This is a genomic window from Streptomyces sp. IMTB 2501 (genome assembly GCF_001953885.1).
Classification (GTDB): Bacteria; Actinomycetota; Actinomycetes; order Streptomycetales; family Streptomycetaceae; genus Streptomyces.
The window spans coordinates 284,749-327,002 of sequence record NZ_MQUS01000009.1; the positions used below are offsets into that span (position 1 = coordinate 284,749).

General features: G+C 70.4%; 44 protein-coding genes and 1 pseudogene (1 of these 45 running past the window's edge). 17 read left to right on the forward strand and 28 right to left on the reverse strand.

Features of this window, described 5'->3' with window-relative positions; translation table 11 throughout:
* The 3 genes from AV521_RS18380 to AV521_RS18390 all read right to left on the reverse strand — a co-directional run.
* Positions 1-397: the beginning of a family 2B encapsulin nanocompartment shell protein gene (locus AV521_RS18380; RefSeq protein WP_076089538.1), read on the reverse strand. Its footprint begins 1,037 nt before the window's first position; only the first 397 of its 1,434 coding nucleotides appear in the window; its start codon is at positions 395-397; the stop codon falls past the left edge of the window.
* A gap of 279 nt (positions 398-676) precedes the next feature.
* Positions 677-1,330 (reverse strand): DUF4360 domain-containing protein, encoded by a 654-nt coding sequence (locus tag AV521_RS18385; protein WP_076089539.1) that lies wholly within the window; start codon positions 1,328-1,330, stop codon positions 677-679.
* Between the two features lie 129 nt (positions 1,331-1,459).
* Positions 1,460-1,918, reverse strand: a complete 459-nt coding sequence (locus tag AV521_RS18390) for an Rrf2 family transcriptional regulator (protein WP_076089540.1) — start codon at positions 1,916-1,918, stop codon at positions 1,460-1,462.
* A 78-nt stretch (positions 1,919-1,996) separates the two neighbouring features.
* Between AV521_RS18390 and AV521_RS18395 the strand changes: the two genes are divergently transcribed.
* Positions 1,997-4,951: a beta-galactosidase gene (locus tag AV521_RS18395; protein WP_076089541.1), complete on the forward strand. Its 2,955-nt coding sequence runs from the start codon at positions 1,997-1,999 to the stop codon at positions 4,949-4,951.
* Here the strand turns inward: AV521_RS18395 and AV521_RS18400 are convergent.
* Positions 4,938-6,458, reverse strand: a complete 1,521-nt coding sequence (locus AV521_RS18400; RefSeq protein ID WP_076089598.1) for an alpha-N-arabinofuranosidase — start codon at positions 6,456-6,458, stop codon at positions 4,938-4,940. The genes AV521_RS18395 and AV521_RS18400 overlap by 14 nt on opposite strands.
* A 225-nt stretch (positions 6,459-6,683) precedes the next feature.
* Positions 6,684-7,175, reverse strand: a pseudogene (locus AV521_RS50100) (sugar transporter); the annotation flags it as partial.
* Between the two features lie 201 nt (positions 7,176-7,376).
* On the opposite strand from AV521_RS50100, the gene AV521_RS18405 reads away from it, so the two are divergent.
* Genes AV521_RS18405 through AV521_RS18415 form a run of 3 tightly spaced genes read left to right on the forward strand, consistent with a single transcriptional unit; the run spans position 7,377 to position 10,652 of the window.
* A complete protein-coding gene (locus AV521_RS18405) occupies positions 7,377-8,030 on the forward strand; it encodes a toxin-antitoxin system, toxin component family protein (RefSeq protein WP_179023195.1) in 654 nt (217 codons plus the stop codon).
* 2 nt (positions 8,031-8,032) lie between these two features.
* Positions 8,033-9,256 (forward strand): MAB_1171c family putative transporter, encoded by a 1,224-nt coding sequence (locus AV521_RS18410; protein WP_371917047.1) that lies wholly within the window; start codon positions 8,033-8,035, stop codon positions 9,254-9,256.
* Positions 9,249-10,652, forward strand: coding sequence for an FAD-dependent monooxygenase (locus AV521_RS18415; RefSeq protein WP_076089543.1), 1,404 nt, complete (start codon positions 9,249-9,251; stop codon positions 10,650-10,652). Before AV521_RS18410 ends, AV521_RS18415 begins: the two co-directional genes overlap by 8 nt.
* 48 nt (positions 10,653-10,700) lie before the next feature.
* Here the strand turns inward: AV521_RS18415 and AV521_RS18420 are convergent, their stop codons facing one another.
* Complete coding sequence (locus AV521_RS18420) at positions 10,701-11,549, reverse strand: SMP-30/gluconolactonase/LRE family protein (RefSeq protein WP_076089544.1); 849 nt, start codon at positions 11,547-11,549, stop codon at positions 10,701-10,703.
* The gene (locus AV521_RS18425; protein ID WP_076089545.1) at positions 11,546-12,319 is read right to left on the reverse strand and encodes an IclR family transcriptional regulator; all 774 of its coding nucleotides are present in this window, start codon (positions 12,317-12,319) and stop codon (positions 11,546-11,548) included. The genes AV521_RS18420 and AV521_RS18425 overlap by 4 nt, the downstream gene beginning before the upstream one ends.
* A 152-nt stretch (positions 12,320-12,471) precedes the next feature.
* Between AV521_RS18425 and AV521_RS18430 the strand changes: the two genes are divergently transcribed.
* The gene (locus AV521_RS18430; protein WP_256725593.1) at positions 12,472-13,029 is read left to right on the forward strand and encodes a hypothetical protein; all 558 of its coding nucleotides are present in this window, start codon (positions 12,472-12,474) and stop codon (positions 13,027-13,029) included.
* Between the two features lie 102 nt (positions 13,030-13,131).
* On the opposite strand, the gene AV521_RS18435 is transcribed toward AV521_RS18430, so the two are convergent.
* Positions 13,132-13,962 carry an oxidoreductase gene (locus AV521_RS18435; RefSeq protein ID WP_076089547.1) on the reverse strand — a complete coding sequence of 277 codons (831 nt, stop codon included), beginning with the start codon at positions 13,960-13,962 and terminating at the stop codon, positions 13,132-13,134.
* A 114-nt stretch (positions 13,963-14,076) separates the two neighbouring features.
* Between AV521_RS18435 and AV521_RS18440 the strand changes: the two genes are divergently transcribed.
* The gene (locus AV521_RS18440) at positions 14,077-14,979 is read left to right on the forward strand and encodes a LysR family transcriptional regulator (protein WP_076089548.1); all 903 of its coding nucleotides are present in this window, start codon (positions 14,077-14,079) and stop codon (positions 14,977-14,979) included.
* Here AV521_RS18440 and AV521_RS18445 read toward each other — a convergent pair.
* The gene (locus AV521_RS18445; RefSeq protein ID WP_076089549.1) at positions 14,969-15,850 is read right to left on the reverse strand and encodes a RimK family alpha-L-glutamate ligase; all 882 of its coding nucleotides are present in this window, start codon (positions 15,848-15,850) and stop codon (positions 14,969-14,971) included. The two genes, AV521_RS18440 and AV521_RS18445, sit on opposite strands and share 11 nt — an antisense overlap.
* A gap of 73 nt (positions 15,851-15,923) precedes the next feature.
* On the opposite strand from AV521_RS18445, the gene AV521_RS18450 reads away from it, so the two are divergent.
* The 5 genes from AV521_RS18450 to AV521_RS18470 all read left to right on the forward strand — a co-directional run bounded on the left by AV521_RS18450 (position 15,924) and on the right by AV521_RS18470 (position 22,241).
* A complete protein-coding gene (locus tag AV521_RS18450) occupies positions 15,924-16,529 on the forward strand; it encodes an O-methyltransferase (protein WP_076089550.1) in 606 nt (201 codons plus the stop codon).
* Positions 16,530-16,578: 49 nt separating this feature from the next.
* Positions 16,579-18,069, forward strand: coding sequence for an acyl-CoA synthetase (locus tag AV521_RS18455; protein WP_076089551.1), 1,491 nt, complete (start codon positions 16,579-16,581; stop codon positions 18,067-18,069).
* Positions 18,062-19,405, forward strand: coding sequence for a carboxyl transferase domain-containing protein (locus tag AV521_RS18460; RefSeq protein WP_179023197.1), 1,344 nt, complete (start codon positions 18,062-18,064; stop codon positions 19,403-19,405). The genes AV521_RS18455 and AV521_RS18460 overlap by 8 nt, the downstream gene beginning before the upstream one ends.
* Positions 19,406-19,765: 360 nt before the next feature.
* Positions 19,766-20,803, forward strand: a complete 1,038-nt coding sequence (locus AV521_RS18465) for a rod shape-determining protein (protein WP_076089552.1) — start codon at positions 19,766-19,768, stop codon at positions 20,801-20,803.
* A gap of 19 nt (positions 20,804-20,822) precedes the next feature.
* Positions 20,823-22,241, forward strand: a complete 1,419-nt coding sequence (locus AV521_RS18470; protein WP_076089553.1) for a GAF domain-containing sensor histidine kinase — start codon at positions 20,823-20,825, stop codon at positions 22,239-22,241.
* A 263-nt stretch (positions 22,242-22,504) separates the two neighbouring features.
* Here AV521_RS18470 and AV521_RS18475 read toward each other — a convergent pair whose 3' ends face one another.
* Entirely contained in the window at positions 22,505-23,713 is a 1,209-nt protein-coding gene (locus tag AV521_RS18475; RefSeq protein WP_076089554.1) for a serine/threonine-protein kinase, read from the reverse strand.
* A 108-nt stretch (positions 23,714-23,821) separates the two neighbouring features.
* On the opposite strand from AV521_RS18475, the gene AV521_RS18480 reads away from it, so the two are divergent.
* Positions 23,822-24,331, forward strand: a complete 510-nt coding sequence (locus AV521_RS18480; RefSeq protein ID WP_076089601.1) for a tetratricopeptide repeat protein — start codon at positions 23,822-23,824, stop codon at positions 24,329-24,331.
* Between the two features lie 218 nt (positions 24,332-24,549).
* Here the strand turns inward: AV521_RS18480 and AV521_RS18485 are convergent, their stop codons facing one another.
* The gene (locus tag AV521_RS18485; RefSeq protein ID WP_076089555.1) at positions 24,550-24,825 is read right to left on the reverse strand and encodes a ribosomal protein L7/L12; all 276 of its coding nucleotides are present in this window, start codon (positions 24,823-24,825) and stop codon (positions 24,550-24,552) included.
* A 316-nt stretch (positions 24,826-25,141) separates the two neighbouring features.
* Between AV521_RS18485 and AV521_RS18490 the strand changes: the two genes are divergently transcribed.
* Positions 25,142-25,906, forward strand: coding sequence for a polysaccharide deacetylase family protein (locus AV521_RS18490; RefSeq protein WP_076089556.1), 765 nt, complete (start codon positions 25,142-25,144; stop codon positions 25,904-25,906).
* A gap of 1,684 nt (positions 25,907-27,590) precedes the next feature.
* Here AV521_RS18490 and AV521_RS18495 read toward each other — a convergent pair.
* The 7 genes from AV521_RS18495 to AV521_RS18525 form a co-directional block, all read right to left on the reverse strand.
* The gene (locus tag AV521_RS18495) at positions 27,591-28,190 is read right to left on the reverse strand and encodes a thioredoxin domain-containing protein (protein WP_305965172.1); all 600 of its coding nucleotides are present in this window, start codon (positions 28,188-28,190) and stop codon (positions 27,591-27,593) included.
* Between the two features lie 465 nt (positions 28,191-28,655).
* A complete protein-coding gene (locus tag AV521_RS49310) occupies positions 28,656-28,871 on the reverse strand; it encodes a hypothetical protein (protein ID WP_076089557.1) in 216 nt (71 codons plus the stop codon).
* Between the two features lie 29 nt (positions 28,872-28,900).
* Complete coding sequence (locus AV521_RS49315) at positions 28,901-29,176, reverse strand: hypothetical protein (protein ID WP_076089558.1); 276 nt, start codon at positions 29,174-29,176, stop codon at positions 28,901-28,903.
* Positions 29,173-29,532, reverse strand: a complete 360-nt coding sequence (locus AV521_RS18510; RefSeq protein ID WP_143658620.1) for a hypothetical protein — start codon at positions 29,530-29,532, stop codon at positions 29,173-29,175. The genes AV521_RS49315 and AV521_RS18510 overlap by 4 nt, the downstream gene beginning before the upstream one ends.
* 138 nt (positions 29,533-29,670) lie before the next feature.
* Positions 29,671-29,865 carry a hypothetical protein gene (locus tag AV521_RS18515; RefSeq protein WP_076089560.1) on the reverse strand — a complete coding sequence of 65 codons (195 nt, stop codon included), beginning with the start codon at positions 29,863-29,865 and terminating at the stop codon, positions 29,671-29,673.
* Between the two features lie 97 nt (positions 29,866-29,962).
* Positions 29,963-30,133: a hypothetical protein gene (locus AV521_RS18520; protein ID WP_179023199.1), complete on the reverse strand. Its 171-nt coding sequence runs from the start codon at positions 30,131-30,133 to the stop codon at positions 29,963-29,965.
* A 112-nt stretch (positions 30,134-30,245) separates the two neighbouring features.
* Positions 30,246-30,932 carry a hypothetical protein gene (locus AV521_RS18525; RefSeq protein WP_076089561.1) on the reverse strand — a complete coding sequence of 229 codons (687 nt, stop codon included), beginning with the start codon at positions 30,930-30,932 and terminating at the stop codon, positions 30,246-30,248.
* A gap of 410 nt (positions 30,933-31,342) precedes the next feature.
* Here AV521_RS18525 and AV521_RS18530 point away from each other — a divergent pair, with 410 nt between their 5' ends.
* Entirely contained in the window at positions 31,343-31,879 is a 537-nt protein-coding gene (locus AV521_RS18530) for a hypothetical protein (protein WP_076089562.1), read from the forward strand.
* A gap of 212 nt (positions 31,880-32,091) precedes the next feature.
* Here the strand turns inward: AV521_RS18530 and AV521_RS18535 are convergent, their stop codons facing one another.
* The 8 genes from AV521_RS18535 to AV521_RS18570 form a co-directional block, all read right to left on the reverse strand.
* On the reverse strand, positions 32,092-32,331 hold the full coding sequence (locus AV521_RS18535; protein WP_076089563.1) for a hypothetical protein: 240 nt from the start codon (positions 32,329-32,331) through the stop codon (positions 32,092-32,094).
* A gap of 99 nt (positions 32,332-32,430) precedes the next feature.
* Entirely contained in the window at positions 32,431-32,628 is a 198-nt protein-coding gene (locus AV521_RS18540; protein WP_076089564.1) for a hypothetical protein, read from the reverse strand.
* Positions 32,628-34,124, reverse strand: a complete 1,497-nt coding sequence (locus AV521_RS18545) for a hypothetical protein (RefSeq protein WP_076089565.1) — start codon at positions 34,122-34,124, stop codon at positions 32,628-32,630. Before AV521_RS18545 ends, AV521_RS18540 begins: the two co-directional genes overlap by 1 nt.
* 55 nt (positions 34,125-34,179) lie before the next feature.
* Positions 34,180-34,599 carry a hypothetical protein gene (locus AV521_RS18550; RefSeq protein WP_143658621.1) on the reverse strand — a complete coding sequence of 140 codons (420 nt, stop codon included), beginning with the start codon at positions 34,597-34,599 and terminating at the stop codon, positions 34,180-34,182.
* Between the two features lie 256 nt (positions 34,600-34,855).
* On the reverse strand, positions 34,856-36,118 hold the full coding sequence (locus tag AV521_RS18555; protein WP_076089567.1) for a terminase large subunit domain-containing protein: 1,263 nt from the start codon (positions 36,116-36,118) through the stop codon (positions 34,856-34,858).
* A 226-nt stretch (positions 36,119-36,344) separates the two neighbouring features.
* Positions 36,345-36,881 carry a hypothetical protein gene (locus AV521_RS49320; protein WP_076089568.1) on the reverse strand — a complete coding sequence of 179 codons (537 nt, stop codon included), beginning with the start codon at positions 36,879-36,881 and terminating at the stop codon, positions 36,345-36,347.
* Positions 36,882-37,120: 239 nt separating this feature from the next.
* Positions 37,121-38,476, reverse strand: coding sequence for a serine hydrolase (locus tag AV521_RS18565; RefSeq protein WP_079249287.1), 1,356 nt, complete (start codon positions 38,474-38,476; stop codon positions 37,121-37,123).
* A complete protein-coding gene (locus AV521_RS18570; RefSeq protein WP_076089569.1) occupies positions 38,469-39,155 on the reverse strand; it encodes a TetR/AcrR family transcriptional regulator in 687 nt (228 codons plus the stop codon). The genes AV521_RS18565 and AV521_RS18570 overlap by 8 nt, the downstream gene beginning before the upstream one ends.
* Positions 39,156-39,342: 187 nt before the next feature.
* On the opposite strand from AV521_RS18570, the gene AV521_RS18575 reads away from it, so the two are divergent.
* Positions 39,343-40,185, forward strand: coding sequence for an IS5 family transposase (locus AV521_RS18575; RefSeq protein WP_079249288.1), 843 nt, complete (start codon positions 39,343-39,345; stop codon positions 40,183-40,185).
* A 37-nt stretch (positions 40,186-40,222) separates the two neighbouring features.
* A complete protein-coding gene (locus tag AV521_RS18580) occupies positions 40,223-40,645 on the forward strand; it encodes a hypothetical protein (RefSeq protein ID WP_076089570.1) in 423 nt (140 codons plus the stop codon).
* A gap of 37 nt (positions 40,646-40,682) precedes the next feature.
* Here the strand turns inward: AV521_RS18580 and AV521_RS18585 are convergent, their stop codons facing one another.
* Positions 40,683-41,192: a hypothetical protein gene (locus AV521_RS18585; protein WP_256725594.1), complete on the reverse strand. Its 510-nt coding sequence runs from the start codon at positions 41,190-41,192 to the stop codon at positions 40,683-40,685.
* 33 nt (positions 41,193-41,225) lie between these two features.
* The gene (locus tag AV521_RS49325) at positions 41,226-41,699 is read right to left on the reverse strand and encodes a hypothetical protein (protein ID WP_179023201.1); all 474 of its coding nucleotides are present in this window, start codon (positions 41,697-41,699) and stop codon (positions 41,226-41,228) included.
* A 141-nt stretch (positions 41,700-41,840) separates the two neighbouring features.
* Here AV521_RS49325 and AV521_RS49330 point away from each other — a divergent pair.
* Positions 41,841-42,254: hypothetical protein (locus AV521_RS49330; protein ID WP_179023203.1), on the forward strand; the 414-nt coding region annotated here is incomplete at its 3' end.

The following is a 42,254-nucleotide window of genomic DNA, read 5'->3' on the forward strand; positions in this document are numbered from 1 at the left end:
CCTCCTGCACGATGACCTGGCCCTGCGCGAACTCCTTCTGCACGAACTTGTCGGCCAGCGCGCCGAGCACGTCGGTGTCCGTGAAGCCGCGCAGCAGCGGCAGCTCGCCCAGCTCCGCGGGGATCACCTCGACCTTGGGGCCGGTCTTCACGAAGGTCACCCGGCCGTCGCCCACGGTGAACGACAGGCGGCGGTTGACCCGGTAGGTCGCGCCGGGCACGTTCACCCAGGGGAGCATGCGGCTCGCCCAGCGGGAGGTGATGCCCTGCATCTGGGGTTCGGACTTGGTGGTGGTGGCAAGATTGCGCGCCGCCGCGGTACTGAGGCTCTGCTGCTCGCGCTGCCGCTGCTCCGACTCCGCGTCCGCAGCCGCTGTCGTCGCTGTGTCGAGTGGCATGGCTCTCCCTCGTCTTCCCTGGGCACGTAAGGACGCGCGACGACCCGTTGTCGTCACGCTGCGTACACAGGGGTATCAGAGCCGCGCTTACGTTGAGTGACCGATACAGAGGGCGCGCGAGGGCAGTCAGCGCACTCTTCGTGCGCCCCTCGCGCGCCCCTTATGGACATCACGCCTGGTCCGAACGATTCCGCAGGTCAACCGAGGGATGACTGCTCACCGGCGAAAACCATGAAGCGCCATCGAATACTCAGCGTGACCGGCGTGGCGGGCGTCGCTCTACGTGCTCGGGCACTCCTTCCACGCCAGGTGGTACACCGTGCTGATGTTGCCGTCCGTCGAGTCCATGGTCATGAAGCTGACCTTGTCGGGGTTGGCGGTGCCCGCGTTCACCCGCAGCTCGGTGTTGATGTTGAAGTTGCGCAGGACCCCGCAGGGCGCCCAGACCAGTTGAGCCCAGTCCGTGCTGTCGGTGGCCTCCCAGTTGTCATTGAAGGGGGCGTTGAAGGGGTGGCTCCTGGGCACGGTGTTCGGGGAGCCCTGGAAGTAGTACGAGGCCTTCTGGGTCGCGCTCGCGCCGGGCTGCAGGGCCAGGAAGCCGCGGTAGTCGGCGCTGGCGATGGCATAGGTGAAGCCCTGGGGGACGTGGACCACCAGGTTCAGCTGGCAGTTCTTGCGGAAGGCCGTGGGGTCGGAGTTGCCGCCGGCCTGGGCCAGGTAGCTGCTGTAGGTCACCGTGAAGGCGGTGTTGTCCGGTGAGACGGCGACCGCGGCGGTGCCCTCGGGGCAGCCGGAGCCGTTCACCGTGGCCACATCGATGACGATCTTGTCCGGGGGCGGGTTGTCGATCGGGCCGCCGGCGGGTCTGTGGGCGGGTATCGCGGTGGAGAGCAGTGCCGCCACGGCACCGCTCAGGAGGAGTCCACCAGCCATGATTTCTCCCATGGTCGGGTGTGGGGGGTCTGTGTGGAGCCTGTGAAGCGTTCCGCATCGTAGGAAGCCCCGCTCACTCCCGGGAGGTTCAACTCCGGCCATTCACAACCGGCCGTTCACACCGATCCCCTACGGGTTCTCCCAGGCCTCCGGTTCCGCCGCCAGCGCGCGGACGGGCTCCGGCAGGGCGTCCGCCGCGAGGTCGGCGAGGGTGACGCCCTCCAGGATCCTGCGGACGTTCGCGCGCAGCGCGATCCACAGGGGCAGCAGGGGCTGTGCGGTGCCGGTGTAGGCGAGGCCCGTCGGGCGTTCACCGCGGACCGACACGATCGGGCCGTCCACGGCCCGGATCACATCCGCGACCGTGACGTCGGACGCGTTCCGCGCCAGCCGGTAGCCGCCGCCTCCCCCGCGCCGGCTGTCGACGATCCCGGCCCGCCTCAGATCGCCCAGGATCCCTTCCAGGAACTTGTGCGGGATGCCCTGCACGGCGGCGATTTCCTCCGCCTTCACGGGGCCGTTAGTCTGCCGTACGGCCAACTCCAGTACCGCCCGTACCGCGTAGTCCGCCCGTGCCGAGATCCTCATGAATCCATTGTGGGGCGTCGCCGCGGGGGGAGTGGCCCTCGCCCGCGCCCCCGTAAGATCGCCCGGGAGGATCCAACCTTGGCGCTCAGCAGACGAAATTTCAGTGCCCTGGCCGGCTCGGCCGCGCTCGGGCTCGCCCTGGGCGGCAGCGACGGCACGGGGGCACCCTCGGCATACGCGGCGCGCAGTGTGCCGACCGGCCCGGCGCCCGCCCCGCCGAGCGCCGACGGCGAGCGGCACACGATCGGCTATGACCGGTACTCGCTGCTCGTGGACGGCAGACGGCTGGTCGTGTGGTCAGGCGAGATGCATCCCTTCCGGCTGCCGAGCCCCTCCCTGTGGCGGGACGTCCTGCAGAAGATGCGCGCCCACGGCTACAACGCCGTGAGCATCTACGTGGCCTGGAACTACCACTCCCCCACACCCGGCAGGTACGACTTCACCGGCGTCCGGGACCTGGACCTGTTCCTGCGCATGGCCGCCGAGACCGGCCTGTACGTCATCCTGCGGCCCGGCCCGTACATCAACGCCGAGGTGGACGGCGGCGGCTTCCCCGGCTGGCTGACCGCGACCGAGGGCACGGCCCGGACCGACGACCCGACGTATCTCGGGCACGTCGACTCGTGGCTGACCCAGGTGAACCGGATCGCCCGCAAGCACCTGTTCACACAGGGCACCGGCACGATCCTGCTGTACCAGATCGAGAACGAGTACGACGCCCACACCGACGGGATGGGCCGGGCGTACATGTCCCACCTGTACAAGAAGGTGCGGGCCGACGGCATCGACGTGCCGCTGTTCCACAACGACAAGGGGCGCAACGGCTACTGGGTGCCCGGTTCGTTCGGCACCGGCGGCGAGAAGGGCGGCTGGCTGTACGGCTTCGACGGATATCCGTCGCCGTCCCAGACCCCGCCGGACTGGGGGACGTTCGGGCCCGGCGGGGCGAAGGGCGGGGCCGGCGCCTCGCCGTCCACACCCGGCTTCGTGCCGGAGTTCGGCGGCGGCTGGTTCGACCCGTGGGGCGGCGCCTGGTTCGACGGCAAGGGGTACGCCGAGTCACGGCGCACCCGGGACGCCGCCTACGAGCGCCGCTTCTATCTCACCAACCTCGCCAACGGGCTCACCCTGCACAACGTGTACATGACCTTCGGCGGGACCTCCTGGGGCTGGCTGCCCGCGCCGGTCGTCTACACGTCGTACGACTACGGCGCCGCCATCGACGAGGCCCGGAACGTCACCGACAAGATCGCGCCGATGCACCAGCTCGGCCATCTGCTCCAACGCGTCCCCGACTTCGCCAAGCTGGACCGGGCGGCGGAGGTGAAGGCCGAGGGCCTGAAGGTCTACCACCTGACCAACCCGGACACCGGCGCCCATGTCTACGTCGCCCGCAACGACGGCGCGGACGCGGTCACCACCGATCTGCCGACCGACGCCGGCCGGGTGCGGATCACCGTGCCCGGCAAGGACGCCAGGCTGCTGACGACCGGGCTGAAGCTGGGCCGGCGCACGCTCAAGTACTCCACCGCCGAGCCCGTGCTGTGTGTGACGGCGGGGCGGCAGGACATCGCGCTGTTCTCGGGCCGCCACGGCGAGATGACCGAGCTGGTCCTGAAGTGCGAGGCCGAGCCGGACGTCATGCGGCTCGACCCGGAGGCCGCCTGGGCCTTCGACGGCGACGACGCGCTGCATGTGAACACGCCGCTCGGCGAGGGCGGACTGACCCGGGTGCTGGTGCAGAAGGGCGAGACCGAGACCCCGCTGCTGCTGCTCTTCGCCGACGACGACACCGCCGTACGCGTGTTTCCGTACGACACCCCGTCCGGGACCCTGCTGGTGTACGGCCCTGCGCTGCTGCGCCATGTCGAACTGCGTGGCTCCGAGGTCCACTTGACGGGTGACGTCACGGACACGACGGGCGTGGAGGTGTGGGGGCCGCGCGGCATCGACACCCTGGTGTGGAACGGGCGCAGGCTGCCCACCCGGGTGACGCTGTCCGGCAGCCTGATGACCACCGGCCTGCTGCCGTCCGTCCCCGAGGTGAGGCTGCCCGAGCTGGGCGGCTGGCGGATGCGTACGGAGAACCCGGAGGTCGGGCCGAGTTTCGACGACTCGGGCTGGCAGGCGGCGGACAAGAAGACGTCGTTCAGCACCACGCCCGTCCCCGACGGCGGGCCGGTCCTCTTCGCCGACGACTACGGGTTCCACTACGGAGACGTCTGGTACCGGGGCTCCTTCACCGACTCCACCGGCCTGGAGGAGGTCTCGCTCGCCTACAGCACCGGCACCCAGGGCCTGTTGATGGCCTGGCTCGACGGCGAGCCGCTGGGCACCCACCGGATGCCGGTACCGGACAAGAACACGACGACCAGGCAGGGGACTTGGACGGCGACCGCCGCCTTCCCCATCCGGGAGGCGCTGCGCTCCCCCGGCCGGCATGTGCTGTCCGTGCTCGTACGGCGCATGCAGCACGACCAGGACGGCAGGGGCCTGGACACCCACAAGGCGGCCCGGGGCCTGACGGCGGCGTCCTTCAAGGGGGCTTCTCCGACGGTGAGCTGGCGGATCCAGGGCGAGAAGGCCCCCGACCCCGTGCGCGGCCCGATGAACAACGGCGGTCTGTACGGCGAGCGGGAGGGCTGGCATCTGCCCGGCTTCCGGGACCACGACTGGGAGCGGACGGCCTTCCCGCGCGCAGCCCGGTACCAGGGCGTGACCTGGTACCGGACCACCTTCCGGCTCTCGGTCCCGGCGGACATCGACGCCTCGGTCGGCCTGACCCTGGAGGACGACCCGTACCGGGCCTACCGGGCGCAGATCTTCCTGAACGGCTGGAACATGGGCCAGTACATCAACAACGTGGGGCCGCAGCACACCTTCGTCCTGCCGAACGGCGTCCTGCGCACCCGGGGCACCAACACCCTCGCGCTGGCGGTCCTCTCGGAGTTCACCACGCTGTCGGGGCCGGGGAAGGTGGGCCTGACGCTGCTCGGCAGAGCGACGGGAGGACTGCCGGTCACGCCAGTCTGATCACGTTCCAGGACAGTGGCTCCAGTACGGCGGTGAGGGCGCCGTGCGACAGGGCGGTGCCCTCGACCGGGTGCGGGGTGACCCGCCCGGGGTCGTCGAGGGTGTTACGGGCGTCGGGGTCGGCGTCGGCGAGCGCGCTGTGCTCGGTGACGGTCGTCAACTCCAGTCTGCTGAGGATGACTTCGAGCGGCAGGGCGTCCGTACGGCTGCGGTTGACGGCGAACACCGTGACCGTGCCGTCGGCCGCGCGGACGGCCGTCGCGTGCAGCAGATCCGTCTCGCCGTACTTCTTCGTCTCGTACGTCGGCGAGTCCACCCGCACGTCGAGAACCTCGCCCCGGCCGTACCTCGACGCCTGCGCGAACGGGAAGAACGTCGTCTGCCGCCAGGCCGGGCCGCCCGGCTCGGTCATGATCGGGGCGATCACGTTGACCAGCTGGGCGAGGCAGGCGACGGTGACGCGGTCGGCGTGCCGGAGCAGGGCGATGAGGAGCGAGCCGAGGACGACGGCGTCCGTGACGCTGTAGTTGTCCTCCAGCAGCCGGGGTGCCTCGGGCCAGTCGGACTGGTCGAGGCTCTTGGCGTACTCCTCCCAGCGGGAGAGGTACCAGACGTTCCACTCGTCGAAGGAGAGGTTGATCTTCTTCTTGGACTTGAGCCGGGCGCCCACGTGGTCGGCCGTGGCCACCACGTTCTCGATGAAGGACTCCATGTCGACCGCCGAGGCGAGGAAGGAGTCCAGGTCGCCGTCGACGGGTTCGTAGTAGGCGTGCAGCGAGATGTGGTCGACCAGGTCGTACGCCTCCTCCAGGACGGTCGCCTCCCATGCGGCGAAGGTCGGCATGGCCTGGCTGGAGGAACCGCAGGCGACGAGTTCGACGGCCGGGTCCGCCTGACGCATGGCGCGGGCCGTCTCGGCGGCGACACGCCCGTATTCCCGTGCCGTCTTGTGCCCGGTCTGCCAGGGCCCGTCCATCTCGTTGCCGAGGCACCACAGCTTGATCCCGAAGGGTTCCTTGTCGCCGTGGGTGGCGCGGAGGTCGGAGAGCGCTGTGCCGGAGGGGTGGTTGGCGTACTCCTGCAGTTCGAGTGCTTCGGCGACGCCTCGCGTGCCGAGGTTCACGGCCATCATGGGTTCGGCCTGGGAGCCGACCTTCTTGAGGAAGGCGATGTACTCGGAGAGGCCGAACCGGTTCGTCTCGGTGGAGTGCCAGGCGAGGTCGAGTCGGCGGGGGCGGTCTTCGACGGGGCCGACCGAGTCCTCCCACTTGTAGCCGGAGACGAAGTTGCCGCCCGGATAGCGGATGGCGGTGACACCGAGTTCGCGGACGAGGCCGAGGACGTCGGTCCGCAGGCCCTCGGCATCGGCCGCGGGGTGCTCCGGCTCGTAGATGCCGGTGTAGACGCAGCGGCCGAGGTGTTCGACGAAGGATCCGAAGAGCCGGGGACTGACCTCCCCGACGGTGAAGGCGGGGTCCAGGGTGAAACGGGCGGTGCTCTTGCTCATGAGGTCCTTTCGAGTCACTTCACAACAGGCCATCCGGCGCGCCGGCCCAGCTGGTTCAAACCCAGCTCGGGCGTGCCGTTGTCGTCCGCGTCGTAGTAGTGGTACGCCAGCCACGTCTTGCCGTGGGTGCGGAACGTCGCCCCTGCGCCGGGGCCGATACAGCGGCCGTGGGAGGCCAGGACGAGGTCGCCGCCGCCGTCGAGCGGCCCACTCGGATCTTGTAGGTGCGTAGAGCTTGCCGTCGATGACGCCGCGCTGCCACAGCCTGGGGTGGTAGTCCTGTTCGCGCAGGCCGTACTTGGCGAGCAGGCCGATGTCCCAGGCGTCCAGGAGGCGGCCCGGCGCGAAGCCGGCGACCCGGCCGATGTGCATCACGCCGAGGTCGGGTGCGCGGTTGCCGGCGGCCGCCATGGCGAGCTCGGTGGAGAAGGGGTTGCCCCACTGGAGGGTCGAGTCCTTCACGGCGATGTCCGGACACGTCTTCCGGAAGGCGTTCAGCATCGCGATCATGTTGGCGCCGTCGCCGCCGCTGAAGAGGTTCCAGTAGCGCACGCGGGTGCGCGCGGTGGAGGCGAACGCGTCGGCTCCGGTGCCGAGTGCGGCGAAGCCGAAGCTGCCGGCCACCGCCAAGCCGCCCGCCGCCGTGAGGAGTTGCCTGCGATTCAGGCCAGGTTGCCCCCATACCTCGCCCCCACCGTCCTCAGATGTTCGCGATATCGAATGACGCCCGCAACTTCGAACGGGACCGTAGATTCGAAGCGCTTCCGCGTCAATGGGCCGGACACAAGCTCATGGGGGTCGAACGCGAGCTCATGAGGTCGTTCCCGGTTGAACGACGCTCGCCGGATCGCATGACGCGCACACACCCGGGCGCGTACCCTCGGACGGTCTCCACAGCGGCGGCCAGAAGGGGGAGGCATGGGCATCGCGGGCGCGCGTGCGCGGGCGGCACGCCTGACCGCACGGCTGCGGCGCTCCCGTCCGGGCTCGGCGATGCGCGCGCTGGCCGGCGACCTCGCCGCCGCCGTCCGCGCCCGCCCCGCGGCACCCGACGGGGTACGGGAGGTGTGCCGGGCCCTGTGCGAGGAGATGAGCGCACGGCGCGGCGGGCGGCCGGTCGAGCTGCGCTTCGAGCGCTTCCCGGACGAGATCGAAGTCACCGGGCTGTGGGTGGAGTTCGCCGACTTCGACCTGGTGATCGTGGAGGAGCGGGCCGAGGCCGTGCAGCAACTGGTCATCCTGGGCCATGAGTTGTGGCATCTGCACGCCGGGCACCGGCACCACCACCTGGCCGGCGACGCGGCGGCCCGCGCGCTCGCCGACGCGCCCGGCTGGCGGGACATGCCTCTCACGGTGGCCGCCCGCAACGGCTCCCGGGAGGCCGACGAGGCCGAGGCCGACGACTTCGGGCACCGCCTGGCCGCCCTGTTCCGGCCCCACCTCTCCGGCTCCGCCACCGGCACCCCCCAAGGCCAGGCGCAACGTTCCCTCAGCCCGGTGCAACGGACCCTCGGCTATCGCGGACGCGACGAAGCGAACGGAGCGCCCAGAGAAAGAGAGGCCGACCGGTGAACCTGGCACTCCATTCCCCGGGATCCCTCAGCGACGTCTCCGTCTCCTTCTGGATCCCCACGGCCGTCCTGACCGCCGCCCTCGCGATCAAGCTGCCCAGCATCATCAAGATGTGGCGGGACCCGATGCTGCGCGCCGTCGGCGGTCTGCTGCTGTTCGCCTGCGCGGTGTTCGTCTTCGCGTCCCCACGGACCATCGCCTGGACCAACCGGGTCACCGGGGTGCCGAACATCTCGGCGCCCTGGGTGTACTCCCTGCTCACCGCGCTCTGCGCGTCCTGGCTGCTGCTGATCATCGCCTGGCGCAACGGCCGTTCCGACCGCTCGGCCCAGACCCGCCGGGTAACCCGCTGGGTGGTGTCCGTCTACGCGGGCGTGGTCGTCGCCCTGTGGGCGCTGTTCGCGCTCGCCGACGTGCCCGTGGAGCGGCTGCGCGACCTCGACACGTACTACGCCACCACCCCCTTCATGCGCGAGGAGATCCTCCTCTACCTCGTCGCGCACACCGTGGCCTGCTCGATCACGGCCCGGCTGATCTGGAACTGGATCCGCACCGACGGCCTCGACGCCTGGCTGCGCTGGGGACTCGGTCTGCTGGGCGTCGGCTACGCCACGAACCTGTTCTTCGACGCGGCCAAACTCACCGCCGTCGTGGCCCGCTGGACCGGCCACGACCTGGACTGGCTGAGCACCGATGTGGCCCCGGCGGGCGCGTGTGTGTCCGCCACCCTGGTCGCGGTGGGCTTCATCGTCCCGCACGTCGGCCAGTATCTGCACGAACGCTGGAACGTCCGGCTGCGCCACCGCTCCCTGGGCTCCCTCTACCAGCTGATGCGCACGGTCACGGGCGAGCGCGAGCCCTTCGCCCCGCAAGCCCCCGCCGAACTGCGCCTGATCCGCCGCGAGACCTTCATCCGCGACGCCCTGCTGCAACTCTCCCGGCACCTGGACGAGGACCTGCGCACACGCTCGTACGACGCCGCTCTCGCCCTCGGTTTCTACCCCGACCGGGCCAGGGCCCTGGCCGCCGCCGTGACCCTGCTGGACGCGGCCGACGGCGCGCGCCCGCCACGGGCCGAAGGCGCCGACTCGGCGTCCGGTCCCGACACGGCGTATCTGCTCCAGGAGATCCAGGCCGTGTCCCAAGCCCTCCGCCACCCCGACGACATCATGGCGGTACGCGCCCACGCGGCCGCCCCGGCAGAGAGCGTGCCCGTCCATGACTGACCGCCCCTCCCCCCTCAGAACCGCCGTCGTGCTGGGGGGATCCCACACCGGCATGCTCGCGGCACGCGCGCTCGCCGACTGTGCCGACCGGGTCGTGATCGTCGAGCGCGACGCGCTGCCCGACGGCCCCGAACCCCGCAAAGGGCTGCCGCAGGCCCGGCATGCCCACATGCTGTGGTCGGGCGGGGTACGGGCCGTGGAGCAGCTGCTGCCGGGAATCACCGAGGCGCTCCAGGCCGCCGGGGGACGCCGGCATCCGGTCACCACGGGCGTGGTCGCCCTCTCCGCGCAGGGCTGGTTCCGCCGCTGGCCGGAGTCCCACCATGTGATCCTGGCCGGCCGGGACCTGCTGGACGCCACCGTCCGCGCACAGGTCCTCGCCGGACCGCGGATCGACCTCGTCGACCGCACCGAGGCCCTCGGCCTCACCGGCACCGGCGCCGCGGTCACCGGCGTACGGCTGCGCTCACGGGACGGCGCCGAGCGCACCCTGCCCGCCGACCTCGTGGTCGACGCCACCGGGCGCGGGTCCCGGGCCACGCGGTGGCTGGCGGACCTCGGGCTGCCCGCGCCCGAACTCCGGGAGATCGACCCGGGCGTGGTGTACGCCAGCCGCCTCTTCCGCGCCCCCGAGCCGACCTGGGACAGCTTCCCGGTGATCAATGTGCAGCCCGATCCGCACGGCGGCGGACCGGGCCGCTCGGGCTTCCTGCTGCCCATCGAGCAGGGCCGGTGGATCGTCACCCTGTGCGGCACCCGGGGCGGCGAACCCTCCGCCGCGAACGAGGAGTTCCTCCCCTTCGCCCGGGAGCGGCTGCGGCATCCGCTGCTCGGCGAGCTGCTGGAGCGCGCCGAGCCGCTGTCCGACGTGTCGGTGACCCGCTCCACCGTCAACCGGCGCCACTTCTACGAGCGGATACCGGTGTGGCCCGAGAACTTCACCGTCCTCGGTGACGCGCTCGCCGTGTTCAACCCGGTCTACGGCCATGGTCTGGCGGTCGCCGCGCAGAGCGCGGTGCTGCTGCGCGAAGTGATACGGCGGCACGGCTGGGGTACGCCGGGGCTGGCGCGCCGCGTGCAGCGGGCCGCCGCCCGCCCGGTGCGCGCGGCGTGGGACCTGGCCCTCGGGCAGGACGTGTTCTACCCCGGCGCGACGGGCTCCGGCCCGACCGTGCGGGACCGGCTCGTGTCCGCCTACGTCGGCCGCCTGCTGTACACCGCGACGGGCAACGGCCGTGTGGCCCGCCGGGTGACCGACGTGACGTCACTGGAGCGGGGGGCGGAGGTACTGCTCGCTCCGCGGGTCTTGCTGGCGGCGGCGGTGGGGCCGTTGAGACCCCCGTTGGCGGGACCGCCGTTGACCGAGGAGGAGCGGAAGGCGGCGGGGGTTCTTTAGGCCGTTGCCGGGTGCGGGTGGGGAAACTGCAGCGAACCCCCTCAAAGATCAGCCCTTGAAAGCCGGCTGGGGCAGGCCCTGTCCGGCTCCCGGTACCACCAGTACCGAACCCGACAGGGCATGCGGGGCCGGAAGACCCGTACGGGCTGTGGTGATGTACAGGTCGGTCAGACCGGCGCCGCCGAACGCGCAGGCAGTCGTCCGCGGGGTCGGCAGCGGGATCACCCGGTCCAAGGCACCGGCCGGCGTATAGCGCCGCACCGCTCCCCCGTCCCACAGCGCCACCCACACGCACCCCTGTGCGTCGACCGTCAGACCGTCGGGGACACCCGCGCCCTTCTCGATCTCCACGAACGGCCGCCGGCCATGGACCCGTCCGCCGTCGTGGCCGAAGACGTCCACCCGTCGGGTCGGGGTGTCGACGTAGTACATGAGCCGGCCGTCGGGGCTCCAGCCCGTGCCGTTGCTCACCGTGACGTCGGACAGCACCGTCTCCGCCGTACCGTCACCGGTCAGCCGGGTCAGCGTGCCGCCGCCCGGTGTCTCGTCGTATCGCATCGTGCCCGCCCACAGCGAGCCGTCGGGCGCCACGGCGGCGTCGTTCGCGCGGCGGCCCGGGACCGGCTCGTGGTGCAGCCAGCGGAACGTGTCGTCGGGGTCCAGGAGGCCCACGCCGTCCCGGAGGCTGAGCACCAGGCCGCCGCCCTCCCGGGGCTTGACCGCGCCCACGTGCTGCTCCGTCGTCCGCACCGTACGCCGGCCGGTCGCGGGGTCGTACGTGTGGACGCGCATGCCCAGGATGTCGAGCCAGATCAGCCGGCCTGTCGCCGGGTCCCAGGTCGGGCCCTCGCCCAGCTGTGCCGCCGCCCGTACCGCGACCTCGTATCCGCCGCTCATGCCGCGCCCCGGTGGCCCAGCCGCTCGGACAGCTCCGCCGCGCCCTTCGCCGCCAGCTGCTCCAGCTCGGCCCGGCGCTCGTCGCTCCAGCGGATCATGGGGACCGAGATGGAGAGGGCTGCGACGACCTGGCCGGTGCGGTCGCGGACCGGGGCGGCCACACAGCTGACGTCCGGGTTGGACTCGCGGCTCTCCACCGCCATGCCCCGCTGCCGGATCTCCGCCAGCGCCTCGCGCAGTACGGCGGGATCGGTGATGCTGTTGGGCGTCATCGCGGTCAGCTCGACGCCGTCCGGGATCCGCGCCGTCAGCTCCTGCTCGGGCAGCGAGGCCAGCAGCATCTTGCCGACCGAGGTGCAGTGGGCCGGCAGCCGGCGGCCGGCGGCCGAGACCATGCGGACGGCGTGCGTGGAGTCGACCTTGGCGATGTATATGACGTCGGTGCCCTCAAGGATCGCCACGTGGACCGTCTCGTCGCAGGTCTCGGCGACCGAGCGGGCCACCTGCTGGCCCTCGGCGGCCAGGTCGAGCTGCTCGGCGTAACGGCTGCCGAGCTGGTACGGGCGTACCCCGAGCCGGTAGCGTCCGGGCTGGCCCGGCACGGGCACGATGTACGAGCGTGCGGCGAGCGTGGTGACCAGCTCGTGCACGGTGGTGCGCGGCAGCTGCAGTTTGCGCACGATGTCGGGGGCGGAGAGCGTCCCGTCCCCGTCGAGGAACAGCTCAAGAATGTCGAGAGCCCGGGTCACGGCAGGCACGAGGCGTCCCACGTCCGGCCCCCTCCCTTGGGTCTAAGCGCCCGTTCGACACCTCGATGTCGAGATGTTCGAGATATCAACAGGCGATCGGCATGACGAACACAGGCTAGTCATGGAGAGTTGCCCGGGCAATGGCCAGGAGGCAGACCGTGCACCATGGGGGCATGGATCTCGACTTCCAGCTGGTGCTGCTGCGCCGCATGGCCGACCACAACCCGGATCTGGTCGAGGACGCCCGCCGGGTGCTGGGCGCGTCGATCGCGGACATGCGGGAGGCCAACAAGCGCTGGCAGGCGATGGTCCGTTCACCGAGATCCCGGTCCGCCGCCGCGCGGTACCGGTCCGTCCTCGGCGCGCCGGAGTCCGTCGTTCCGCGCCGGCTCGGGGACGTCGGCTGCGAGGCCCGGCGCTGGGCCCTGCCGCTCTGGCCCGACCTGCGCTTCGAGGTGCTGGTCGGGCCGGACGGGGCGGTGTGGAACGAGTGGCTGGTGCGCGCGCCCGGCGTCCCGGCCCCGCGGCTGGAGACCCTGGACGACCTCGCCCCCTGGTCCTGCACGGTGGACGAGGCCGCCCGCGCCTTCGCCCCGGCCCGCCCGCTGGAGGGCACCGCGCCGACCCGGTGGGGCCTCGCCTTCACCGCTCCCGGCCCGGACGGCGTACGGCACGAGGTGGTCGCAGAGTTCACCTGGGGGCTGCTGCAGCGGACGGCCGTCGTCGGCTGAGCCCGCGCCCTGAAGGGGCACGGGGCGGTGTTTTGCCGGCGCGACCAGCCACGACGGCGCCGCGGACGAACGACGGCACATCGCGGCCCTCCAGCGAAGCGCTCACGCGTCGAAGGCCGTCGCCCGCGTCCGCTTCTCCCAGGTGGTGATGTCCTCGCGGACCTGGTCGAGGTGGGCCAGGACGCCGGTCACGCCGTCGTCACCGAGGGGCAGGCGCAGCGGGGTGTGCTCCGCCTCCAGCGCGGCCAGGATGAGGGCCGCCGCCTTGGCCGGGTCGCCGGGCTGGCTGTCCCGGCCGTCGGCGACGAAGCCGCGGGTCTCGGCGACCCTGGCGTAGGCGCCGGTGTCGGAGCTGACCCCGGCGCGGCCGGTGTCGAACAGCGAGGTCCGGAACGCCCCCGGCTCCACGATCAGCACCTTGATGCCGTACTCCCGCACCTCGTCCACGAGCGCCTCGGACAGGCCCTCCAGGGCGAACTTCGTCGCGCTGTACGCCCCGAAGCCCGCGAAGGACAGCTGCCCGCCCATGCTGCTCATCTGCACGATCGCGCCCGAGCGCCGCTCCCGCATCTGCGGCAGCACCGCCCGCACGAGCGCCGCCGGGCCGAAGAAGTGCAGGTCGAACAGGCCGCGCAGCTCGGCGTCGGTGGTCTCCTCGACGGCGCCGACATGAGTGCGGCCCGCGTTGTTGACCAGCACGTCGATCCGCCCGTGCCGGGCCACGACGTCCTGGACCGCCGTCTCGGTCGCGGCCAGGTCGGTGACGTCCAGACGCAGCGCCTCCACCTGGTCGGGGTGGGCCGCCACCAGGTCGTCCAGGGCCTCCGGACGCCGCGCCGCACCGATCACCACGTCACCGGCGGCGACGGCCGCCTCGGTGATCGCCCGCCCGAAACCGCTGCTCGCCCCGGTCACCAGCCATACCTTGTTCATCACGACTCCCCGCTCGTCCTGCTACGTCCTGACACGTCTTGATCCGCCTGACACGAACCAGCCTGCCGCCGGATGCCGTTGCCCGTCCAAGACCCCCGGTGATAACCAACGGTTATGACGATGGACGTCCACGCCCGTGATCTGCGGTACTTCGTCGCGGTCGCCGAGGAACTGCACTTCACCCGGGCCGCCGAGCGGCTGTATGTCTCGCAGCCGGCGCTGAGCAAACAGATCCGGGCGCTGGAGCGGCAGTTGGGGACGGAGCTGTTCCGGCGCGATCAGCACGGGGTGGCGCTGACAGCGGCGGGCGAGGCGCTGCTGCCGCATGCGCGAAGCGTGCTGTCGGCATGGGAGGCGGGCGCGACGGCTGTGGAGGCGGCCAAGGCGGCCCAGCGCAGCACGCTGGTGGTGGGCATGAGCACCAGCCCGGGCCGGGGCGGGCTGCTGCCGGCCATCCGCTCCCGCTTCACCGCCGCGCATCCCCGGGTCACGGTGCGACTGCGCCAGATGAGCTGGGAAGATCCGACGGCGGGCCTGGCGGACGGCTCGGCGGACGTCGCCTTCGTCTGGCTGCCGCTGCCGGACGAGGAGCGCTACGCCTGGACGGTGGTCGCCGAGGAACCGCGCCTGCTGGCACTCCCGCAGACGCACCCCCTGGCGGCCCGCGCCGAGCTGGACTTCACGGACGTCCTGGACGAGCCGTTCCTGGCGCTGCCCCGGAGCGCGGGCCGGCTGCGGGACCACTGGCTCGCCCTGGACGCGCGCGCCGGCCGGCCGCCCCGGATCGGCGCGGAGATCTCCGGGGCCGAGGAGACGTACGAGGCCCTGGTCGCCGGCCTCGGTATCTGTCTGGTGGCCGAGGGCAACGCCCCGCTGGTCACCCTGGGCGGGGTCGTCACCCGCCGGGTCCGGGGCATCGGCCCCAGCCGTTACGCGCTGGCCTGGCGACGGGAGGACGGCCAACGGCCACTGGTACGGGCGTATGCGGAGGCGTGCCGGGGGACGGTCAGCCGGTGATGTCCTCGGCCGCGGCCAGGATCGCCTCCACCACCCGCTCCAGCGACCCGGGATGCAGCCACAGGAACAGGTTCGGCTCCACGAGTTCCAGCTCCATCAGCCGGGGCTCCCCGTCCTCCCCGTCCACGAGGTCCACACGCGCGTACAGCAGCCCGTCCGCACCGGGCACCGCGCCCAACGCCTTCTCGGCGACGGCCAGTTCCGCTGCCGTCGGCTGCCAGCGCTCCAGATTCGGGTGGGCCACCTTGTCCGCGTCGTACGGTGTGCCGGGCGCGAGGACGGCGCCCTTGCGGCTGGCGTGCAGCAGCCGGCCGCCGAAGAACTGCAGCGCCCGCTCCCCGCTGACGTCGATGCCGGTCACGTACGGCTGCACCATCGCGGTGAAGCCCTCGGTGTGCATCCGGGCGAGCTGAGCCACGGCCTTCTCGTGCTCGTGGGGCGGGTAGCGGGCGGCGAACCGGGCGCCCGCGCCCGAGGTCGGCTTGATCACGTACTCGTGGTCGACGGGCAGGTCGGCGGGCTCGCCCGGCGCTATGTAGCGGGTGGGGACGGTGGGCACGCCGGCGGCCGCCAGCTCGCCGAGGTAACGCTTGTCGGTGCTCCAGCGGACCACGGCCGCCGGGTTGGCGAGCCGGGTCAGCGCCCCGACCCGCTCCACCCAGGCGGCGAACTCCTCCGCCCGCCAGCTGTAGTCCCAGGTGGACCGGATGACGACGAGGTCATAGCCGCCCCAGTCCACGTCCGGATCGTCCCAGTACCTGGCCTCGGCCCCGGCCCCGGCGGCCCTGAGCGCCCGCACCAGCTCCGGCAGATCGGAGTCCTTGCCGGGCTCCGTGCCGGGGTCGTAGGTGGCGAGGGCGATGCGGGGCATGGCGGACTCCCTGTCGTACGACGCTTCGATCACGCCGAGGCTAACAACCGTCGCGGCCCGGTATGAACCGACCATGACGACAAACGGCACCGCGGCCCACACCGGCATGACCGAACTCCCGTCCCTCGTACGGGACGCGCTCGCCGTCGCCCGGGTCCACCACTTTCCGTACTCCTGCCGTCCCGAGCAGGGCCGCCTGCTGCAGGCGCTGGCGGGTGGGGCCCGGAGTCGTATCGGCGAGACCGGGACCGGACTCGGGGTGGGCCTGGCCTGGCTGACCTCAGGCGCGACGCCGGGGGTGCGGCTGTACAGCGTGGAGCGGGATCCTGAGCGGGCACGAGGCGCCGCCCAGGTGTTCGCCGGACGGCCCGAGGTCACCGTGCTCACCGGCGACTGGCGGCGGATCGAGGAGTACGGGCCCTTCGACCTGCTCGTTCTCGACGGGGGCGGACAGGGAAAGGCGGCCGGGGACGCGCCCGCCGATGTCGAGCGGCTACTCGTGCCCGGCGGGACGGTCGTCGTGGACGACTTCACCCCGGCGACCGGCTGGCCGCCGCTGCACGCGGGCGCACCGGACCGGGCCCGGCTGCACTGGCTGGAGCATCCCGCGCTGCACTCGACCGAGCTGCGGCTCGCGGCGGACCTGAGCTCGGTCGTCGGCTCAAGGCTCCTGGTGTAGGAAGGGGGGCGACGGTCGACCGACAGTCCCACAGTTAGGAGTGCGCCGCGTGTCCTCACTCTTTCCCGCTCTGGCGGACGGTCCGGGCGAGCGCAGCGAGATGGGGGTCCCCCCGGACGAAGTCTGGGGGAGGGTCGCCCTGCGGTTCGGCGAGCGGTCGTTGACGTACGGCGAACTGGCCGGGGCCGCCGGGGCGCTCGCCGCCCGGCTGCGCGGGGCCGGCCGGGTCGCCGTGTGGGCCACGCCCGAGCTGGAGACCGCCGTCGCCGTGACGGGCGTACTGCTCGCCGGATCCGCCGCGGTGCCGCTGAACCCGAAGTCGGGCGAGAAGGAACTCGCGCACATCGTCTCCGACAGCGCACCGACGCTGGTGCTGGCCGCCCCAGGCGCCGAACTGCCGGCCGCACTCGGTGCGTTGGAACGACTCGACGTCGACGCGACCGCCGCCCCCGGCGCCGTACCCGATGACACCGCCGCCGACGAGGACCCGGCGCTGATCGTCTACACCTCCGGCACCACCGGCCCGCCCAAGGGCGCCGTCCTGCCCCGCCGGGCCCTCGCCACCACACTGGACGCGCTCGCCGACGCCTGGCAGTGGACGGCGGAAGACGTGCTCGTGCACGGGCTGCCGCTGTTCCATGTGCACGGGCTCGTGCTGGGCACCCTCGGCCCGCTGCGGCGCGGTGGCAGCGTCCGGCATCTCGGGCGGTTCAGCACCGAGGGCGTGACCCGGGAGCTGAACGCGGGCGCGACCATGCTGTTCGGGGTGCCGACGATGTACCACCGCATCGCCGAGGCCCTGCCCGGGGACCCGGAGCTGGCCAAGGCCCTGGGCCGGGCCCGGCTGCTGGTCTCCGGCTCGGCCGCGCTGCCCGTGCACGACCACGAGCGGATCGCGGCTGCGACCGGGCGGCGGGTGATCGAGCGGTACGGCATGACGGAAACACTGATGAACACCAGCGTGCGGGCCGACGGGGAGCCGCGCGCGGGCACCGTGGGCGTGCCGCTGCCCGGTGTCGAGCTGCGGCTCGTGGAGGAGGACGGGACGCCGGTCACCGCGTACGACGGGGAGAACGTCGGCGAGATCCAGGTGCGCGGCCCGAACCTGTTCACCGAGTACCTGAACCGGCCCGACGCCACGGCCGCCGCGTTCACCGCCGACGGCTGGTTCCGTACGGGTGACATGGCCGTGCGGGAGAGCGACGGATATGTGCGGATCGTGGGCCGCAAGGCAACCGACCTGATCAAGAGCGGTGGTTACAAGATCGGGGCCGGTGAGATCGAGAACGCGCTGCTGGAGCATCCGCGGGTGCGGGAGGCCGCGGTCACCGGGGAGCCGGACGCGGACCTGGGCGAGCGGATCGTGGCCTGGATCGTCCCGCTGGACGCGGAAGCGCCGCCCACCGCAGAGGAGTTGGCCGATCACGTGGCCCGGCGGCTCGCCCCGCACAAACGGCCGCGGGTCGTCCGGTATCTGGGTTCCCTCCCCCGCAACGACATGGGGAAGATCATGAAGCGTGCGCTGGTGGCCGATGCCTGAGCGACTGTCGGCCCGGGAGATCCTGGCCCTGGTCGCGGACGAGGCGACCTTCAGTGAACTGCCCGGCAGGATAAGGGAACCGAAACGCGACGGCCCGCTCGGCTGGCAGGGTTACGACGCCTCCCGCGCCCGCGCCACGGCCCGTACCGGCGAGGAGGAGTCGGTCGTCTGCGGCACCGCGAGCGTCGAGGGCGTCCCGGCCGTGCTGATCGCCTTCGAGTTCGGCTTCCTCGGCGGCTCCCTGGGCGAGCGCACCGGCGACCGGTTCGAGGCGGCGTACCACCACGCCCGTGCCCACCGGCTCCCGGTCGTGCCGCTGATCGCCACCGGCGGCAGCCGGATGCAGGAGGGCATGCTCGCGCTGAGTCAACTCCAGCGTGTGGCACGCGAGTCGGCGCTCACCCGGGAGGCCGGCCTGCCGCAGATCGCGGTCCTGCGGGACCCCACGACCGGCGGCGGCTGGGCCACCCTCGGCGCCGGAGCCGATGTCGTCCTGGCCCTGCCGGGGGCTCAGGTGGGCTTCGCCGGTTCCCGGGTCCGGCCCGCGGACGCCGACCCGGCGGCCTACACCGCCGAGGGACAGGTGGCGGCGGGGTCGGCGGACGCGGTGGTGCAGCCCGCGGAACTACGCGAGACGCTGGGACGGTGGCTCCGGCTGCTCACCACCCCGGCGCAGGAAGCCCCCGCGCCGTCCGCCCTCGGCATCACCGGCCTGCCCGCCACCGGCTGGGCAGCCGTCCGCCGCGCCCGGTCCCCCGAACGACCTCGCGCGCAGGCCTACTTGGACACGTACTTCGCCCAACGCCTCGACATCAGCGGTGACCGGTGCGGCGGTACGGACCCCGACGGCATGCTGTGCGGGTTCGGTGAGCGGGACGGCCGTACCGTGGCCTACGCGGCGCAGACCGGGGCGGCGACCCGGCCCGCCGGGTACCGGACCGCGGCCCGGCTGATCCGGCTCGCGGACCGGCTCGACATCCCGGTGCTGACGCTGGTGGACACACCGGGCGCGGCCAATGACGCCGAGGCGGAGCGGCAGGGGGCCGGGGCCGCGATCGCGGAGGCGTTCGGGGCGGTGGCGTCCGCCCGGGTACCGATCACCACACTCGTCATCGGCGAGGGAGGCTCCGGCGGAGCGCTCGCGCTCGCCGCGCCCGACAACACCTGGGCCACTCCGGACAGTTACTTCTCGGTGATCGCCCCCGAACTCGCGGCGGCCATCCTCAAACGCCCGAAGGACGAGGTCGAGGCGACCGCCGAGCAGCTCCGGATCCGGCCGCAGGACCTGGTGGAGCTGGGGGTGATCCGGGGCATCGTGAACCACTCCCGGGCGTAGGTCACTTCACGGCCACCGCCCGGATGATCTCCCGCGTCGCCGATTCCGCCCTTGTCGCCGTGGGCCGAGGCGCGCAGGGAGACGGTGGTGGCCGTGCGGGGCACGTTCGGCGTGCCCCGCACGGAAGCGTCGGCGCCCTTCAGCGGGACCTCCTGTCAGGTGGTCCAGGACCGGCCCTCTACCTCTCCGGCGGGCCGTACCGAGCCCGTGACGCGCCCAAGGCCGCGAAGTACCCCCGTTCGGCGGCACCCCGCCCGGCCCCCTCCAGCAGGCGTCCGCCGGTGCCGCCCGCGCAGGATGCTGTGAAGGGGCCCGCCAGCCGGCCGGGCGCACCGAGGCCCGCGCACCGGGAGGATCGCCGTGACCGTCAGTCTGGAGCAGTTGCGCCGCTGCCACTTCGCCGTCGACCTGGGCGCGGCCCGCACCAGGGTGTATGTGAAAGGCGCCGGCCTGGTCATCGACCAACCCTCGGCGGCAGCGGTGAACAGCCGTTCCGGCGCGCTCATCGCCGTCGGCGACTTCGCGGAGCGGATGACGGGACGGACACCGGACTACATCCAGGTCGTACGGCCCATAGCCGGTGGCACGGTGGTCGACATCGAGATGGCCCACCGCATGCTGCGGCAGCTGCTCGGCGACAAGACGCGCCGTGCCCTGCGCCGTAATCTGCGGCTGCGCGCGGCGGCCTGCGCCCCGCACGGCGCCGATCCGCTGGCCCAGCGGGCGATCACCGAGACGCTGGTCGCGCTGGGTGCGCGCCGGGTCGAGCTGGTGGACACGCTGATCGCCGCCGCCGTCGGCTGCGAGCTGCCGGTGGATCGCCCCGAGGCCACCATGATCCTGATGTGCGGGGCGGCGAGCACGCAGGTCGCGGTGCTCTCGCTCGGCTCGATCGTCGCCGCCGAGCGGATCCCGGTGGGCGGCGACGCCGTGGACCACGCGATCGTGCAGCACCTGCGGCACCAGCACGAGCTGCTGCTGCCCGGCCAGTCCGTGCGTCCGCTGCAACTGGCCCTGTCGGGCAACGGGATCACCTCGCAGGGCCCGGCGGAGGCCGAGATCCACGGCCGTGACGTGGTCACCGGGCTTCCGCGCAGCGTGCGGGTCGACACCGCCGCCGTGCGCCACGCGATCCAGACCCCGCTGACCGGCGTCATCGACGGCATCGGCAAGGTGCTGCGCGACTGCCAGCCGGACCTGGTCGCCGACCTCGCGGAGCGCGGGATCATGATGGTCGGCGGCTCGGCGCTGCTGCCCGGCCTCGACCAGATGCTGCGGCAGGCCACCGGGATGCCGGTGCACATCGCCGAGCGGCCCGACATCTGCGCGGTCCAGGGCCTCGGCGCCATGCTGGAGGGCCGGATCGAGCCGCTGGTCCTGAACCCGCTGGCCGCCTGAGCCGCGCACGGCACGTCGTATGCCCGGCGATCCCGTCCCGCATCTGCCGCCGCTGCTCGAAGCGGTCCTCGGGGTCGGCTCCGAACTCGAACTGCGCACCACGCTGCAGCGCATCGTGGACGGTGCCGCCGAACTGACCGGCGCCCGGTACGCGGCGCTGCGCACCGCCGACCCCGGTCAGGAGGGGCCGGCCGAGATCCGTACGACGACACCTGCCCCGAAGGACGCCGACGGCCTGGACGTGCCGATCCTGGTCGGATCGGAGCCGTTCGGGCGGCTGTACCTGGCCGGCAAGAGCGGCGGCGGGCCGTTCACCGCCGAGGACGAGCAGTTGCTGCGGGTGCTGGCCACCCAGGCGGGCACCGCGATCGGCAACGCCCGCCTGTACGAGGCGGCCCGGCAGCGCGAGCGATGGATCGAGGGTGCGGCGGCCGTCACCACGGCGCTGCTGACCGGCGAAAGCGCCGCGGACGCGCTGATGACGGTCGCGGAACGGGCCCGGCTGCTCGCCGACGCCTCCGCAGGCGTCATCCTCCAGCCCACTCCCGAGGGCGGGATGGAGATCGTGACCGCGTCGACGCACGACGACCCCGGGGACCTCGTCGGTACGACCATCGAGCCCGGCAGCCCCGTGCTGGACCAACTACTGGGTGGCGAGCCGGTGTTCATCGAGGACTCGGCGACCGACCCGCGCATGACGACCCGGGTCCGGCACCGGTTCGGGCCCAGCATGATGCTGCCGCTCCAGGCGAGCGGCCAGCTGATCGGCACGCTCGCACTGCCGCGCCGACGCGGTGCCCGCCCGTACACGGACGTCGACCGGCGCCTGGCCGGCCAGTTCGCCTCCCAGGCCGCGCTCGCCCTGGTCCTCGCCGGCGCCCGGCACCGCAGGGAACGGCTGGCGGTGTACGAGGACCGGGACCGGATCGCCCGCGATCTGCACGACCTGGTCGTCCAACGGCTGTTCGCCACCGGCATGATGCTGCAGGCGGCGCAGCGCCGGGCCCGGGGCGAGGCCGTGGAGGACATGCTCGGCACGGCGGTCGACGAGCTGGAGTCGACCGTTCAGGAGGTGCGGACGGCGATCTTCGCGCTCCAGCAGCCCCCCGCCGAGGCGCCGACCACCCTGCGGGGCCGGGTGCTGCGCGAGACGGCCACCGTGGCGGCGGTGCTCGGTTTCCAGCCGTCCGCCCGCTTCCTGGGCCCGGTGGACAGCCGCGTCCCGGACCGCGTCGCCGGCCAGCTGCTCACCACCCTCCGCCGCGCCCTCGACACCGCGGCCCGCCGCCGGGCCGTCTCCCGCATCGAGGTCACGATCGACGCGACGGCGACCCTGACGGACGGCCGTGCGGCGGTACGGCTGACGGTGTACGACGACGGGGACACGACGGACGGTGACACCGAAGGAACGACGGTGACCTGGCAGGCACCGCTGTGACGAACGCCGGATGGCCGGGCCGCTGGTCAGTAGGGCAGGACGCGCCCCGACGGTGTCCTGCGGTCGATCTCGCGCTCACGCGGCGCGGTGGGGCGTCGGCTGACGCGTACCCGGATGCGACGGTCCATGACGCCCTCCCTCTGCCGGTACGGCCCGGCGGTTGATGCCGGTACGAGGTGGGTGCCCAGGACGCGGACCGTTCAAGCATGTACGGGTCAACTCACCTGCCGCGTACCGCTGTCGGCGAACACGGTGGCCGGACGCTAGCGGGGGGCATACCGGCCGAGTACGAAGTCCAGCCGGGCCACCCACTCGCCGAGCCGGGCCGACCGGCGGGCGTTCAGCTCGCAGTCGTACACACCGCCGTCCCACAGCCGTACCCTCACCGTGAGGTGGTGACCGCGCCGGGTGCGCCCGACATGCGCGATCTCCGGCCACTCGAAGTCCGCGGCCGCGCCCGCCACTTCGAGGACGACCCCGGTGGCGCTGACGACGACGCGCGACACGCCGTCGGTGAGTTCGGCCTCCGGGGGCGTGTACGGGACCGGCGGCCCGAACCCCTGGGCGACCTGCGGCGGAGGCGTGGCCGGGTAGGGCGGGGGCGGGACCGGGGTCCGCGCGGACGGGGCTGCGGTCGCGGGCTGCGGGGGTGCGGTCGGGGGCGGGGGGTACGACGCCTGTGCCGGGGCCGGCACCGGGGTCCCGTCGGTCAGCAGGTCCAGCAGTTCGGTGGGGGTCGGCCGGGCGGCGGGGTCTTTCGCCAGACAGCGCGCGACCAGGCCGGCGAGCCCGGCCGGTACGACGGCCAGGTTCGGCTGTTCGTGCACGGAGCGGTACATCAGCCCCATCGGCGTGCCCTCGCCCCAGGCGCTGCCGCCCGCCGCCGCGACCAGGACCGCGCCGAGGGCGAACACATCGGCGGCGCCGGTCACATCGTGGCCCAGGGCCTGTTCGGGCGCGAGGAAGCCGGGTGTGCCGAAGGCGGTGCCAGTGGCGGTGAGCCGGGTGGACTCGACGGCCCGGGAGATGCCGAAGTCGAGGACGCGCGGGCCGTCGACGGCCATGATGATGTTGCCGGGCTTGAGGTCGCGGTGCACCAGCCCGCAGGAGTGGACGGACTCCAGCGCCTCGGCGAGCGCGGCGGCCAGCGCCCGCAGCTGCGGCTCGTCCATCGCGCCCTCGGCGGCGAGCCGCGCCGCAAGGGTCGGCCCGGGAATGTAGGCCGTGGCCAGCCACAGCGGGTCGCCGTCCACGTCCGCGTCCACGACCGGCGCCGTGTGGAAGCCGCCCACCGCGCGGGCAGCCTCGACCTCGCTGCAGAACCGCTCGCGGAAGACCGGGTCGGCCGCGAGCTCCGCCTTGGCGACCTTCACCGCGACGGCTCGCCCACCGCGCGTCCGCGCGAGATACACGGTGCCCATTCCGCCCTCGCCGAGCCGCCGCTCGACGAGGTATCCCCCGATGCGTTCCATGCGCACAGTATGGCCGCCGGCCTGCCCTGCTCCGGCACCCCCCTGACGGACCACAAGTGGACCGCCGTGTGTCCCGCGACGGCGGTTTCCGTCTGCCAGGCTGGGGCGATGACCATGAACACCACGGTGGAGTGGGAGCAGCGGTGCGCAGCCCTGTGGGAGGCCTTCGAGGACTGCGACGCGGCGGAATTCCGCTCCAGGATCGAGGCGTTGGCCGCCGAGCTGCCGGAGGGGCACGCCGTCGCCGCCTTCGAGCTGGCCTCCGCCTACGACGCAACCGACCTCGGCGAACGCGCCGTTGCGCACTACCGCAAGGCGCTGGACGGCGGCCTGGACGGCGATCGCCGACGGCAGGCCGTCATCCAGCTGGCGAGTACGCTGCGCACGCTCGGCGATCCGCAGGCCGGCGCCGACCTGCTGCTCGCGGAGCGCGAGCAGACCTCGGACCACCTCGACGACGCGGTCACCGCGTTCCTCGCCCTGGCGTTCGTCGACCTCGGCCGCGAGCGGGAAGCCGCGGCGCTCGCGCTGGGCGCGCTCGCCCGGCATCTGCCGTGCTACAACGTCTCGCTCGCCCGTTACGCCGCGGCCGTGGCCGACCCGGCCCCGAACGGCTGAGCCAGGCGGAACCGGCCCGGTTCGCCCTTCGGCGACGGGGGTGTCCCGGGCCCTCCCCCTGAGCCACGGTGCGCGTCACGCCTTCGGGTCCGGCCAGGGCGCCCGCCCCGAGCGCGACATCCCCGATGCTGCCGCCTCGGTTCCCGCGGCCCTCCTCCGGGCCTCCCTCCGCACTCCCGAAGAACGCTGCAAGTACAGGGTTGTGCTGAGGAGGTCGCCTAGACCAGGCGCTCGACCGCCTCCTTGGCCTCCTTCAGGCCCGCGTCGGTGATCTCCCGGTACAGCTTGATCGCCTGAATCTTCTTGCCGTCACGGGCCAGCGCGATGACCTCGTCCATGCGGGAATCGTCCTCCCGCAGCCCCAAGTGGCCGAGAATCAGGTCAAGTTTGTGTTCCACCCGGGCAACTCGCCGATCCGCCCGGGAGATCCGGCTCTCGACGGTGCCGAGACCGACGATCAGGGCGAGGAACAGAAGGAAACCAACAATGTCCATGATCAGCGATCATAGAGGGGGCGGGCGGAGGATCTTCGGGCCTGCGCCGGACCGGCCGGCCTCCTCGCCGACAGCGGTGTCCGTGCCACGTCGCATCCCCGGCGTCTGCGGGCAACGGACATGACATCGCCCCCCAGGTAAGAGGAACACTTGAATATCGTCAGACTGCAGACTGCGGTGCCGCCGGGATTGCAGCGCCGCTTGGACTCCTCTTACCTCTCCCGTGCCTTTGCCGACGCGCGCGGGTCCGGACGACCGACCAGACTGGAAGTGGCCAGGCCGCCGGAAGGCGCGGCCACAACGGCGAGGTATCACGATGACTGCCAGGCCGGGTCGGCACCGTACGGCGGCGGCTCTCGCCGCCACCGCCCTGTCGGTCGCCGTATCCGCACTCGGTACGACGACGGCGGCAGCCGCACCCCAGCACCCACCCCTCACGCGCCCCGCGCACAGCGCAGTCGACTGCCGGACCGTCAGATGCGTGGCCCTCACCTTCGACGACGGCCCGACCCGGTACACGGCCGCTCTCCTCACCACCCTGGAACACAGCCACGCCGTAGCGACGTTCTTCCTCATCGGACCACACGCACTCCAGTACCGCGCGGACGTGCTCAGGGAGTACCGGGACGGTGACGCGATCGGCGACCACACCGTCACCCATCCCCACCTCACCCTCCTGCCCCTGCCCCGGGTCGCCCAGCAGATCGAGGCCGCGGCGCAGCAGATCGCCTCCGTCACGGGCCACAGGCCGGTGCTCTTCAGGCCGCCGTTCGGGGCGTGGAACGCCCGTGTGCGGGAGGTGGCCGGCACCGAGAGGATGGCGGTGGTGTTGTGGAACGTCAGCCCCCGGGACTGGAAGCACCACGACCCGGCCTTCATCGACCGGGCCGTCCTCGCCCAGGTGCGGCCGGGCGCGATCGTCGTTCTGCACGACCGCTACGCGACGACCCCGCCGGCCGTGCCCCGGCTGATCGACGCGCTGAGGGCCCGCGGATACGACCTCGTCACCGTCCCCCAGCTCTTCGCCACCAGCGGCGGCCTGCACAGCGGCATGGTGTACGACCACGGGCCGGGCCCTTGACTCGTCATCCGCTACGACGGGCGGGCGGTCAAGTGTTTCGCTTGCACGCGATATTCCGAGGGCTCGCCGAAATCGCATGCCGAGATCTCAACAGAGCCAGTCGCGTCGCTGCCCATTCATCTCTTCGTGAACCCACCCGATACGCGGCCGCCCCCGACGCTCTGATCGCAGGTTCCCCACGGCCCCAGTAATCAATACGCGCCAACTCCACCCTGTCCGCCGGCGGAACTGCCCGGCCAGTGGCTCGACTTCATCGGCTTCACTCCTCGCCCCGGATCACCGCCGAATCGGTCATGGCAGTCGTCCCTCGTGACGTTCTCGTCACGGATCTTGCTCTGAACGAATGAACGGGGGTCACCACACCGAGGTGGTGCCCCCCGCTCGTACGTCGCCACAGGTAGAAACGCTTCTGCACCTGCGACGCCTGGTGGGGCGGGTGGGACTCGAACCCACGGCCGACGGATTATGAGTCCTTTTCGGATCTTCCGTCCACTGCGCGTCCACTGGGCGTCTGTCCGTGCCCGTCTTCGCGTCCGCCGCAGACGGCATGGCGAGCCGTCCGCGTACGTCGAGGGACGTCGGGAGGACGGGAGATCGAACTCCAGGGCAGCGGAGTGCCTTACCGACGAAAAGGCCCCGCCCTCTTCGCCCGAAGGTGGAGCCGCACGGCTTCTTCGCAGGTCAGCCGCCTGATCACGGGCTAGCTCGTCGCTGCTCCGTTCGGAATCGTTCTGAAGCCCCGACGCCCACTTGTTCATGTCGTCGCCAGGGTTGGTAATACGGAGCTTTCGTCGCTGGTGTTGCCTCGCCCAGAGCACGGAGATCGGGGACAGCCGATACCGACCAACCTGTGGGTCTCGTTGGCCGAGCAACTGGTCAGCGCCTGGCCGCCGCTGCCGTCCCCGTCATGAGCGTTGGCGGGCGCGGCAAGGATGTCGGCGGCGGTTCTTGCTGCCCGCGTACTCGCCCCCAAACTCGCCGCAGTCGCCCTCGACCGGCTCAAAGCTCTCGTGCGCAACCGGCTCGAGCTCCTTCAGTACCGCCCCGACACCCTGACGAGGCGAAGTCGCGCGAGACCCGCTCGCGCGGTCTTGACCGACGAATTGTCCAAAGCGGCCTGCACTCACGCGAGACGGTCCCGGCCACAGCCAACGGCGGCACTGTGCGATGCCCGGGCCGTCCGCATCTGTACGGTTGGGGACATTCCCCTACGGTCGGCCCGTGGCTGGGTTGTCATCCTGCAACGGTCGACGTCGAGACGCTGCGCTGCGCTGTGCTGTGCTTCCGGGGGGCTTCACGGGATTCCGCTGCCCGCGCACCTGCAGGAAGTGTCCTGATCTGTACAGGTGGGAATCACTGTTCCCGCTTTGCGGGACATATTACGATTGCAGCTTGCTGATGTGTAGATTTGCTGAGTTTTGATGATGTTAGGCGATATGGCCGTTACATTCTAATTAGCACGGAATGGAATGAATGAAACGTTGAGCGGTCGCCGAAGCGCATGTTTTCAGCCAACGCGTCACCGACGGGTACTAGAGGGAAGACAGAGACGCGTCAGCCCTTGATCGACAAGAATGCCCTTTCCGTGTCCAGGTTTGCGACAGTCGGTCATGACGGTGACAGGAGGGGCACGGCCGACTGGGTCATGGTCGGCTGGGACACGAATCACCTGGCAGATCGCCGCTCACGTCGCCGCACCGATCACCCTTGCCAGGTACCTGTCGAAGAGATCCGCCTTGTAGAGGAGCCCGCTGTACTCGACGGGGATCCGGTACCCGTTGACTTCGGCGGTAGGCGTGCCCGGCCCGGCGTGCCCGTTGTAATGCCCAGCGGCAGCGAACACCTTCTCGGAGGAATCCACGAAATCCCGGTACTTCATGGACTTCACCGCGGTGTCGAAGGACGGGCTCCGCAGCCCCTTCACCTTGCTCGCCAGTTGCAGCAGGCGCGCGTCGGCGAAACCGTCCACCTCCTCGGAGGGTTGGTTCTGGTAGAGGACGGCGTGGTACTCGGTGAACTTCCCCTCCTCCACCGCCGCGCGCAGCGCGTTGACCGCCTTCTTCGACCCGTTTCCTCCCAGCCGTCCGTCCAGGAACGACGCCATCGTGTACTCGACCTTGACCTTGCGCCGCAAGATCCACTTGGTCAGGACCGGGCCACCGCCCGAGGTCTCGAATTCCTCACAGTACGGGCAGCGCGGGTCTTCGTAGAGGTGCACGGTCACCCGCGCCTGAGGGTCACCCACCAAGATGCTCGTGCCGTCCGGTTCCACCTGCTCGGGCACGTCAGCCGACCTGGCGTAATCGGCCTTGCCCGGGGTTTGTTGTCCGCCGCCGGCCGCCGCGACCGGGTGCCGAGGCCCGCAGCTCACCACGGCCGCACCGAGCACGCCTGTCAACACGGCTGCCGTCAGCCGTCTACCCCCACGCTTCAACCGCATCATGCCCCCTGTGTGTACTGGAAGGGGAGAGTAAGGCATCCGCTGCAAGGCCGCGGCGGTGGGGTTCTTCCGTCCTACTCGGCTGTTGCCACCGGTTCCCTACGTGTTCCGGTGGGAACCGTTCGCCCGTCCAGAGGCTGTTCCGCGTGCGACATCACGCCTGGAATCTCAGTAACAGGCCCTGTACCAGGGGAGGTCGGCGTACGGGGCCTCGACGCCACCTCGTCGTACGACTCCTCAAGGAGCGCCGGGCCGCGTCCCTCGCGTCCACCGCACGTCCACTCGATCTTGACTTCACGGCGTGAGGGCTCACCTCAAGCATCCCAAGCTGCTGACAAAGCCGCAGGTCAGAACCTTGCCATGCCCAACCGAGCCGCGTCTGGCCAGGATCTGTCGGACCGGATACCCGAGGGCTTCACCCACGGCGGCCAGTTCGCTGTCGGACAGCCAGGACCGTCCCGGATTCCAGATGGAGATCTCGAACCGGGCGAACCCGCACGGCCAGTCGTATGCGAGATCGTTCATGGACAGCTGTGCGCCGCAGCACGGAACCGTTATGTCCAGCGGTTCGGTCCGGTCCAGCACGTCAGGCAGTCCCAGAACAGGTCACGCCACCACATCTGGTCGAGAACTGCATCACACTCGGGGCAGAAGAGTCGTTCGAAGTTGCTGCCGCATGCCACGAACATCATCGTCTCCGTCCACTCTGCCCTGGTGCCGTCCTCCTCCGGCGTGACAGCACGCAGAGCATGGACGGCGTTCACTGCGGCGTCGTGGCCGGGCTGCCAACACGGATCCGTCGGGATGACCGACAGGACGTTGTCGCTCATGAGTTGGTGGTGATGTCGGCGATACGGACGGTAGAGGGTGTGCCCTCGGATGAGTCCGGATACGTCTGCTTCCACGGTGTGGTCACCATTCCCTGCACGGACGCTCCGGGCCCGATCCGCCTGGTCACCTTCTGCGTGGCCTCGTTCCCGAAGTCGAACACGACGGTGTAAGTGACCGCGTGTTCCTCGTCGTTGCGGATGCTGTAGTCGACTCGGAACACTTGCTTGGTGTAGTCGACGCTGGAGGCCGTGATCTGCACAGCTTTCCCGGAGCCGGCGACTGGCTGGTGGTCGGCATTCAAACGCTGCGCGAACCAGGCTCCCGCACCAAACACGACAGCGGCCACGGTCAGCATGACGATGAGGGCTCTTCTGGTAGGCATTCGAGCATCTGATCAGGGCCAGACCAGATCCGCCGTGACGGAAGCTACACCTCCGGTATGCGTCAGGCCCCGCCGAAAACAGAGCTTCGGCGGGGCCTGACGACGGGTAGCTCAGGTCAACGGGTGGTTGAACGGACCTGCAGCCCTCTCAAAGGCTTCCAGGGTGATCTCTGGGACGAATGTGGAATCGCCCTCCATGCCCTCGGGAAGATGCGCCCTCATGTCCTCACGGCACAACAACGTTCCGTTGGGAATGAGGATCGATCCGCCGGCCCGGTCAGCCAGCTCAACGATGATCTTCCACACGTCACCAACCCCTGGCCGCTCGATGCCAATGACGCAGTCGACGACATCGATCTCGACCTCGCTGCCGTCAGCAGCGCGGATCCAGAATTCTGTGTCACTAGACCCAGCCGTACGGCTCGCAGCCGTCCCCGCACTGGTAGTGGACGCCCTCACTGAACAGGTTCAGGTCGAGGGTGATCGTGTCGGTGGAGTCTGTGCCGTGCAGGGCGGCCAGCCACTCACGGTCAGCGGTCAGGTGCTCGGAGGTGGAAACGGGCTGAATGGACATGGTGTTGTCTTCCTGGACGTTGCGGTCAGCGGTCCGCACACCGGCCCTACATGGGCGGTGCCGTCCACGAAGTCGAGGGGGCGTGGTCCCCACAGCATGAAGCGCCCGCGGGTCAGCGAGCGTCACCGGATTCGGTCACCAGGCCGCGGCGGCGGGCCATCTCCAGCCCGGCCGCGCCCGGCCTCGACGGCGCCACCGTCCGCGTCGGGGCGCGCCCGGCCGGAGCCGCCGGCACCGGAGGAGTACGGAACTCGCCGAACAACTCCGGGCGCCGAGCCCGCAGGGCCTCGGCCGCCGCCTGGATCTGTGTCTCGTCCGCTTCCGCATCAGAGATCAGCAGACGCTCCGCGTCCGTCAGGTCTTCACCCGACGCGCCCAGCGCCACCAGGGCCCCGCGGCGCAGCGCCGCCAGCTCCCGCTCAGCCGCCAGCTCCTCACGCCGAGCGGCCTGCAACTCCCGCTCGGAAGCTGCTTGTTCGCGTCGCTCCACATCGGTCAGTGCGGCTTGCTCGGCCTCACGCTGCGCGGTCACGAACTCTGTCAGGGCCTTGGGGGTGTCGAAGCCCAGCGTGGCCAACAGGCGTTTGATCGCGGCGCGTTCGCCCTGCGCCTTCTCCCGCGTGAGGAGTTTGCCCAGACGGTCCTGGGTGACCGTCACCTGCGGCTCCGGGCCGCCGTCGCCGTCATCGCCGAGCTGGTCGTTCGTCTCGTCCTCCGAGGAGGCGCCGAGGATTGGGTAGATCGGTCGACCGTCACGGCGAACGCCGACAAGGTGACGGGCAGGCAGGGGCCGGACCATGTAACTCCTCCAGTGCGCGCCCCCGCGCTACCGATCAGTGTAGCCATCTCCACCTACGCCCTGCCCGGCCGTAGACCGTGCGGGTGCGAACCGTCCTATGGCCTGTCCGCCGGGCCCTCTCGCCACGCACAAGAGGCCGGTCAATGGTCACCTCAGTAACGCAGGAGGCGACCGCGTCGGCACTGCCGAAACTGACAGCTTCGGAACAGGCAGCGGGGCCAACTGATTTCCACCATTCAACTACACACCGATGCAACAATGTGAATTATTCCCCCACAAAGGTCAATCTGTGTCATATTCTCTCACCGTCCATCGCGCTCATGACATCGTTGCCAGGCGACCAACTCCGTTCAATCAGACGCAAGTTGGCGTGATTTCCGGAGGTAATCGACCACCCGGAGGGATGCAACATGACCTCGCTCCTCGCGCCCTTCAAGCGCGCTGTCGCCGGCGCGGCCACCGCGACAATGGCACTGATGATGGCGATGGCACCCGCTGCCGCCGCCGCACCGGCTCACGTGCACACTGCGGCGGCTGCCGAGTCGGCCCAAGCGTGCGGCAGCAAGTTCCCGCTGTACTCGGAGGGCCGCTGGACCTACACCGAGGCCCGATTCTGTCTGTCCACCGACGGCCAGCAGGTCCACCCCGTCCTCGAATTCTCCGAGTGCCAGTACTACTGGGGAGCGGCCTGGTACTACGCCAAGGCCAAGTACCCGTGCGGGTTCGACTTCGCCTACACCGTGACCCGTGACGGCCAGGACGTGCTGGACGGCAGCAGTTCCGGCAGCGGCGGTCCGTCCGGCACAGTCGAAGGCAACTCCACCGCCTGCGCGGGCCCCGGCAACTACACACTCAGGGCCCGGTACGTCCTGAGCGGCCCCTACTGGACCGACGTCCAGATCAACTCCGGATACCGCACCTACAACCTCGAACTACCCTGCACCTGACAGGGCTGCACCACCGAACGCGGAGCGTCCTCAACACCTTGGTGCTGGGGACGCTTCCCGTTGCCGCGAACACGGCCTCGCCGTCCAGCCAGGGCCGACAGCGGCGAGGAGGATCCGCCGGACCCACTCCGCGTCCGACAGATCACCACACGCCCCCTCAGACACTGCCTACTCCAGGCGCACTCAAGGCGAGCCGCACTCATCGTGATCGATTACGCCGCGGCTACCTCCACCGCAGCGTGCCGGACGGCCTTCTTCACATCCATCTCGACAGAGACCCGGTCCTTGCCCTCCGTCTTCGCGTACTCCATCACCTTCGCCTGAAAGTCCGCGGCAGCATCGAACCAGGGCTTCCACGCCTCCGCGCTGTACGGCACGCCCTTGGCGGCCTCATTGGCCTCGACGGCAGCACGCTGCGCATTGATCAGGTCATCGAACGAAATAGCGGTCACGTCCGCGCATCCAACGTCGGCGGACGACAAGCCCCGGCCATGGCCTTGCGGTACGGCCCTCCGACCAGTCGCCGTCTCGCCCTGACTACGCTCCCTGCGCTACGCAAGCCGTTCGGCATCGCCACGGGCCTGGTTGCCGCTTCCTTCACCGCCGCGCTCGCGCCCAGGGGCAGCCTCCGTGATCCGCATCGCGGCATCCTGCTCGGCCTTCGCCCTGATCCGTGCCACCTCCTGCGACGCGTCCTCGACCGGGTAGCCCGCATCGAGCAGCATCTGCACGGCCGTCTCCAGGGACATCACACGGCTCCGTATGCGGTCACCACTTCGTCCAGTACCGCGGCCCGGTCCGTCGGCGTGTGCGGAGCCCACGCCAGCCGCGCCGGGAACGAGTCCCCGCCCGGCCAGCCCTGCGCGCGACCGGCCTGATACAGACGCTGCACGAACTTCAGCAGCAGCAGCCGGTACTTGTGCTCCCTGGCCAGCCGCATCGACCCCACCAGCGCATCCAGCGGCGCCAGCGCCAGCTGGAACGCGTACCCCGACGGCACCTCCGAAGCATCCAGCGTGCCCAAACCAGCTGCCGTGATACGTGAGTTCGCCGCGATCCGGTCCAACAGATGCTCCACCCGGGCCCGCAGCTCCGCCAGCTGAGGTGAGGTGTCCAACGCGTCCATGCGGCCCGACTCTCCGAGCGGCCACACCGCGCCGGCCTCCACCTTCAGCTTCTCCGGCTGGCCCGTGGCCCGGTTCACCGGCAGCCGTGCTCCCGCCAGCCCGATGATCGGCGTGCCCGTCGTCGCGCTGGCGGCCGAGCTGTCCGAATCGGTGGCGGCCAGTTCGTCCAGGCCCTGGAGCACGCGGGCCAGAACAGAGCGCCCCCAGTGTTCCCCGCCCTCAGGGATCGTGTTCGTGACGTGGACGACTGGCAGGAAGTCGATCATCAGGTCCAGCCGGTTCAGCTCCGTGCCATCCGCACGCACCCGGAAGGACGCCTTGTCCATCGGCAGGCGATCCAGGGTCTCACCGCGCTTGAGGTCCTCCAGCAGCCACTCGGCATCAGTCAGACAGCACGTCACCCTCGACACCCGGCCCGGCTCCCACGGGTAGGCCCGCGTGGCACCCCCGTCCTCGGAGATCAGGCCCAGCTCGTAGGTCACCCGGCGCACCCGTGCCTTCAGCCCGGCGTCCTCGTCCTCCGGCAGCTCCCACGCCAGATGCACCCGCGTGGGAAAGTCCTGGTCCTGGTCGTCGTCCCACTGCGGGAAGTAGAACCCCGGGTCGTACACCCGCAGCGTCGGCCGCTGCTTGTCCGGACTCCACGCCAGCACGTGCACGCTGTCACCCAGCAACACCGCCGCACGCTCCGCCTGCTGAACCCGCAGCGTCAGCAGCTCCTTCCCCGCCCACTGCCGCAACCGCTCCTGCACTGCCGCGGCCTCCGTCGCATCCGGCTCGGGCGCCTCCTCATCTGCGTGCTCGGCACCGGCCACCGCGATCTGCTGATCCGACCCGAGCAGATAGCCGAGCGCCGTGTCGACCAGATTCGCGGCGTCACCCAGCTCGCGCCGCTCCAGCGCAGCGTCGTCTCCCGCGGCCGCCGCGAGCTGCCCGGCCTGGTTGTTGTCATACGACGCCAGCACCTTGTAAGCCGCCAGCCGCCGCATCTCCTGCGGCGACAGCCACGAGGCCGCCAACTCCGGGAACGCCCGGCTCGGCGGTCGGCCGGCATCCGCCATCACCGGCTTGTAGTTCAGCCATGACCAAGCGTCGATCACGAATTGGCGCAGGCCCATATCCACTCCGGGAAGCTCGGCCCCACGCCCCCTTCAGCCTAGGTCGTCGCCTCCGCTACCTCCGCACCGTCACCGTGACCTGCCACGAGATGACCACGTGGGAACATGCCTCGCCGTCCGTGCGGGAGATGCACCGGAACTGCGAGTCGAGGGTCGTCGTCCCGTCGGCGCGGGCATGGAAGACCCCGGTGGCGTCGCCGTTCGGGGCCGTACGGGCAGTGTCGCGGTGGAGCACGGTGCCATTGGCGGCGGTGGGTACGCTCCACCCCCATGTCGAGTTGTTGTTCTTCTCCCCGGAGAGCCGAACGGTGATCTCGTCGCCCTTGTGCACGGTGAGGGAGCTTCTGTTGTCCTTGTTCGACAGCTCCCGATGCTTCGGAGCCACAGACGGTGTCGCGGCGCTCGCCGCCAAGGGCGCGGCAACCAGGGTCAGGGCTGCGGCCAGGGCCGCCGTCATCAACCGAGCAGTCTTCATTGCTCCACCTGGGGTTAGCTGTCGTACCGGGGCCGAGGGTTGAGGCACGGGCAATCCCGCCCGCAATCGACTCAACGAGCCGAGCACGAGGCAGTCACATGATCCGCCGGACAGGCCGTAGGAGCGCCTTCTTCTCAGCCTCATCAACCTCAACCGCGAAGACTCACCGCACCACACCCTCCGGCCCGTGGTACCTGTGCATCGGCCCACCACACGCGCAAGCCGATCACCGCCCTTCACGCTACGCCCAGCTGTCCTACCGCCGACCGCTGAACCGCTGATCGTCACCCCCGCGCGGGGGCGGCATCGTCGGATCGAGGAACAGGTCCCACAGCGCCCACACCGCGCTGTCGAGCAGATCGGGCGAGTCCTCCGTCTCCCCCTGCCCGACGAACGTCGTCATCTGCTCCTCCAACTCCGCGAACACCCGCGCTGGGCCGACGTGCGACACACGGGCTTGCTCGTACAGCTGCGCCGCCGGAGCCGCCCGTGCCCGCTTCCCGCGCGTGGCGTGAACGATCCGCCAGTTCACCGTCGGGTCCACCTGTTCCAGCAGCGCGGGCAGGTAGTCGCCGCCGTTGTTCGCCTCGATGACCACGTAGTCCGCCCGGTGCTCGTGGTACAGCTTCGCTGCCCGCTTCATCGCCTGGGTCGGGGTGTGCCGGTCCTGCTCGCAGTGGAGCAGGTACCCGCGGGGCCGGTCGTCCCCGAACATCGTCTCCACCGGGTAGCCGCGCCCGGCCACGGTGAAGGCCGTCATGTCCGCGTTCTCGTGGCTCTTGGTCGCCGGGTCGACCGCGACGACCACCCGCTGAAGGTCCGGCAGGTGCTCGGACCGGGGCCTGAAGCCCTCGACCTCCAGCATCCACCCCTTCCACAGCGCGCCCTCCACGTCCCCCAGCAGCTCACCCGACAGCTCCTGCCGGCCGAGACGGGTCCCGGCGTACTCCTCCTCCAACTCCGCCCGTGCCGCCGGAGACAGGTTCGCGTCGTTCTCCCGCAGGTGCCCACGAGTGAGCACCACCCGGGGCGCCTCCCCGCCTTCCTGGTGCGCCTTTTCCTGCGTCCGGCCGCGCTCGACGAGCCGCTTCACGTGGGGCAGTGGTTTCGGCGTCGTGGAGATGACGACCTGGGGAGTGTCCGCCTCGCGCAGGCAGAACCGGAGCATGTCGTACACCTCTTGCGCGGTGTGCCGGGACCAGGCGGCGTACTCGTCGCACCAGGCCTTGTCGAACGCCCAGCCACGCAGGTTGTCCGGCGTCTCCGCGCCGAACCCGCGTACCAGCGTGCCGTTCTTCAGCCGCAGCGTCGTCTCGCCCAGCGACGAGTTGTACTTGGCCACGTCCTCCGGCGGGATCACCGACAACAGGCCGGACTTCGGGGAGTCGAAGCAGATATCACGCACCAAGGTGGCGTTCTTCGCGACCACGGCGATCTGCAACCCCGGCGTCTTCGCCCACTCCCTGACCGTCTCCGCCGCCGTCCGCGACTTGCCCCAACCGCGGCCGGTCAGCAACATCCACACCGTCCACAGCCACGCCGGCTGCCGCTGTGCCGCGCGAGCATGGTGGTGCCGCCAGCCCTTATGAGGCAGCCCGTCACAGGCAGGGACCTCACACGCCCACCTCCGCGCCGACAGCTCATCGGCCCGGATCAACTTCCTTATCTCCGCATGGAGCTGCTCATCGCTCATCACCGACGGATCCGTGAAGTCCTCCACCATCCGCCGTCTGGCCCGCCCCGAATCACTGTGCGACCTCCGACAACCGCCGCTCCAGCTCCCCGCGCAGCTGATCCATCCGGGCCCGACGCTCCTCGTCCGACAGCCCATCGACATCCGCGCCCTGGTCCCGGTCCTCGACCGTCCCGGACACCGGCGTCTCTCCCACGGCCCGCCGCTCGATCTCTGCCGCGACCTGGATGTAGCGCAGCAACTCCGAAGGTGACAACTCCCGAGGGTCGGGCGCCTGGAGCCGCGCGACCGCCTTACTCTGCACAGCCTGCGCCAACTTCGCGTGCCTGCGAGCCATTTCCCGCCGCGCATGCGACTGCTCCGCGACGAACAGCCGATCCTGCTCACGGTCGTAGGCCGCCGCCCGCATCACCCACGCGTACTGCCTCGACCACCGACCCAACAGCGTGCGAGATTTATCCAACTCCCGTGCCGCCTTCGTGACACTCCGGGCCGGGCCGAGATCGCGGTACACGGTGAACGCCTCGTACGCCTGAGGAGACTCGCTCGCCTGCCGTTCCCAGGTGTCGGCGATGGCCCGGTCAGCCACCAGTCGGCCTTCCTTCTCCCCATGCGCCGCGAAAGTCCCAGGTAGGGCCACCAGAGTAGACGGCACCCCCGGCACGCAACGCCATGAGGAGGCGAACCGATTCAGTCATAGTGTTGGCGCCCTGCTATTCGATGACGCGAGGGTGGCCATCCCACATGCACGGGGACCACCAAGGGACGACCCTTAAGAGCTCGCGCAGATAGGCGCGGGGGTACCCGTGACAGCACGGCAGGCACAGGTCAGCCGCTCTGGGCGATGGCGCGCAGGGCGTCGAAGGTCTCCTGTTCGTCTTGCTGGTCGCCGTAGTCGCTGAGTTTGACCACGACGGTCCTGTTTACGGGGTCGACGTAGATGTACTGCCCGTATACGCCGAGGGCGGAGTAGTCCTTGCCGTTGCCGCCGGGCGGATGCCACCACTGCGCGGAGTAGCCCCAGCCGTCGACCTTGTGGGGTGCTGGGGTGGCGATGCGTTTGATCCATGCCAGGGGGATGATTTGTTTGCCTTGGGCGCGGCCGTTGTCCAGAACGAGCTGGCCGAGCTTGGCGTAGTCGCGGGGGGTGGCGTTGATGCAGCAGAACGCCTTCTCGTGGCCGTTGTCGTGGTCGAGGTTCCAGGTGGCGCTGTCCTGTGCTCCCATCGGTGCCCAGATGTTGTCCGCCAGGAGGACGGCCAGCGGCCGTCCTTGGACCTTGGCCAGGACCTGTCCGAGGAGTTCGGTGTCGATGCTGCGGTAGTCGCCTTGGCTGCCCGGCGGGAATTGCAGGTCGCGATGGTCCTGGGCGAAGGCGGGCAGGTCCCGGGTGAGGTACATCCGGGCGGTGCCGGTCAGCGGGTAGTACTCGTTGTAGTTCTCCGGGACGTCCACACCTGACGTCATGTCCAGCAGGTCGCGCACCGTGATGGCGTCATAGGCTCCGCCGGTCTTCAGCTGGGGCAGGATGTCGACCAGCCGGTCGCCTTCCCGGAGTTTGCCCTGTTCGATGGCTTGCCCGGCGAGAAGGGACACGACCGACTTGGCGGCCGACCAGGACGACAGGCGGGTGGTGGGGCCCACCCCGTCGCGGTACCACTCGTGGGTCAGCCGGCCGTCCCGGAGGACGAGGAAGGCGTTGGTGTGGGTGGTCGTCAGGAACTGCTCGACCGGCACCCGCTCGCCCTTCCACGGCACGGCGGCAGGAAGCGACTCGTCGTGGACGGGCAGGGGTGCCGGCGTGGCGGAGGCGGGGACTGTCCGGGTGGCGAACAGGTCGCCCTGCCGCGAGGGCTCGGTGGTCAGCAGTTGGACCAGCGTGGGTGGGGAGGGGATGTCCAGCAGCGCGGTGGCCGTGTAGGAGCCGGCCACCAGCACGCCAAGCGCCACCGGCAGCGCGATGAGGGTGCGCCGAAGTACGCGCCGTGTCCGCGGCTTTGCAGAACGCGAGGCGGCCACGGTGCGCTCGGTCGGCTCCAAGGCCCGGGTGGTGGGACCGGCAGCGGAAGCAGACCGGGAGCTGGCTGCCGGTTCGGGACCGCTGTCCTGGGGGGCTTTCTGGCTCGTGTCGACAGCCTCGTCAGCCTCGTCGACGGCTTCCACAGCAGGGCGATGGTCAGACATCGGCGTCGTCCTTGGGGGTGGTGCGGGCGGTTGCGTCGACGGCCAGCCAGAACGCCTCCATCAGCGTCTGGAAGACGGCCTCGTCGTCCTGCGCGGCCAGGTGGGGCAGGTGCGTGGTGATGGCCGGATACCGCTCGGGGGAGATGGTGGCGTACGCCCCGGCCCAGGCATGCTCGTCGGCGGCGCGCACCTCCTGCGGGAGCGCGGCATACCCGGCACGCATGCCCGCGTACGCCAGCACGGTGTCGGCGAGCATCCGTTGGTAGCGGGCCACACTGCCCTCGTCCAGACCGATCTCCTCCAGCGCCGCGAGCATCATCTCCATCGCGGCGAACTCCCCCGGGCCGCGGGTGGTCCGGCACGCGACGGCCGCACCGACGTACGGGTGGGCCTCAAAGACCTCCACCAGGGAGCGCGCCAGCTCCTGCAGCACCTCCCGCGGCCCCAGGCCGTCGGGCACACGCTCCACGGCCATGGCCAGCAGCCGGTCACCCACCGCCAGCAGCAGCGCGTCCCGGTCCGCGAAATGCCGCCACACCGCCGACCGGTCCACGCCCAGTTCCTCCCCCAGAGCCCGTCCGGTCAGCCCGTCCGGTTCCGCCCGCGCCGCGATCCGCACGGCCGCCTCCACGATCAGCTCCGGCGACAACCGCACCGCCCGGCCCTTGCCCACAGCCATACCTGTCCCCCACTCTCGCAATCATCAATGCTGTCATCAATGATGACAATGCTGGGGTGGGATGGTCAACTCTGGAGTGCCACCACGAATGCGGCGACGTTCGGGAAGGGCTTATCAGCCGGACGCAGGCAGTCGAGGCGATCTGCCGCCAGCCCAGCGCGACGCTCTGCGATCACCAGGGAGACCTGTGCCTGTTCTTCCGTCATGGCTGACCGAACCGCTGTGGGACCAGTTCTCGGCGCTGCTGCCCCAGCGGCCGCTCTACCACCCTCACCATCCTCTGCGCTGCCACCGTCCGCGCATCAGTGACCGGATCGTGTTCGACAAGCTTCTGCAGTTGCTGAGGTTCGGCTGCCCCTATGAGGCGATCGCTGACACGACCTGCTCGGCCAGCACCATCCGCAGCCGTCGCGATGAGTGGATCCGCCTGGGCATCTTCAGCCAGTTGAAGCGGATCGCGCTCGACTCCTACGACCGCATCGTCGGCTTGATGCTGGATCAGATCGCCATCGATGGCTCCCTCACCAAGGCACCCGGCGGCGGCGAGGTCGCCGGGCGTTCCCCGGTCGACCGGGGAAAACAGGGCCTGAAACGCTCCGGCATGACAGACGGCTACGGAATCCCGCTCGGCCGCGTTCTGGCCGGGGCGAACTGTCACGACTCTCCGCTGCTGGCCCCGACCCTGGACCGCCTCGCGGAACTCGGGCCGCTGCCCGACGACATCACGGTGCACCTGGACGCTGGGTACGACTCGAACAAGACCCGCGCCCTGCTCGACGAACGCGGGCTGCACGGTCGGATAGCGCACAAGGGCGAGAAAGCCCCGATTCAGGCGAGCCGGCGGTGGCACGTCGAGCGCACCCACGCCTGGCAGAACGCCTTCCACCGTCTTTCCCGCTGCTACGAACGCCGCGCCGTCGTGATCGACGCCTTCTTCGACCTCGCGGACACGATCATCACCGTCCGCCGCCTGATCCGACGATCCTGGACCGCCCACCGCTGGGACAACCGCCCCAGGCGATGCCCGTAAGCCCACGCCTATCTGCGCGAGTTCTTAAGCTCTAGGCATGAGTGACGTGTTCGCAGTGGACTTGGCCCTTGACCTTTCACCCGTCATACCCGACGCCGTCCTCGACGACCTTCGGTGGCATCTTGGACTCCTGGACGGTGGGCGCACCATGGTCGACGAGATGCCAGGCCTGGAGCCTCTGCTGGCGGCACGTGGCCCGGCGGTGCGAATCGGCGGCCTGTTGACCGGTGAACTAGTCCGGGCCGCTGACCACTGGTCCCTGACGGCCCGGCAGGAGGTGCACGCCGAGCTTCTGCCCGAGTTGGAGTCGCTGGTCGAGCGGCTTGCGTTCAACGCCACGACCGAGGGCGTCATCGGACAGGTGCGGTTGTACGAGGACGACGTCCCCGACGTGTTGGTCAACAGGTCGGGGGCACTGGTCAGGATAGCTTTGCGGCCGGATGAATCGGCGGATTTCTAGAACCTTCCGCCTGAAAAAACTCTCTGTTCGGAATCTTTCACTGGTCGTCGCCCATAAGCTCCTCCAAGGAAACGTCCGCGAGGGACTCTTCATCAACCACCGGCGTCAGATGCAGCACGGCTTCCGCATTCGCAATCATTCGACCGATCTCGATCGGGAGGTTCTCGAATTCCTCCATCACCACGTCGTAGGGTTCAACGCGGTACCTTTTCCCATCCAGCCCCGTTGCTTCCACGAAATACCGGTAGCCGACGGGTGAATTCATATCGTCGACCTTCGTCCAGGCCGCGCCGCGCCGACGCACGAGCAGGTCGCCAAGGTACGACGTCAGATCCGTGTGGAGCCTGATCCAGTCCGACTGCTCGAACTCGCCCAACGGGAGACGGTCCACGTAGTTCTGCAGCCCAGGCAGGAGGCCCAAAGGGTCCTCGTCGTAATGCTCCGGCGGCATGCCGAGCACTGACGCGAGACCAGCAGCATTGCGGTGCGCCCCCTCCGCCCACTCCAATACCTCGTCGGCCGAGTTGTCCGGTGTCTTGTTCTGCATCGTACACAGCCTTCCAGTTGACCCGGAGCCATTCTACTTCTTCTTGGTGGGCAAATCCCACTGGTCCTTCTTCGGGGCGGGGCCATATTCGAGGAATATGATCTTCGCCTTCTTGAGATATGCACGCAGTTCATCGGAAGGACCCGCGTGCGTGAATGACCAGCGCGGGTCATATCCGGGATTCAGTCTACGAAGTGCGACATCCTTGTGGATCTGCTCCTTGATGTGCTTACTCAGCGGGACTTCGTTCTTTATCGTTTGGTGAGTGCCGTCCTTCAGCGTGATGGTGCGGTACTCGCCGTACGTCTTCACCTCGACGGCAACGGTCCGGCCGTCAGGCATGTCGACCGGGACGTCGACCTTGCGCCCGCCACTGGCAGTCACCGGGTACCGAGGATCGGAATTGGTAGGAACGGGGTAGTGACGCTCCGGCCCGCCGCCCCACATCTGCCGGTGGAACTCCTCGCCACGTTCCCAACGCGTACGAACATCATGCGAGTTGCGCACATCCCGCAGTGTGAGCGGGCCGTCCGCAGGAAGCAGGGCACGCCGAGAGAGATCGGGCTCGTGTCCGGCGTACGGATTGCCGTCTCCGTGAGCGTGTCCCGCGTCCGGTCCTTCGCTCCCCGCACCATCCGCGGAGTCCTCATGATGCGAGTCCGCGCCGTCGCCGTTGTGACCCTGCTCGTCGTGGTGCGGGAACCCGTCGTCATGACCCGGGTGTCCACCGTGCTGCCCGGGCAGATCGTGGCCGCCGTGTCCCGCGCTGCCCAGCGAGCCTTCGGGGTGGGTGCCGCCCGCGCCTGGACCGCCCGGCAGGTGGTCGCCCGACCCGGGAGCGGGCACAGTGTGGTCCCCCGTACCGGCGGGGGCGTGGGTGTCGACGCTGTTCGTCGGCGTGTGGGTGTCGGCCCGGCCGCCCGGCAGGTGGTCGGCGGAGCCGCTCGGCAGGTGGTCGCCCGCATTGCCGCCCGGCAGGTGGTGGTCGCCCAGGCTGCTGGCGCTGGGGAGGTGGTCGCCGCCGGCGTGGACGGTGGGTATGTCTCCGCCCGCGTGGATGCC

What these genes read in the sequence shown, in the direction of transcription:
- AV521_RS18585 (WP_256725594.1), bottom strand. Translation starts at nt 41,192, where the DNA reads ATGCAGAACAAGACACCGGACAACTCGGCCGACGAGGTATTGGAGTGG.
- AV521_RS18450 (WP_076089550.1), top strand. Translation starts at nt 15,924, where the DNA reads ATGACGACAAACGGCACCGCGGCCCACACCGGCATGACCGAACTCCCG.
- AV521_RS18420 (WP_076089544.1), bottom strand. Translation starts at nt 11,549, where the DNA reads ATGAGCGGCGGATACGAGGTCGCGGTACGGGCGGCGGCACAGCTGGGC.
- AV521_RS18530 (WP_076089562.1), top strand. Translation starts at nt 31,343, where the DNA reads ATGACCTCGCTCCTCGCGCCCTTCAAGCGCGCTGTCGCCGGCGCGGCC.
- AV521_RS49315 (WP_076089558.1), bottom strand. Translation starts at nt 29,176, where the DNA reads ATGAGCGACAACGTCCTGTCGGTCATCCCGACGGATCCGTGTTGGCAG.
- AV521_RS18520 (WP_179023199.1), bottom strand. Translation starts at nt 30,133, where the DNA reads ATGTCCATTCAGCCCGTTTCCACCTCCGAGCACCTGACCGCTGACCGT.
- AV521_RS18390 (WP_076089540.1), bottom strand. Translation starts at nt 1,918, where the DNA reads ATGAGGATCTCGGCACGGGCGGACTACGCGGTACGGGCGGTACTGGAG.
- AV521_RS18440 (WP_076089548.1), top strand. Translation starts at nt 14,077, where the DNA reads ATGACGATGGACGTCCACGCCCGTGATCTGCGGTACTTCGTCGCGGTC.
- AV521_RS18490 (WP_076089556.1), top strand. Translation starts at nt 25,142, where the DNA reads ATGACTGCCAGGCCGGGTCGGCACCGTACGGCGGCGGCTCTCGCCGCC.
- AV521_RS49310 (WP_076089557.1), bottom strand. Translation starts at nt 28,871, where the DNA reads ATGAACGATCTCGCATACGACTGGCCGTGCGGGTTCGCCCGGTTCGAG.
- AV521_RS18415 (WP_076089543.1), top strand. Translation starts at nt 9,249, where the DNA reads ATGACTGACCGCCCCTCCCCCCTCAGAACCGCCGTCGTGCTGGGGGGA.
- AV521_RS18540 (WP_076089564.1), bottom strand. Translation starts at nt 32,628, where the DNA reads ATGTCCCTGGAGACGGCCGTGCAGATGCTGCTCGATGCGGGCTACCCG.
- AV521_RS18405 (WP_179023195.1), top strand. Translation starts at nt 7,377, where the DNA reads ATGGGCATCGCGGGCGCGCGTGCGCGGGCGGCACGCCTGACCGCACGG.
- AV521_RS18525 (WP_076089561.1), bottom strand. Translation starts at nt 30,932, where the DNA reads ATGGTCCGGCCCCTGCCTGCCCGTCACCTTGTCGGCGTTCGCCGTGAC.
- AV521_RS18385 (WP_076089539.1), bottom strand. Translation starts at nt 1,330, where the DNA reads ATGGCTGGTGGACTCCTCCTGAGCGGTGCCGTGGCGGCACTGCTCTCC.
- AV521_RS18460 (WP_179023197.1), top strand. Translation starts at nt 18,062, where the DNA reads ATGCCTGAGCGACTGTCGGCCCGGGAGATCCTGGCCCTGGTCGCGGAC.
- AV521_RS18570 (WP_076089569.1), bottom strand. Translation starts at nt 39,155, where the DNA reads ATGGCTGTGGGCAAGGGCCGGGCGGTGCGGTTGTCGCCGGAGCTGATC.
- AV521_RS18475 (WP_076089554.1), bottom strand. Translation starts at nt 23,713, where the DNA reads ATGGAACGCATCGGGGGATACCTCGTCGAGCGGCGGCTCGGCGAGGGC.
- AV521_RS18510 (WP_143658620.1), bottom strand. Translation starts at nt 29,532, where the DNA reads ATGCTGACCGTGGCCGCTGTCGTGTTTGGTGCGGGAGCCTGGTTCGCG.
- AV521_RS18435 (WP_076089547.1), bottom strand. Translation starts at nt 13,962, where the DNA reads ATGAACAAGGTATGGCTGGTGACCGGGGCGAGCAGCGGTTTCGGGCGG.
- AV521_RS18480 (WP_076089601.1), top strand. Translation starts at nt 23,822, where the DNA reads ATGACCATGAACACCACGGTGGAGTGGGAGCAGCGGTGCGCAGCCCTG.
- AV521_RS18470 (WP_076089553.1), top strand. Translation starts at nt 20,823, where the DNA reads ATGCCCGGCGATCCCGTCCCGCATCTGCCGCCGCTGCTCGAAGCGGTC.
- AV521_RS18485 (WP_076089555.1), bottom strand. Translation starts at nt 24,825, where the DNA reads ATGGACATTGTTGGTTTCCTTCTGTTCCTCGCCCTGATCGTCGGTCTC.
- AV521_RS18400 (WP_076089598.1), bottom strand. Translation starts at nt 6,458, where the DNA reads ATGAGCAAGAGCACCGCCCGTTTCACCCTGGACCCCGCCTTCACCGTC.
- AV521_RS18445 (WP_076089549.1), bottom strand. Translation starts at nt 15,850, where the DNA reads ATGCCCCGCATCGCCCTCGCCACCTACGACCCCGGCACGGAGCCCGGC.
- AV521_RS18545 (WP_076089565.1), bottom strand. Translation starts at nt 34,124, where the DNA reads ATGGGCCTGCGCCAATTCGTGATCGACGCTTGGTCATGGCTGAACTAC.
- AV521_RS18550 (WP_143658621.1), bottom strand. Translation starts at nt 34,599, where the DNA reads ATGAAGACTGCTCGGTTGATGACGGCGGCCCTGGCCGCAGCCCTGACC.
- AV521_RS18430 (WP_256725593.1), top strand. Translation starts at nt 12,472, where the DNA reads ATGGATCTCGACTTCCAGCTGGTGCTGCTGCGCCGCATGGCCGACCAC.
- AV521_RS18555 (WP_076089567.1), bottom strand. Translation starts at nt 36,118, where the DNA reads ATGTTGCTGACCGGCCGCGGTTGGGGCAAGTCGCGGACGGCGGCGGAG.
- AV521_RS18565 (WP_079249287.1), bottom strand. Translation starts at nt 38,476, where the DNA reads ATGTCTGACCATCGCCCTGCTGTGGAAGCCGTCGACGAGGCTGACGAG.
- AV521_RS18580 (WP_076089570.1), top strand. Translation starts at nt 40,223, where the DNA reads ATGAGTGACGTGTTCGCAGTGGACTTGGCCCTTGACCTTTCACCCGTC.